This window comes from Streptomyces sp. NBC_01571 (assembly GCF_026339875.1).
Lineage (GTDB): Bacteria > Actinomycetota > Actinomycetes > Streptomycetales > Streptomycetaceae > Streptomyces.
In genome coordinates, this window is sequence record NZ_JAPEPZ010000001.1 from 1,599,154 (window position 1) to 1,655,609 (window position 56,456).

A 56,456-nucleotide genomic window follows, 5' to 3' on the forward strand; every position below is an offset into this window, starting at 1 on the left:
GGCCCACAAGCGGACCGACTCCGGAGCACCGCTCCTGCCCCCAACCACCACCCGGCGCCCGCCCGCACCGCGCCGCTGACCCGTCCCCGCGCCCGTTCCGTCCGGCCGCCTCCCACGAGGTGCGGCCGGCGGGACGGGCCGGCGCGTTCCCCGGCACGCGACCCCTCCGTCCGCACAACGCACCGACGGCCGATCAGTGACCGGCTTGGGGACCTCGCGGACCATCCTCTGGGCGGTGACCCAATTCTCGCCGCCGCCCTGCTCGACCGGGCCGAGCACCGTGACCAGACCGGAGTCCTTCAGGAGCTGGACCCCGGCGTAGGGGGTGGCGTCGGTCCGGCCCCGGCCGACGCCGTCGGTGACGCGGACCGAGGCGACCTCGGCGGCGCGGGCGATCCCGTCCTCGGCACTATGCCCGTGCGGCCCCGGGCTCAGCCGAACGAACCCCTTTCGGGAGGATGCCTTCTTGTACGACAACTCATCCGAACAAAGCCAGGACCTGCGGTTTTCCTTGATCGCAGAGGCCTCGGTCAGTACCGAACCAGCACCGGGATCTCCTCGGGATGCCGGAGGCCGACTTGGCGTTCCGCGACGGACCGTGTGACGCTCCAGCCGGGCTCGACCAACGACTACGGACTGTATTCACTGCGGGTGTCGCCGGTCCGCCCAGGCCCCCTCTCAGGCGTGTCCAACTCGCCATCATCGACGACGCCGAGGCCGCCACCCGGATCGGCCGTGGCACACCCGGAGGGTGTGTCAGCAAGCGTGCTGTTGAGCTGCTGGACACCCGGGAGCTGGTCTGGGCCTTGTGCCCTCGGCCCTGGCGAACGTCTGGGCCAGGGACCGCTCGCTGCTTCGGTCCATGCCCCAGAGTCGGCGGATCCGGCACGGGGCGCTCGGCGCTGGGTGGCCCGGCCAGTACCTGGGACTCGGTACCTGCCTGCGCACGGCGTGCCCGCGCAGGACCTGCCCGCTCAGGGCCTGCTCGCAACGGTTGCGCGGGGGGTGCGGCGTGGTGTGATGGTTGTGGGACCGCTGAAGATCGGTTCCTCCCTGTTCCCCCCCACGGAAGAGGCACATCATGTCTACGGAAACGCCTGCCAAGCCGCTGAGCGGCCGGGTCGCCGTGGTCACCGGTGCGTCGAGCGGCATCGGCGAGGCGTCGGCCGAGCACCTGGCGGAGCTGGGTGCCGCAGTGGCGGTGCTGGCACGGCGCGCGGACCGGCTGGATGACGTGGTCGCCCGGATCCAGAAGGCCGGCGGCACCGCGCTGGCGATCACCGCGGACGTCACGGACGAGGCGGCGGTGCGGGCCGCTGCCGACCGGGTGGCGGCCGAGCTGGGCGGCGCGGACCTGCTGTTCAACAACGCGGGTGTGATGCTGCCCGCCCCGGTCGAGGAACTGGCCACCGACCAGTGGAAGCACCAGATCGACCTCAACATCACCGGCCTGATGAACGCCATCGGCGCGTTCACCCCGCAACTGGTCTCGGCAGCCGGCGAACGCGGTGTGGCCGATCTGATCAACACCTCGTCGATCGCGGCGCAGAACATCTTCCCGAACTTCGCCGTCTACTCCGCCACCAAGGCGTACGTCACCCATCTCTCGCGTCACCTGCGGGTCGAGCTGGGCCCGAAGAACGTGCGCGTGTCGGCGATCGAGCCGGGCATCGTCGGCACCGAGCTGCAGAGCCACGTAACCGACGACGGAGCCCTGCAGTGGCTGGACGGTTCCAAGGAGACGATGGAGTGGCTCACTCCGCAGGACATCGCGGAGACCATCGGTTTCATCGCCTGTCTGCCGCCGCGGGTCAATCTCCAGCAGCTCACGATCATGCCCACCCGACAGCCCAGCTGACCACGGCGTGACGGGGTCCGCCCGTGCCGTAGGCGGGTCCGAACGGGTTGCCCGCCGGTTCGGGAGTCTGCGCCTCGGGCGCGGTACGGGGGCACCGCGGCGGTCAGCTCTCGACTCTCTCGGATCTCTCGGACACGGCCGCCGGTCCCTTCGCCACGGTGCTTGCCTTGCGGGTGCCGGTTGTGGCGAAGGGCGAGTAGCGCGGTACCCAACGCAGCAGAGCCCCGGCCGCGAGGATCCCCACGCCGCCCATCGTGGCGATGCCGGCCGCCAGACTGCCCAGAGAAGCCGCGGCCGACACGATCAGGGGACCGCCCGCGCTCCCGGAGTCGGCGCACAACCGCCAGACGCCGAGGAACTGGGAGCGGGTTCGGGGCGGCGCCACATCCGCACCCAGAGTCATCAGGATGCCGCTGCCGATGCCGTTGCCGAAACCCATGAGCATCGCCACCACGGTCAGCGAGACAAGGCTGTGGGTGAGTGGCAGACAGGCCATGGTCAGCCCCAGGACGAGCATCGAGGGCACGGCGATCCACAGCCGTCCGGCTCGGTCCATGACCTTCCCCGACGGATAGAACGTCAGGGTGTCGACAAGTCCGGCTATCCCGAAGACGACACTGGTGGACGACGGACTCTGGCCCAGGTGTTCGGCCCAGAGCGGCAGGACGGCCTGCCGGGTGGCGCGGACGGATCCCACCAGCACGACGGCGACGCCGAGGGTCAGGAAGACCTTGCGCTGAGCGCGTACGACCGTGCGCACCGAGACCGGCGCCGAGCCGGAGGGACCCCACGTCGTGGGCTCTGCGACGTCCGGCACGATCAGGAGGACCACGGCGGTCACGGCCGTGCACAACAGGGCCAGCCAGTACACATTCCGGACCGGGCCGACCGCCAGCACGGCCGCACCGATGAACGGGCCGATGAACGCGCCCACGCGCACCATGCCGCCGAGCGTGGAGAGCGCCCTCGCCCTGAGCTCGACGGGGATGACCTCGGTGAGGTAGGCCTGCCGGGCAAGGTTGAACACAGCGTTGGTCGCTCCGGTGGCCGTCGCCGCGAGCCCTAGTTGCCAGACGCTCCTGGACAGGGCGCCCCCGGTCAGCGTCACCGCGGTGATCCCGGCGGCGATCAGCATGGCCTTGCGGTCGCCGACCCTCGCCGCCAGAGCTCCGGCCGGGACATCGCCGAGGATCTGCCCCACACCGAGCAGGGCCAGCACGAGGCTGGCGGTGCCCACCGAGGCGCCGAGCGCTCTGGCGCTGAGCGCGAGTACCGGCGCGAGTGCGCCCACGCCGATTTCGAAGATGAGCGTGGGCAGGAAGACGGCCGGTATGAGGCTTCGCAGCGATACGGGAGAGGAACTCATCGCCTTCTGTCCCTGCCGAGGACCGCGGTGGCTGTCGACGAGACGGCTCTGTCCACGGCGGCAGGTGCGGCGGCCCGAGGCGAGGCGGTGGTCAGGGTCGATGCAGATGACATGGAAAACGTACTACCAGGTCGTGCGCTGTGGAGTGGGTGGGGTGGCGGCTACTCCCTCGCGGACCGGGGACGGTTCCGGGCCCGCAACTCCGCGTTCTGCGGGAGGATTTGTCGCCGGGCCCGCGACTTCGGACGGACAGTCCCATCGCATCGTGATCAAACTCACGAGTGGCCCTGAGGAGACCCTGTCGCCGCAGTCTTCGGTGCCGATGCCCGGCAGTGCCCTTCGTACGCCCTGGAGCGTGCCCGTCTGGCTCAGCGGTTCGGAAACGCCGCCGACAACCCGATGGGCGAACGTCGTCGGTACCCGACCGACATGACGGATGCGGAGGGGGCCGGCGTGCACCCGTTGCCGCCGATGACAGCCCCCTGGCCGCAGGGGACGCCCCCCGATCGCCCTCCACCGTTGCCTTCGCGTCGGGGCGGGGCCGGTCGGCGGTGTCCGGCACTCCGCGTCACAGCTGTTCGCGTACGCCGGGTTCACCGAGAAGCCCGGGTGGGGCGGCGCTGAGTTTGCCGTTCATCGCACCCACTGCCTCACCCCGCCGCAGGAGCGGAAGGACGGCGCGGGGCCAGGCGTTTTCGATCAGCAGGGCGAAGCCAAGGTAGGCGGCGGCCAGCGCGGCGGCGCACGCTACGCACCCGGCCGCGCGTTGCAGGCCGGAGGATCCTGTCAGGACGTAGAGCCCGTCCAGTACCGCTCGGACGGAACACAGGACGAGGACCGCGGCGACGAGGGGCTTGGCGCGTGAGGAGACGACCGCCACGCCCGCGACGACGACGCCGAACGAAATGGAGAACAGGCCGAGCACAGTAGGTGTGGATCCGGGAAGGCTGACGATGTCGAGGAGGCCGAAGGCCAGCCAGCTCGTGGTGAACAGGCCGAGCGTGGTGGCCCCTACGGTGTCGCGGCCCAGGAAGGCCATGACGGTGGCGATGAGCTGGAGCGGGAAGGCGTAGCTGGCCAACAGGACGCCGACCAGCAGCTGTTCGTTCTCCACCCAGCCGAGGCTGTCGGCAGCCAGGACGATCATGCCCAGGGCGAAGGCGAGGTATCCCAGGGGAAGGCTGGTGGCGATCGGCCTCAGCATCACGCGGGTCCGGGGCGCGCTTGTTCCGTGGGAGTGCTGGTCCGGTGAGGCGTGATCGGGTTCACGCGGCGGCGCGGTCATTGTCTTCTCCGGGCATGGGTGTGGCGGGTGGTCAGGAGTGCGTTGGGCGACGTCCTCGACGGCCGGTGGCGGTGATGCCGATCTCGTCGAGGGCGACGTCGGTCAGCGACGGCGACGGGTCCTCCCGCGCGACGAGGTGGGTGAGGGCGTGGCCGGGCAGAGAGATGCACCGTCCGGGTGATACCGATGACGTCCATCGCCCGTGGGCCCGACGCCACCGCGGACGCACTCCCGTGCGGAGGGCGTACGCCTGTGCGGGACCCGCGCCCGGCACGCGGCGCAGCAATGGCTCGACTCCGAACAGGCCACCCGCGAGCGGTGGCCCGGACGTCACCGCCCGGCACGACCTTCTGCGCGCCGGACGCGGATCCACCGGCTGCGATCACCTGATACCGCCGGAGAGGACACTTGATACCGCCGGGGAGGAGGGGTGAGTCACGAGGCCCTGGATACGAGTGCCCGGTACTCCACGTCGGACAGGTCCGTGGCCGGAACGTAGACCTGGACGCCCTCGAGCAGGTTCTGGAGCGAGCTGTAGCCGGAGGAGTGCGCGGCCTTCTCCTCGGCCGTCGCCCGTGCCGGGCACCAGGAGATCAGCACCGTCTTCTCCTGTCGGGCCCCGTCCGCCGATGCGAAGAGCAGATCGTGGACAACGTAACGGGGCTCATTGACCGGGAGTGCCTTCAGCAGTTCGTCGTGGGTCAGGTTCCCCTTGGCGTCGAAGACGACGGTCGTCAGGTTGTCGCTGAGCCGGTAGATCACCGTGTTGATGTCGCGCCTGCCCTTCAGCTCCTGGAAGGCGCTGATACAGCTGTCGTCCACTGGGATATGTCCGCTCACGACGGGTCCTTCTGATCATGGGGAGAACAGGCCGAGCGGCTCAACGAACCGGCTCCCCGTGAGGTTCTGGGCCGCTTGCCCTGAGCACCCGTTCTGCTGGATATGCCAGTGCGGCCCGATTCGACCGCATCGTCGACCCGGCAGCCGTGGTCGGACCGACGGGGAAACCCTTCGACCCTCTTCGAGCTCCTGCCGACTGCTGTGGAGGCCCCGTTGAAGTTCCACCAGGGACGCCCGCTGTTGGAGATGTACAGCTCGGATGTCGGGACCGGGGAGAAGTCCTCCTCGGTGACGCCGAGGTCCGTGGCCGGCAGTCGCGGCGGAAGGGGTCGGTCAGGGGTACCGGGGTGCGCGCTCAGCAGCACTCGCCGGTCGAGGGCTCCTCGGCGGCGGCAGCGGCGGGGGTGCTGATGCCGATCTGGACGAGCTCGGGGGCCGGAGCGCAGCAGCCTCCCTCGTGGTCCTGTCCGGCGGCCGGGGCACCCGTCAGTCCGCTGCCGCCGCATACTCCGGTCTCCGGGAGGGTGAGTTCGACGCGGTCGGCGGATTCGAGGTCGCCGGCGATGGCGGCGGTGACGGAGCGGACCTGTTCGTAGCCGGTCATGGCGAGGAAGGTGGGGGCCCGGCCGTAGGACTTCATGCCGACCAGGTAGATGTCCTGTTCGGGGTGGGACAGTTCGCGGTGGCCGTGCGGGTAGACGGTGCCGCAGGAGTGCTGGTTGGGGTCGATGAGCGGGGCCAGCGCGAGGGGTGCTTGGAGACGTTCGTCCAGGCCGAGGCGGATCTCGGAGAGGAAGGTCAGGTCGGGGCGGAGGCCGGTCAGCACGACGGCCTCGTCGACCGGGTCGAGACGGCGGCCGTCCTCACCCACCAGAACGAGACGGCCGTCGGTATCGCGGTCGATGGCTTCGGTACGGAACCCGGTGACGGCGTCCGCATACCCGTTGTCCACGGCGGCCTTCGCGGCGAGCCCCAGGGCGCCGCGGGCGGGGAGTTCGTCGGCTTCGCCCCCGCCGAACGTCGAGCCGCTGATGCCGCGGCGCAGGATCCACACGGCGTGCGTACCGGGCTCGTCGTCGGCGAGGTCGGCGAGGGCGGCCAGCGCGGTGAAGGCGGAGGCGCCGGAGCCGATGACAGCGGTGCGCCTGCCCGCGTAACGGGCCCGCACCACCGGGTCCTCGAGGTCGGGCACACGGTGAGTGATGCGGTCGGCTGCCGCCTTCTCCCCGAGCGCGGGCAGGCCGCCGGCTCCGGCCGGGCCGGGTGTGGTCCAGGTGCCGGAGGCGTCGATGACGGCTCGGGCGAGGACGCGCTGCTCCGCGCCGTCAGCGGTGGTGAAGTGCAGGACGAAGGGCTGCTTGTCCCGGTCGGCGTCGACGACGCGGTCGCGTCCGCTGCGCGAGACGCCGGTGACCTTGGCGCCGTAGCGCACGTGGTCGCCCAGGACATCGGCCAGCGGCTGGAGGTAGAGCGCGGCCCACTCGGCGCCTGAGGGGTAGGTGTCCGGGGCGGGCTTGGTCCAGCCGGTCGGCGCGAGAAGCCTTTCCGCGGCCGGGTCGGTGACCTCGCCCCAGGTGGAGAAGAGCCGGACATGGCCCCACTCGCGTACCGCGGCCGCCGCGGCCGGCCCGGCTTCCAGGACCAGGGGCTCGACGCCGCGCTCGACGAGGTGGGCGGCGGCGGCCAGTCCGGCCGGTCCGGCTCCGATGACAACGACGGGAAGCTGGTCACTCATGGCGGAAGGTCTCCTCGGACACGGGGTGTCGGCAAGTGGTGCGGGAGCATCGTTCAGCGGGCCTACCGGTAGGCGTGAGGGCTTGCCGGGATCGCTGTCGGACGGGGGTGGCACGGCAGGTGCCGTCGCGGGCGTGGCCGCAGCTGTTCTGGCAGCAGGTTGCGGGGCACGGCGTCCCTGACAGACCTTCTGTTCCGACGCATATCGACGCCTATCGATATACGAAGCTTGTCACTCGTATCGATGAGTGTCAACATAGACACATGTCGAATTCCCGGATGGTGGAGCTCCCGGTGCTGACGCCCGAGCCGGTCGTCCCGTGCTGCCCGCCGATCACGTCGGCAGAGCTGTCCCAGGCCGACGCGGAGAAGATGGCCGCCATGTTCAAGGCGCTCTCGGACCCGGTGCGGCTGCGCCTGTTCTCCAAAGTCGCCTCGCACGAGGGCGGCGAGGCGTGCGTGTGCGACATCCAGGACGTCGGTGTCTCGCAGCCGACCGTCTCCCATCACCTGAAGAAGCTGCGCGAGGCCGGGCTGCTGACCTCGGAGCGGCGCGGCACCTGGGTCTACTACCAGGTCGCTCCGTCCGTGCTGGCGGCCATGTCCGCCCTGCTCGACCTGCGTACCTGACCCCCGCGCCTCGGGAGGCGTGCGACGGCCCGGTTCACGCCGACCCGACGGGGGCGACGGGCCCTTCCGCAGCATCCACCGGGGCGCCATGGCCTTTGCCGAGGGCAGCTCCGCGGGCATCCGCGACGCCGACAGCCACGAGGACGGCCTGCCTGAACTGCCCGAGCACGAGGTGCTCGCACAGCTCGCGGCGTTCAGCGTTCTCGCACGCTGGATGGACACGGCGACCCTGGTGACGGTCCGAGACGAGCACGTTCGGGCGGGACTCTGCGCACGAGTCGGTACGCGCAGGTTGTCGGTGCCGCAAGCTCGCTAGCCGTTGCGATCCGTCGCGTCGCCTTGCGAGAGCGGGAGCAGGCCCTGAAGGACGAGGCTGGAGAGCGCGTCGGCCATGCTGTTTCTGTCCTGTTCCGCCGTCGGCGATGCGGCGGGGTTCAGCCGGTCGGCGATCGGGTCCTGCGCCAGGGCCAGCGCGGGACCCGTGACGGCGAAGTACAGGATGTGCGTCGGCATATCCGGAATACGGCCGGCCGCGATGAGGCTGCTGATGGTCGGCTCGATGCTGTCCCAGAACGGCTTGATGAACCGCTGGTGGAGATAGTCCAAGCGGCCGGAGTCGCGAGTCGACTCGTCCGATATCAATCGGTTCATCGCCGAGGCCTTGGCGGACAGCCGGTAGAGCTGAACGATCACGTTTCTCAGACGGTCATCATCGTCACGGCACTCCGCCATCCGATGGTTGAGCTCGGACTGGACGCCCAGTAGCGCGAAATCCACCACGGCGCACCAGAACTTCTCCTTCGAACCGTAACGATCATTGATGAAGTTGTGGCTGGCTTCGAGTCGCCGGGCCAGCTCCCGCATGGTGGTCGCGGCGTATCCCAGTTCGGCGAAGGCATCGAGACCTCGCCGAAGGATCTCGCTCTCCTCCAATTGCACGGGAGCGTACTTCCCACGCACCGGTGATTCCATCGCCTTTTGCGTTCCGCCGGTCACTCAGGCGTCACCCCGCTCGCCACCAGTAGATCCGATCTTGGCCGTTCACGCGCACTGTCCCGTCGAGGACACCCCCACGGATCCGACGGGCCGCCGAGCGAGTCGACGGCCGCACCCGCTGCGTGAGAGTCAAGTCTTTCATGCCGATTGCGGGCTCGAACACAGTCGCTTGACGCTTGTCAGGCCGAACCGCATGCTTGACACGTCAAGCATATTCGGGTTCACCAGCCACCGACCCACCGGTCAGGAGTGCCCTACGACTCCGAAGAAGGCCCGCGAAGGAGATCCGGCCCGGTCAGGGCCAGGTCGCCGAACGGATACCGGCACACGGCTGCTCCGCACACAACCACAACGCACATTGCACGGACCAGGAGAAATTCCATGGGAAATCTGGACGAGAAGGTAGTGCTCATCACCGGCACCGGAGGAGGTATGGGTCGCGTCGCGTCGCTGATTTTCGCGCGCGAAGGCGCCAGGGTCGTCGGGTGCGACATCCAGACCGATGCCAACGAGGAGACGGTCGAACTCGTACGACGCGCGGGCGGTGAGATGACAGGCATCGCACCGGTGGACCTCACCGACCCGGACCAGGTGCAGCGACTGGCCGAGGAGGCCGTCGGTGCCTACGGCGGGCTCGATGTGGTGTACAACAACGCGGCCATGCAGCGCTTCGGTCCCATGCCGGACTTTTCCATCGAGGACTGGCGGGCGACGGAGGCCGGCGAACTGGACATTCCCTTCTTCGTGTCGAAGTTCACGTGGCGGCATTTGGTCCAGCGCGGTGGCGGCGTCATCATCAACGTCGCTTCGGAGGCCGGCCTGATCGCAGGCTCGACTCCCCCGATGGTCGCGCATACCGCGGCCAACGCAGGTGTCATCGGAATGACGCGACAACTCGCCCTGGAAGGTGCCCCCCATGGAATCCGTGCGGTGGCGATCAGTCCCGGCCCGGTCCTGACCCCGGCCAGCGACCGCGACCTCGGTGACAACCAGGCGGCCCGGGATGCGATCACCAGCAAGACTCTCCTCAAGCGCTTCGCCCAGCCCGAAGAAGTCGTCGAGCTGGCGGCGTTCCTCGCTTCCGATCGGGCGTCCTACATCACCGGCGCCAACTACGCGGTCGACGGCGGAGCCAGCGCCTGGTAGTGCCACCCACGAAGAAGTCACCGGTCGCTGCACGTCGCACTCGCCGGAGTGGCGCGACACGTGACGCTGCTGGACTTGAATCGGGTGATGCGGAGGGTGACGAGAAGCGGTGTGCGGAGGTGGCGGAAGAGCTGCGCGATCTCATGTCCGGCACGAGGTCGGGGCGGTACGGGATCCCCTTGAGCCAGTGTTTGACGGATCAAGGGGATCTCACCGAGGTCGGCGGCTGCCAGGTTGCCCAGGTCACGGCGGCGCGAGGATCCTCTAGCGTCTCGCGTCATGACGGTTCTGATCATCGGCGGTAGCGGGTTCCTGGGCACTGAGCTGGTCCGCCAGTCGGCAGCGGCCGGACACACGACGGCCGCGACCTTCGCGACGAGGCCCGGTGGCACTCCGGGAGTCACCTGGCACGCTCTCGACCTGCGGGACTCCGAGCGCATCGAAGCAGTCGTGACCGCGGTCGGCCCCCGCCTCGTCGTCAACGCGACAAGCGGCGGATCCGACTGGGCGGTTACAGCCGAGGGCTCCGTCCGCCTGGCTATGGCCGCGGCGAAGTACGGCTGCCGCCTGGTCCATGTTTCCAGCGACGCGGTGTTCTCCGGCACTCGCGTCCACTACGACGAATCCTGCCTCCCGGACCCTGTCACCCCCTACGGCGCGGCCAAAGCCGCAGCCGAGACAGGAATCCGGCTCGTGCACCCTGATGCCGTTGTCGCCCGGACCTCACTGATCATCGGCGACCGGCGGTCTGTACACGTACGCACGGTGCACGACCTCGCGAACGGCACCCGAAGCGGCGTCCTGTTCACCGACGACATCCGATGCCCCGTCCATGTCGCCGACCTGGCCGCCGCCCTGCTGGAAATCGCGGCCGGCGACGCCGCCGGCGTTCACCATTTGGCAGGAGCCGACGCCGTGAGCCGTCACGAACTCGGAACCCTTGTCGCAAGGCGCGACGGGCTCGACGCCTCCCGGCTGCCCGCGGACCTGCGGGCCACCAGCGTGCTTCCCGGGGCGCTCGACGTCCGCCTCGACAGCCGCGCCACCCAGCGCAAGTTGCACACCACGTTGCGCGGCGCCCGGCAGTTCCTCGCCCTGCAAGCTTGAACGCGTCCCCAAAGCCGCATCCCCCCGCAGGGCAGAAGCGCGGCTTCTTCCAGGCGCAGAGAGCGGGCGTCCGACCGGCCGATCGACCTGTCCGGCGCCCCTCATCTCTCCGCCGCCTGTAAGACGGAGCCGTTCATGGCCGGAGCAGGAAGTTGTCGGCGGTCAGTTGGGGGTCCTCCGTCACCGCCGTACCCAGCACCAGCAGGGGAATGCCGTCGGACAACTCGCGATGCCGCAGTCGCACGAAGCTGTCGTACACACCGCTGCTGACCCGGAGTTCACTGGGAAACAGGCCCACTTCCTCGAGCGCGAGCAGCTTGGCACTGGCGTGGTCGAGTACCGAGCAGATCCACCCGTCCGTGTTCATCCGGCCTCCTTGGTCGTCGCCGTCGAGTACGCGGATCCTGTCGTCGGGGCCGTGGACGCCGCCGAACGCGCCGCGTACCGCTCCGACTTCCTGTGTGGACGGACCTGGCCCCATTTTTCGGACCACACCGTTTCGACGCCGTGGTCAGAGGTCGAGGACAAGACGAGCGCCTTTCGTTCCGGAACAACAGATCATCATGGTGTCTCCGGCGATCCGTTCCTCCGGTGACAGAACGGTGTCGCGGTGCTCCGGTTCGCCCGAGAGCACGGGGGTCCGGCAGGAGCCGCAGATACCCTCCATACAGGAGAAGTCGACGGTGACACCGGCGTCGAGCACCGCGTCAAGTATCGTTTCGCCAGGTGCGATTCCCAGGGCTTTCCCGGATCGCGCGAGCTCGACGGTGAAGCCCCCGTCGACGGCGGGCGGCAGCTCTCCACGGAACCGTTCCAGATGCACGCGTTCCGGACCGATTCCGTGGGTCGCCTCCTCGAAGTCGGCCAGCATCGAAGCCGGTCCGCAGCAGTAGAGGTGGGTTTCGCCGGAGGTGTCGGCCACCAAGGAGGCGATCTTGAGCGCGCGTGGCCCGTCCTCGTCGGCGAAGTACCTCCGCAAGCTGCCCGCACCCGAGTCGGCGAGAGCGCACAACTCGGGGAGGAACGCGGCGGCGTGGCGTGAACGTGCCGCGTAGTGGACCTCCCAGGACGCCCCGAGCTCTGTCAGCCGGCGCGCCATGCTCAGGACGGGCGTGATGCCGATACCGCCTCACGACCGCCGGGATGACGCCCGCGCGGCAAAGGACTCTGTTGCGAGGACTCGAAGAGGTCGAGCACAACCTGGCCGCCGGTCACGGCTCCCCCGAGCACGAGCCCGTCCGGTCCCAGGACGATGGTGCGGGGGGTGTCGACTGACCATCCGTCTGGTCGACCGAGGTGTCAGGTTCAGTCGGCGGCCAGCGGGTGCGCGGAGGCGATCCGGGACCGTGTCCGGATGGGCACTGTCAGGGCCTCGTGCGGCGCGGGGGACGGCTGCCGCGCGAGAGCCGACGCAAGCCCCAACGCGTGGAGTTCACCGAACTGATGCGTGTCCATGACGTGTGGCACGGAGTCGTTGCCGTGACGGCCACAACGGGTGGGGTCTTCGACTGGTCGTACTCGACGTACGGAAAAGCATCGAGCGCGCAGTGCGAACCGGGCCGCCGATGCCCACTCGGTGAATGACACGAACGGGGAATGAAATGTCACGGATGATGCGCGTGGTGCAGGGCGCGGCAGCGGCGGCCGTGAGCGCCGTCGCCCTCACGGCTCTGGCACCGGCGGCGTCGGCAGCACCCGCCACCGCGACCACGACCGCCGCCTACAACGGGGCCTGCGGCACCGGCTACAAGACCGTCAACTCCACGCCGGTCGGCGACATCGGCACGGCCTACCTCACCTACAACTCCGCCACCGGCAAGAACTGCGCGGTCGCCGTCCGGAACGTCGCGGGCGAGCCGGTCTCCATGGACCTCTTCATCCGGCGCAGCGGCGGCGAGATCTACGACGACCAGGACGGCGGCGTCTACCGCTCCTACGTCGGCCCCGTATACGTCGGCGCCGCCGGGTCCTGCGTGGACTGGTGGGGCGCGGTGGACGGAACGCACTTCGGAAAGTACGGCACCAACTGCGGCTAGTGCCGCCGCACCCACCCGCCTCGATCCCGCCGCGGACGCGGACGCCCGTCCGCGTCCGCGGCGGGATTTGTCCGACCGGACCTGCCAGGGGCCATCCCGGCCCCTGACGCACTCCGTCAGCGACCGCCTTCCCACGGGCGGCGGCCCTGCCCCCACCTGCGTCCCTTTCGCGCGAGGCGACCGTTTGCTACTTTTACCTTAATTCAAATGAGATATTGCACTAGTGCAATTCTGCGCACCTTCGAACCCCAGGGACAGGACGGCCCACCCGCCCCGTCCACGAAAGGCCGACCGTGTACGTTCCGCGATATTTCGCCCCCACCGACGAGGACGTCCGGCAGTTGCTGCTTCGCCACGGCGCCGCCGACCTGATCACTGTGACCGAGGACGGCCTCCAGGCCACCCTGCTGCCCTTCGTCCACGACCCCGAGGCCGGTGCGCACGGCTCCCTGATCGGGCACATGGCCCGCAACAACGAACAGTGGCAGCAGCCCCCGGCCGGCCAGGCCATGGTCATCGTGCGCGGTCCCGACGCCTACGTCACACCCACCTGGTACCCGTCCAAAGCCGAGCACCACCGCCAGGTTCCGACCTGGAACTACATCACCGCGCACGTCCACGGGGACCTGGTCGTCCACGACGACCCCGCGTGGGTCGAGGACCAGGTACGCCGACTGACCGACAAACACGAGGCCGCCGCCACCACCCCGTGGTCCGTCGACGACGCTCCGGCCCCCTACATCCAGGGCCAACTGCGGGCGATCGTCGGTGTCGAACTCTCCATCACCCGCATCGAAGCCAAGTTCAAACTCAGCCAGAACCGCTCCCAGGGCGACATCAGCGGTGTCGTCCACGGGCTCCGGAGCCGCGGCCAGGGCCTTGACGACGCCGTCGCCGCTGCCGTCCAGGCCCACCGTCCGGGCCGTTGAGGCGACGTCGGCGAGGGCGAGGGCCCCGTACCGCCGTGACGTCACGCCGCCTGCCGGCCCGCGGCCGTCCCCTGTGGGCCCGGTCCCGGGCGACCGCGGGCTGGGAACACGAGAACGGCGCCGTGCCGCGGCAGGGCGTACCCGGACCGCGCGGCCCCACAGGTCCCGTGTTCCGCGTCCCGTCGGGCGCCGCCGGCCCCGTCGACTGACCGACGGCCGTGGCCTCCGCCGCGTCCTTCCCTCCGGGGGGGGCCGGATCCCGTCCTCGCCGCCCGTACTCGCTCCATCCGGTAACTGCCTTCCCTCACAGGCGAGTTGGGGACCATTGCCGCGTCCCGGCACCTTTGGTGAAGGACTGACCCCACAGCCGGGGTGCCACCACCGCGTCGGGTGAGGCACGGGTGTCGGCTCCCTCTACTATGTCGGTGTCCGGTCCAGACGTGGAGTCGACGGACTGGTACTCGCACCCCACTGGGCAACGGAGTTGGAGCCCGGCCGAGCCGACCTCACGGCGGATCCGGTGACTGTGGGTCCCACTTCAGGAGGACAGGTCCAGTGCATTCGCTCGATGGCTCCGATCCGTCACACATAGGTCGCTACCGGCTGGTCGGCAGGCTCGGCGAGGGCGGCATGGGGAGGGTGTACCTCGCACGTTCGCCGGGCGGCCGCCCGGTCGCCGTCAAGGTGATCAACGACCACCTCCGCCACGACGACCACGCCCTCAGCCGGTTTCGGCGCGAGGTAGAGACCCTGGGCACGGTCCGCAGCGCGTATACGGCGTCACTCATCGACGCGGAGCTGGACACACCCCCGTACTGGCTGGCCACCGAGTACGTGCCGGGGCCCACGCTCCACGCCGCGGTCATGACCCATGGACCGCTCCCCGCCGACCTGGCCCGGATCATGCTGGCCGCCCTGGCCGAGGGCCTGGACGCCATCCACGTCCGCGGCGTGTGGCATCGGGACCTCAAGCCGCACAACGTCATCCTCTCCGCCACCGGCCCTCAGCTGATCGACTTCGGCATCGCCCGGAACAGCGGTCCGTCCGACCTGACCCAGGTCGGCAGCGCGATGGGCAGTCCCGGGTACATCGCACCGGAGACGATCACGGGCAGCGAGACCGGTCCGGGAGCGGACGTGTTCGCCCTGGGCGCCACTCTGGCGTTCGCTGTCACCGGCCGACCGCCCTACGGGGACGGGTCGTTCGCAGCCGTGTCCTACCGCTCGGTGCACGGGGAGATCGACCTGCGGGGTGTGGAGTCCGGCGTCGCCGAGCTCATCTCGGCCTGCGTGCACAGTGATCCGGCCCAGCGCCCCGGCCTGCAGCGGATCGTGGAACTCTGCCAGGCCGAGACCGATCTGGTCCAGCATCCCGCCTACCAGCTGGCACTCGCCGTGGTCCCCGCGACGGACCGGGAACGTGCGGCGACCGTCGCCGGCCGGGGAAGTGGCATGGGAGGCGGTATGTCAGCCGACCTCTTGGACGCGACGGCGCCGCTCTCCCCACCGCCGACGGCCACCGCGGTCGGCACCCGGGAAGCCGACGCGGTCACCCTCCTCGCGCCGGAATCGGGCCCCGGCCCACTCGCACGCCCGCACGCGGCAGACACACATGACGCCCACCCGGGCAACACCCGCCCGGGAACCGGGCCGACTCCGCGGCCGGCCGGCGAAGGGCGCCCAAACGGTCGGCGCAAGGGGGCGGCGGCCGCCATCGGCGCGGGTGCGCTGGTCGCTGTCGCCGCCTCCGCGCTGCTCCTGTTCCACGCCTTCGACGACGAAGGCTCCGGGACCACGCGAGCCGCGCCGTCCGCCAGTGCCGACCGTGCCGCCGACAGGTCGGCCGAGCCCGCCGGGACCAGGGCGAAGCCGTCTCCCTCCGCCGCAGGCGCGGGCGCATCCGCCGGCTCGGACGCGAGCCCGGGCGCAGGCGACGCCGGTTCCGCGGAGGGGGGCCACCTGCCCGACGCCCTGGTGCTGAAGCCTCCCTTCACGTTCGAGGTCGGGAAGCTCGTGCGGACCGTGCGCTCGAAGCTGATCATGCAGACGGACGGCAACCTGGTGCTCTACGACGAGTCCGGAAAGGCACGTTGGGCGAGCCGGACCCAGGGCCCGGGGAACACGGCCGTGTTCCAGGAGGACGGCAACCTGGTGGTCTACAGCGCCCAGGCCAAGCCGGTGTGGGCCAGCAACTCCCAAGGCGCCGACGGCGCGACGCTCAAGGTACTGGAGGACGGGAACATGGTCATCGCGACCGACGACCGGATCGCCTGGCAGACCGGCACCGCCCACTGACGTGCTGTGGGGGTACGCAGTCAGAGCTTGTCGATCCGCCAGGCGATCATGCCTGTCGAGCCGGGTTTTCCCCGGACATCGAGACGGAGCGAGCCTCGGGCCGTGAACCGATCGAAGACCACGGAACCGTCGCAGGGGACCGGCCTCTTCGAACCCGCGCCGGCCGGGGTGAACTCGATCTCGGCATCCCCCTTCCCCGCGCACACCACGGTCAACTCGTAGGCGGTGCCCTCGGCCACACCGGGGCGGGTGTGTACTCCGTCGGACACCCGCTCCGTCCCGGACTCGACCATCGGGGCATCCGCCGTCGCGACCGCGTCGAGTGCAGCCTGGACCTGGGCCGTGAGCGTCTTCTCGGCCTGTGCGTCAGCACTCCGGTGAGCGGCGGGTGCCGAGGCACCGCGCCCAGGTGCGGACTCGTGGTCCGGTGCGCAGCCCGTGGGGCAGAAGGCCGACAACAACAGGGCACAGCCGAGGAACCATCGGGGCCGGCGCCTCATGAGGAGGTCTCCGGCCACTTCCACCCGCTCCCTTTCGTGGAAAGCGTCGCCCTACCGCCGTCGACCAAGGTCATGCCGATGCCCACAGTTGTTCCCCCTTGTCATGTGCACCTGGCGCGGTGGGTCCGGCCCGGCGATCACCCCTCGGGACACTACGAGTTCGTCATGCGCGCCTCAAGCGAAAGATCCTGTTCCTGAGCGTTACTCGAGCAACGCGGGGCGTAGCCCCCTGCCCGGTCGAAGCCGGAGCCGGAGTTCGTGACAGCGCCGCACGGAGCGCAGGCGCGGCGTCGTCGGTGACGGTGGGCAGAGACGGTCTCACGACGGCCGGGCGGCCTTTCACGGCCCGGTCCACGCGCGTCACCGAACGTCGCGGCGCCCGCGCGACGGACTCACCTCGCCGGACCTTGTCCAGTAAGCGACAATTGTCACGTTGGTCGGCCCGTCCGACGTCGACCGTGCCCCGCGCTTCCACCTAGGTCCGGGGGCGCCGACATGGAGTGGTGTGTCCCACGACGCCCATGGGTCCGACGCCCGGGAACGGGTCGGCCGGATCCGGAACGTCGCGGATACGCCACGTACGCGTCGTTCAGCGACCCGGACGGCATGAAGTGGCTGTTGCAGGAGGCCCAGGTACGCCTTCCCGGACCGTGACGGGATCCCGTACGACGAGGAGGTTTCGTCATGGACGTCGTGGCGTTGGCAGCACTCCTGCAGGAGACCGCGGAGCACCACGGCTTCTACGAGGCGACCGCCCCGGACCACGACTGGTGGGACTGGTACGCCGCGTACATGACCGCCCGTGAGCACGGCCGGGCTCCCGACGAGGCGGCGTCCGACGCCGCGCTCCACATGGACGCGCTGCGGCGGTAGACCGGCCATGACGCGGCAGTTCCTCCCTCTCGCCCTGACCGGGACGGTGTTCCCCGGTCGAGGGCACGGTGACGCTTTCCCGACGCGATGGTCCCGCCCGGTCCCCGGCCCGCGTCCCGGTCGCCGTCCGGATGCGGCTCACCGCCGCCGGTTTCGCCGGTCCGGACGCCCAAGTCACCGGTGGCAGAAGCCCGTTCGTCCGTACGCGCGGGACGGGCGGGAACCGATGGAGACGGAGGTGCTGTCGAATGTCCAGCGGTGACGTGCTCGTGCTCATCGACGACGAGGGCCGGGTCGTCGAGTGGCGACGCCAGGCCGAGCAGCTGTTCGGGTGGTCCGCCGAGGAGGCCGTCGGCCAGGCGGTGACCGAGCTCGTGCGCGAGGCCACGGCCGACGGGAGAGGCCGGCGCGAGGGGTTCGCGGCCCGCACCCCGGTCCTGGTCAAACCGGTGCTGCGGGGCGCTTCCGTGATGTGGCAGGTCCTCGCGGCGCAGGACGGGGTGTCGGGGCAGGACGTGGAGATCCTGGAGGCCGTGTTCGCCCACTCCCCGGCGCGCCTGCACGTCCTCGACCATCAGCTGCGGGTGGCCCGCGTGCCCGGCGCCACCCAGGGTCTGCCCGGCACGCCGGAGGAGGACCTGGCCGGCAAGCATTTCACCCGGGCCTACCACCTCGAAGACCCCGAAAAAGAGGCCGCGGTGGCACAGCAGGTCCTGGACGGGGGCGAGCCGGTGGTCAGCCGCCTCGTACGCGCCGTCGTCGACTCACCGGACGGGCTCGGGCGACGTATCTACTCCATCTCCTACGTCCGTCTGGAGAGCTCCCACGGCGATGTGCTCGGACTGGTGGCATCCGCGCTCGACGTCACCGAGCGGGAGAACGCGCATCACCGCCTGGCCCTGCTGGAGGCGGTGCGCACCCACGTCGGGCAGGGGCTGAACGTGGGCGCCGTGTGCGAGGAACTGGTGGAGGCGGTAGTGCCCGGGTTCGCGGGCATCACCGTGGTCGACGTGATCGAGGACGTCGTCCACGGAGAGGAGCCCCCGCAGGTGCCCGTCCACGAGGACGTCGTCCTGCGCCGAGCCGCCTTCCGCGGCCCGGTCTCGGCCTACCCGGTCGGAGACGTGCGCCCCCTGCCGAGAGACACCCCGTTCTCGCACGTGCTCTCCGACCTGCGGCCGCGCCTCGTCTCCGTCGGCAAGGACACCGGCTGGCTCACCGCCGACCCGGCCCGTGCCGACGCCATCGAGCGATCCGGCGCCCACTCCCTGATCGTGGCCCCGCTGGCGTTGCACGGCCAGGCTCTGGGCGTGGTCAGCTTCTACCGCCACCGGCAGGAGGACCCCTTCACGGAGGAGGACCTCGCGGTGGCCTCCTCCGTGTGCGCGCACGCCGCGCTCTGCGTCGAGACCGCCCGTCGGTACATGCGTGAGTGGATCATCGCGGCCACGGTCCAGCGCAGGCTTCTCCCCCAGCATTCGGGCACACCGAACACCCTGGAGATCTCCCGGTTGTTCCTTCCCGACCCGGACGGCGGCGGAGCCTGGTCCGACACGATCGCGCTGCCCGGCGCACGGACCGCGCTGATCGTCGGTGACGTGGCGGAGCAGGGCATCGGCGCGGCCGTCACGGTGGGAATCCTGCGCACGGCCGTCCATACCCTCGCCGCCCTGGACCTGGAGCCCGACGAGCTGCTGGCTCGGCTGAGCGACACCGCGGGCCGTCTCTCCAGAGCCTGCGCCACGCTGCCGCCCGGGGATCCCATGTGCCGCGAGTCGCTCACCGCCGGCTGTGCCGTCGCGATCTACGACCCGGTCGAGCTCACCTGCACCCTCGCCCGCGCCGGCCTCCCGCAGCCCGTCGCCGTGCTCCCCGACGGCACCTCCACGGAACTGCCCGTCCCGGCGGGCCCCCTTCTCGCCGAAATGAGCAGCGCCCCCTTCCCCGCGATCACCGTCGACCTCCCCGAAGGCAGCACTCTGGCGATGGCCACGGCCACGGCGGGGGACAAGGTCCTGGCACCCTCCGGTCCGCTGCGCCCGCTCCTCGACTCCGCCGGTGCCAGGCCGCTGCCGGAGCTCTGCGGTGACCTCACGGACGCGCTCGTGGCCGATCGGCCCTCCGGCGACACACTGATACTGCTCGCTCGTACGCATGCGCTGCCTGCGGACCGAGTCCTGACGGTCCCCCTGCCGGCCGACGCCGAGGCCGCGCCCATCGCCCGTCGAGCGGCGCGCCGCCAGTTGGAGGTCTGGGCGGTGGACGAGGAGACGGCCTTCACCACCGAACTCATCGTCAGCGAGCTGGTCGGCAACGCGATCCGTCACGGAGCCCCGCCCCTGCGCCTACGGCTGATCCTCGACCGGATGCTGACCTGCGAGGTCAGCGACGGCGCCACCAGCGCCCCACACGTCAAACACGCCCGGACGGTCGACGAGACGGGCCGTGGACTGTTCATCGTCGCCAGCCTCGCCGACCAATGGGGCGCCCGGCATCACAAGCACGGCAAGATCGTCTGGGCGGAGCAGCCCCTGCGGGACCCGGGGTCCTCCGAATGACCCGGGTCGCCCGCACCACATCACGGTGCCCGAGCGAAAGGGAGGCGGGGCGGCGCGGACCACGCCCTCCCCGCCGGCCCGCGCGCCGCCGGGCCGGACGGTTCGTCCACGGAAGGTGAACGGACGTGCGCCATTACGATCTCGTGGTTCTGGGAGCGGGCAGCGGCAACATGGTGCCCGGCGAAGAACTCGCTCATCTCCGCACCGCTGTCGTCGAACCCGACCTGTTCGGCGGCACGTGCCTGAACCGAGGCTGCATTCCCAGCAAGATGTTCGTCGTCGCCGCCGACGCGGTCGAGGACGCGCGGGCGGCATCCCGTCTCGGTGTCAACGCGACGGTCGAGCACGTCGACTGGAAGGCCGTCCGCGACCGGGTGTTCCACCGCATCGATCCGCTGCCCGAGAGCGCGCTGAACTACCGTAGGGAGAACGGCGTCGACGTGTACACCGAGGAGGGACGCTTCGTCGCGCCGAAGGTGGTGCAGGTGGGAGCCGAGCGGATCACCGCCGACACGTTCGTCGTCGCGGTCGGGTCACGGCCCGTGGTGCCGGACATCCCCGGCCTTGACATCGTCCCGTACCACACCTCGGACACCATCATGCGGATCGACGAGGTGCCCGCGTCCATGGTCGTCATCGGTGGCGGTTTCATCGCGGCCGAGTTCGGCCATGTCTTCGGCGCGTTCGGCTCCGACATCACGATCGTGCAGCGGGGGCCGCGCCTGCTGATGGCGGAGGACGAACAGGTGTCGGCGCGCTACACCGACCTGGCGTCGCGGCGCCGTCGGGTCCTCCTCGACGCCGCCGTCACCTCCGTCGAGGGGCGTGAAGACGGCGTCGCGGTCACCGTGTCCTGTCCGGACGGCGACCATGTCGTCCGGGCCGCGGCGCTGTTGGTGTGCGTCGGCCGCCGGCCCAACACCGACCGGCTGGACGCCACCGCCGGCGGTCTGGACCTCGACGGACACGGCCACATCGTGACCGACAGCGCCTACCGCACGTCGGTACCGGGGGTCTGGGCCCTGGGCGACACGGCGAACCACTTCCAGCTCAAGCACATGGCGAACGCCGAAGTCCGGCTCGTGCGGCACAACCTGCTCCATCCCGAGGACATACGCTCACTGCCCCACAAGATCGCGCCGCACGCGGTCTTCACCAGTCCGCAGATCGCCGGCATCGGGTTGACCGAGCAGGAGGCCCGCCGTCGCGGCATCGACCACCTCGTGAGTGTCCGCGACTACGGGGACGCCGCGTACGGATGGGCGTTGGAGGACACCACCAGCTTCGTGAAGATCCTGGCCGATCCCGTCACCCGGACGATCCTCGGCGCGCACATCATCGGCCCACAGGCGGCGACACTCATCCAGCAGTTGATCCAAGTCATGGAACTGGGGCTGACGGTGGACCGGATCGCCCGCGACGTGCTGTACATCCACCCGGCACTGACCGAAGTGGTCGAACAGGCCCTGCTGGCCCTGTAGTGCCCGCCCGGGGGTGGGCAGGCGACGGGAGCGGGAGTGCCCGACGTACGGTGACTGCGTGCCCCGCCGGAACCGTCCCTCTTCCCATCCGCCCTCGGCGGTGCGCCACTTGAGCTGGAGATTTCATGAGTGACAAGATCGCCCTGTCGACATGGCCCACCCCGCTGGAGCGGGTGCCGCGTCTGTCCGCGGAGCTGGGCCTGGGCGAGGACGACCTCTGGATCAAGCGGGACGACCTCATCGGGCTGGGAGGCGGCGGCAACAAGGTCCGCAAACTGGAATGGACCGTCGGCGCCGCCCTCGCGGCCGGCGCGGACACTCTGGTCACCACCGGCGCCGCGCAGAGCAACCACGCCCGTCTCACCGCGGCCGCCGGCGCCCGCCTCGGGCTCGACGTCGTGCTCGTCTTCCCCGGCACCCGCGACAGCGCCGTGAACGGCTCCGGCAACCTCGTTCTCGACAGTCTCTTCGGAGCCAGGGTCTTCTGGGCCGGCGACAGCGACCCGAGCACGATGGCCGGCGTCATGGACGACGTCTGCCGTCAACTGCGCCACGACGGGGCGCGCCCCTTCCCCATCCCCTTCGGCGGTTCAAGTCCCCTCGGGGCACGGGGATATGTGGACGGCGGCGAGGAGTTGCTCACCCAACTGCCCGACGTGGAGCACGTCGTGGTCGCCCTGGGTTCCGGCGGCACCATGGCGGGACTGATCGGCGCACTCGGGGAGCGGCGTGTCCTCGGCGTTCACTGCGGGGCGGTGGCAGAGCCGGCCGTCACCGTCGCCGACCTCGCGGGCGCGCTGACCGGCCGCGACATCGCCCCTGAGTCCCTGCGGATCCGCACCGACCAGGTGGGCCCGGGGTACGGGGTGCTGCACGAACCGGTCCTGGAGGCGATGCGAACTGCCGCGCTCACCGAGGGTGTCGTCCTGGACCCGGTCTACAGCGGGCGCGCCATGGCTGGGCTGATCGCCGCGGTCCGGGACGGCGACATCCGCCCGGGGCAACGCACCGCCCTGCTGCACACCGGCGGACTGCCGGGTCTGTTCGGGCATGCGGAGACCGTGCACCGCGCCGTCGACGGCCTGTACGCCTACGAGCCGGAGCGGACGTCGCCCCGTACGGAGGCCTGAACCGCCGTACGCCGGGGGCGACTTCGACCACGTCTCCGATCCGCTGGTCGACGACCTCGTCGAAGGGCCGGCGGGCGCCGCCCGCCGGTAGCCCTCCCGCGGGCCCGACGCACAGGGTCGCTCCACGCCCCTTCGCCTCCTGGACGACCCTGGACCGGTCAGCCCACCCAGGAAAATCACCGGTCCAAGCAGTGATGGATCTCTCACGCCCCATCGTTACCCGTCAATGCGGTGGCGCGGCCCGGTGCGGCAACAGCCCGGCGCACACCGGAACTCACCGGCCTCGGATTCCCCCGCCCCCGCTCTTCACCACCCGGCACGCAGGATGAGGGGGTGTGCGTTGACGTCTAAGACGACCGGTCATATTGTCTTCGTAGCGCCTCCGCGGATCGCCCGCGGCCCCGGCTCCGCCACCCGCAACCGCGAGGACAGGCGGGCCGAAGGGAGTTCCCACGCGGGACTCGGACGGGGCGCAGCACATCCCCCAGGAGAAACGTGTCCACGTATCAGGCATTCGAAGTCACCGGATCACGGCAGTTCGCATGGACCACCCGTGAACTCGTCCCGCCCCGCCCGGGCCATGTACGGATCAAGGTGGAGAGCTGCGGGGTGTGCCACTCCGACGTGCTCGCCGTCGAGGGACTCAGGGCCGATCCGTCGCAGCCCGTCGTCCCGGGTCACGAGGTCGTCGGGACCATCGACGCCGTGGGCGAGGGCGTGCGGGCGTGGCAGGTCGGCGAGCGGGTGGGCGTCGGGTTCCTGGCCGGTCACTGCGGTGAGTGCGACCCGTGCCGGCGGGGCGACTTCGTCAACTGCGCCGACCAGGAGCAGACGGGGACGACCGTCGACGGCGGGTACGCGGAAGTGCTGTACGCCAGGTCCAACGCGCTGGCCCGGATTCCGGAGGGCATCTCGTCGGCGGAAGCGGCCCCTCTGCTGTGCGCCGGCCTGACGAGCCTCAGCGCCCTGCGGCAGCTGGACAGCCGGCCCGGGTCGCTCGTGGCCGTGCAGGGCATCGGGGGTCTCGGGCATCTCGCGGTGCAGTACGCGGCCAGGCTCGGCCACCGGGTCGTGGCGATCGCCCGCGGGGCCGAGAAGGCGTCGCTGGCGGCTTCACTCGGCGCGGACGACTACATCGACAGCGCCGCCGAGCACCCCGGAGAGGCGCTGGCGCGACTGGGCGGCGCCGACGGCATCGTCGCGACGGCGGCGAGCGGCAGTTCGATGACACCCCTGGTCACGGGGCTCGCTCCGCGCGGCCGCATGATCGTGGTGGGGGTCGGCACCGACCCGATATCGGTCTCCACGCCGGACCTCGTGCTCAGTACGCGGACCATCACCGGCAGCCTGACCGGAACCCCGATCGAGAACGAGGACAACCTGGCCTTCAGCGTGCGGCACGGGGTCCTTCCGCTGATCGAGCGGATGTCGCTGGCCGAGGCTCCGAAGGCCTACGAGCGCATGATGTCCGGCGAGGCGCGCTTCCGTGTCGTGCTCGACGCCGTACGGGCCTGACCGCGCCCCCGACCGCCGGGAACCGGACCCCACTTCACGTCGCCGGCGACGACCGTCGCGCCGCCCCGGGACAGAACCCACGGCTCCGCGTCACCTGTTTGACAGGTGACGCGGAGCCATGCGAGGGTCAGTGCCGCGCGACGACATGCCAGGGACCCGCCGCCCGCGACAGGACGGGCGGCAGGCCTGCGCGAGCGCGCGTTCCTACCGGATCAGCGGTCAAGAAGGGGGCCTGATGTTCAACAGGCGGAGCTTCGGCAAGATCATGGGTGTGAGTGCGGCCAGTACGTCACTGGCCGCGGTGCCCACCGTCTCGAGGGCGGCCGCACCGACGGCATCGGACCGCGAGAACGCGGTGACCGCGTCGACGGTCGGGCGGCGGCACACGTCCTTCGGGCCGCTGAAGCAGATCCACGCCGGCGAACTGAACGTCGGCTACGCGGAGGCCGGCCCCGCCCACGGCCCCGCGGTCGTCCTGCTGCACGGCTGGCCCCACGACATCCACAGCTTTGTCGATGTAGCGCCCCTGTTGGCGGCGCGGGGCTACCGGGTGATCGTGCCGTACCTGCGCGGACACGGCACCACGCGCTTCCTTTCGGGCAGGACGTTCCGCAACGCCCAGCAGTCGGTGGTCGCGCTCGACATCATCGCGCTGATGGACGCGCTCAAGATCGACAAGGCGATCCTGGCCGGTTTCGACTGGGGATCACGGACGGCCGACATCATCGCCGCGCTCCGGCCCGAGCGGTGCAGGGCCCTGGTCTCCGTGACCGGGTACCTGATCACCAACCGTGAGCGCAACAAGGCGCCGCTGCCGCCGCAGGCCGAGTGGGCGTGGTGGTACCAGTACTACTTCGCCACGGAGCGGGGACGGCTCGGACTCGAGGCGAACGCCCGCGATCTGGCCAGACTCATCTGGAGGTTCAACTCCCCCACGTGGGACTTCGACGAAGAGACCTTCGAACGTACGGCGGCGGCCTTCGACAACCCCGACTATGCCGCCATCGTGATCCACAACTATCGCTGGCGGCTCGGCCTGGCCGACGGCGACCCGCGCTACGACCGCATCGAGAACCGACTGGCCGGCGGCCCCGTCATCGGGGTGCCCACGGTCACCCTCGACGGGGAGCGGGACCCCTTCACCCCGGCCGGGGACGGCTCGTCCTATCGCGACAAGTTCTCGGGCCCGTACGCCCACCGGACCCTGAAGGACATCGGCCACAACGTGCCGCAGGAAGCACCCGAGGCGTTCGCCGAAGCGGTCGTCGAAGCGGACCGGCTCGCCCGCCGATAGCCCACGCTTCCCGCCGCGCGCGGCCCCGCCTGCCGCGCCTCGCCCGGTCCTGGCTCGCCGCTACGACCGGCCCGGGATCCCCGCCACGGCCGGCCCGGGGTCCCCGACGCGACCGGCCGGGGCCGGACCGATCGCCTGAGGCCGTCGTCCGCACGGCAGGCCCGTACCCCGCACAGGTTGCGAGCGTCCACCCTCGGCCCAACGGTGGACGTGGAGAGGACGGATGCGCCTGGGCACATGAACAGTGACACGGGCAGCGACACGAGCAGTGGCCACCGAAGGGACCGACACCGGTCAACGTCGCTCGTTGTCGGCCGACGCCAGCCGAGCGACGCCGGCCGATCGGCGACGGGCGACGGGCGACGGGCGACGGGCGACGGGCGACGGGCGACAGCAATGGACTCAACGGACAGGAGCAAGCGGCCATGGACATGAAACTCGAGGTTGTGGTGGTGCCGGTCGCCGACGCCGACCGGGCCAAGGCCTTCTACGAGAAGCTCGGATGGCGGCTCGACGCCGACTTCAGCGACGGGGAGGGCTTCCGGGTGCTGCAGTTCACCCCGCCCGGCTCACCCTGTTCGATCATCTTCGGCACCCGGATCAGCGCGGCGCCGCCCGGCTCGTCGGAGGGCCTGCACCTCGTCGTCTCCGACATCGAGGCGGCCCGCGCCGAGCTCGCCGACCGGGGCGTCGAGGTGAGCGAGGTGTTCCACGACGCGGGCGGAGTGTTCCACCGCGCCGGAACCGAGGGCCGGGTCCCGGGCCCGGACCCGGAACGCCGGAGCTACTCCTCGTTCCTGTCGTTCAGCGATCCGGACGGCAACGGGTGGGTACTGCAGGAGATCACGACGCGACTTCCGGGCCGGTGACCGAAGACCCGGCGGGCCGCCGGGGGCCATGGCACCTGCGGAGCGGGGTCCGTACGAACCTCGTGTGACAAGGAACCTCTTGCGTTCTCGCCTGAATCTTCCCGCCGACTGAACCTTCCGGCCGGGCGCGACGTATCAGTCGCTGCGGGTGGCTCCGCGCTGCCCGAAAACACGACGCGGAACGTCGAGTCGGTACGTGGGCGCCCACCTCGGAGCGTCGTGCACGGATCGCCGTGGTGGTGACCACATACGCGAGCAGGGGAACCTGAGGAGAGGGCCGAACGATTTCATCAGGATCGAGCCAATCAGTCCGCAGTGATCTGGACTTGCCTTCCTCCGAGGAGAAAAGAGAGGAGCCGGAAGCGGCGTCCGGCCGCACCCATGTGCCGGGGCTCGACGGGCTCCGGGGCCTGGCCGCACTGTACGTTCTCCTTTTCCACTGCTGGCTCCTGACCTTTCCAGGGTTTCCGAACAACTCGGGCCCCTCCTGGCTCGGCTGGTTGATGTACGGGCGCCTTGCCGTCGTCCTCTTTCTGGTGCTGTCCGGTTTCTCTCTGGCCATCTCTGCAGCGCGCAGGGGCTGGCGGTTGGGAAGCCTTGCCGGTTTCCTGCGTCGGCGCGCCTGGCGAATCCTGCCTCCCTATTGGGCGGCACTGGTGTTCAGCTTGGTGGTCGCGTGGTCGATGGTGCCTGCATCGCATTTCGGACCACCGAGCGGCAAATCGATTCTGGTGTACGGCCTCGTGGCTCAGGACATGTACACGGCCCCGACACCGAACGAGGCGTTCTGGTCGATCGGCGTGGAGGCGGAGCTCTGTCTCGTCTTTCCGCTTCTCCTGCTGATCCGGAGGCGACTGGGGGCGGTGGTCCTGGTCACCGGCGTGACCCTCATGGTCGTCGCGCGGGGCTTGTTGGCGAGCGACGCACTGCCGGTGGAAGGCGTGAACGGGCTGACTCCGAATCTGGCTCCCGTATTCGTCGCCGGTCTGGCCGGCGCGGGAGTCGTTGTCGCGTCGGAGAAGGTCCGCCGTCTTCCATGGCATTGGCTGGCCGCCCTGGCCGCTCTACCGGTCCTGTCCCTCGTCTCCATCAAGGGGCCGGTCTGGACGGTGGACCACTATTTCTGGATGGACCTCGCGGTAGTTCCCGCCATGACGCTGCTCCTTGTAGCAGTCTCCACGGGGAGGCCGGTTCTCCTCACAAAGCTCCTGCCCGCGCGCCCTGTGCGCAGCCTTGGCAACTTTTCGTACAGTTTGTACCTCATTCATTTGCCGATCATCATGGTCGTCGTTCGCAAGGTCGCCCCTCATTACGTGTCACCGGGGCTGCCCACGTTCGGGTTCACACTCATCCTCGGGCTGCCCGCCTCGGTGCTGGGAGCGTGGCTTTTCTCGGAGGTCTTCGAGATGCCCTTCAAGCGGAACCGATCCTGGAAGTTCATGCTTGAGGAAGGACGCTCACGCTGGAACAGAACACGTCCGAACCCCCGTCGACCGATTCACCCCGGGCAGCCTGAGAAGAACTGAAACCTGGCGGACGCGCCGGGAGCACCCGGGCCTACGAAGCAGCGTCGGTGCGGGGCTCGTCGGTCGGGGCGTCGGCCATCTGGTGGGGGAATCCGATCCGGAGGACGACCGCGGTGAGGGCGGCGGCGAGGACGACGGCCGAGGCCAGGATCAGGGCCTGGTGGTAGCCGTGGTGGAGCAGCGGTGTGACAGCGAGGGGCCCGACGATCTGGCCGACGGAGTATCCCGCGGTCAGCAGGGCCACCGAGCGGGGGAACCGCAGATGGGCCCCGGTGGCCAGCGCGATGGTACTGATCCCGAGGAACGTCACGCCGAACAGGAACGCGGAGATCAGCGCTGCCGCCACTCCGCCGACCAGAGCGGGCAGCGCGATGCCGGCGGCCTGGATCACGAGCGCGGCGAACAGCAGGTCGGGGCGGGACCAGCGGCGCCCCAGCCAGGCCCACAGCGCCGAGGACGGCACGGCCGCCAGGCCGACCAGCACCCAGGCGCCGCTGCCGATCCACCCCGGGGACGCCTGATCGATGGCGGCGACCAGGAAGGTGCCGGCCACGATGTATCCGACGCCCTCCAGGGTGTAGCCGGCGAACAGCGCGGTGAACCAACGGTGGGTGCGCGCGGATCGCGACGGAGTCCTGGCCCCGGGGTTCGCGACCTCGGTGTGCGGCAGTTCGACGCGCAGGTTCCACGACAGCGCGGTGAAGACCGCGGCGAGCCCGGCGGAGCCCCACCACGCGGCCTGCCAGTCGGCGACCGAGCGCAGGGCCAGAACCAGCAGACCCGACAGGGCGATCCCCGCGCCGACTCCGCCGAAGGCCCAGCCGGGCAGGTGCGCGGGTTGGTCGCGCAGGTGACTGAGCAGCGAGCTGACGGCGATGACGAAGATCAGGGCGCTGGCCGCGCCGGCCGTCAGTCTCAACGCGAGCCACACGGCGGTGCTGTGCGTGAAGGGCATCGCCGCCAGCGTGCCGGTCAGTACGGTCAGGGAGCCGCGCAGGACCTTGGGTGAACGGACCAGCGCGGGACGCAGGATGCCGACGAGCGCGCCCATCAGGTAGCCGACGTAGTTGGCGGTGGCGAGATGCGCGCCGCCCCCGGCGGACAGACCCGCCTGAGCGTGCATCAGGGGAAGGATCGGTGTGTAGACGAAGCGCCCGACACCCATGCCGACCGCCAGGGCCGCGGCCGCTTGAGCGACGTGGACCCAGGGGGAACCGGACGGGCCGTCCGATCGGTCCGATCGGTCCGGGGAGCGTCGCAGGATGGTTGCGCTCATGAAGAAGTCCTTGTGGGGTGCGTACGCGGTCCTTGTGAGGTGACGCGTGGGTCACGCGGAGGCGTCGGGTCCGACCGGGTCATTGGGGTGGGACACGAGGGGGGTGACCCTGGCCGTCATCCAGGCGCGCAGCGGCAGGGTGCCGATGACCTTCTCGTGAAGTTCGTACTCGTCCGCGGCGAGCCAGACACCGATGCTGCGCGATTCGCCGACCGGTCGCCACAGCCGGAACAGGTGCCCGGCGGCCGCCAGTTCAGCGGCCCGTACCGCTTCCGCGGCGCGACGTCGGTCGACCTCGGCGGGGTCGGTGCCCTCGGGGACGGCGGTGGTCAGTTCGACCAGGAACTCTCGCATGGTGTCTTCTCCGTCGGATGGGGTCGGGTCGGGTGCAAGGTGGTGGCCGGTCGCTCAGGTCAGAGGGTGGTCGGCGTGCCGGGGACCAGCAGGAGCAGTCGGTCCTGAAGGCCGTGATGGGCGACCGCCTCGCGCTGCGTGCCGGGGGCCGTCGCGCAGTGCTCCCAGGCTTCGGGGTGAACGGGGATGACCGTGCGCGCACCGAGGATCTCGGCGGCTCGGGCCGTGCGAAGGGCGGCGGGCATCGGAAGGCGGTCCGTCAGGTCGGGGCAGGCGTCCCCCAGCACGGCCAGCTCGACGGGCCCGAAGCGGTCGGCGACTTCGCTCGCGATGTCCAAGGAGGGAACGGTGTCACCACTGACGTAGATCGTGGGGACGTCCGGCCCGGTCAGTACGAAGCCGATGACAGGTCCGAGGGCGGCGCCGACGGCCCGCTCCTTCTCGTCTCCCCCCTCCCCCGCGCGTCCTTCGCGGCCACCACTCCGGGACGCGGTCGCGGTGACCTTGAGGCATCCACCGTCCGGCCGGGCCAGGGTCAGGTGGTACCAGGGCCGCAGGCCGACAGCGGTGCCGCCGAGGCGGTCCGCGGCCCCCGTCGTGGTGAACGTCACCGGGACCGTCGCGAGCAGGCGCTCACCGGCGACGCCGAGGCTGTCGGCGTACCCGCCGTGCGACAGGAGTACGGCGTGAACCGGGCCCATCGCCTCGACCTCCGCCACGGAACAGTGGGGCCCGGCCCCCGTGCGGGGGCCGTCGGCGGCCGGACCGGGCGGCTCGAACACGGGGTCGGTGAGCAGCCGCAGTCCCCCGATCTCGATGAGCGCCGTCGGTCCGCCGAGCAGCCGCACCGTGACCGGCTGCCGGGCGTCGGCCGAGGCCGCACCGGTGGCGTGCTGTCGGGTGTCCATGTCCTCATCGTGTGGCCGCGGCCGGGGCGGGCGCCACGACCGGCTTCCTCCCCCATGGAAGGCGCGGCCTTCCAACGACGGTGCAGGCGAGGCTTCTCGGCGACGGTGAGGACGTACCCGCGGGCGACACGGCCACCGGCGCTCCGGACGCTGCGAGGCCGCACCTACCAGGAGGGAGGAAGACGGTCGTGGCGTCGACCCCGTTGACGGCCGCACCGTGGAGACGTGGCGGCATCAGGAAGAGGACACAGCACCATGAACAGCCTGCTCGCGGCTCTCGGCGTCACGTCGCCGGTTCTGGCCGCGCCCATGGCGGGCGGTGCCACGACCACGGCACTGGTCGTGGCCGCGGCGCGCAGCGGTGGTCTCGGCTTCGTCCCGGCCGGCTACGCCACCGCCCGGACGCCGGCCGAACGGGTCGCCGCGGCACGTGCCGAACGGATCCCGTTCGGCGTCAATGTGTTCGCATCCAATCCGCTGCCGGTGGACCGCGCCGCCTTCGCCCGCTACGCGGCGCTCGTCCAGGCGACGGCCGACCGCCACCAGATCGACCTGAGCGGGCACGTCCCGGTCGAGGACGACGACGCGTTCGCGGAGAAGATCAGCCTGCTCGCCGAGGACCCCGTGCCGGTGGTCAGCTTCACGTTCGGGATTCCCGAACGTGCCGTGGTGGCGAGGCTGCGCACGGCAGGAAGCCTGGTGGCCCAGACGGTCACGGCTGTGGACGAGGCGCGCGCCGGGGCCGAAGCGGGCGTGGACGTCCTCGTGGTGCAGGCCGCCGCGGCGGGCGGCCACTCCGGCAGGCTGACACCGCGGCGGCCGCCGTCCGACGTACCGGTCGACGGCTTGATCGCCGCGATCCGCCGGGCTGTCGACCTGCCGTTGATCGCCGCGGGCGGCCTCGCCACGCCCGACGACGTCGCGCACGTCATGGCGGCCGGTGCACAGGCCGCCATGGTCGGCACCGTGCTCCTGCGCACCGAGGAAAGCGGGGCCTCCCGCGTCCATCAGGCCGCTCTCGCCGACCCCGAGGGCCGAGGCACCGTGCTGACCCGGGCCTTCACCGGCCGCCCCGCCCGCGCACTGCGCAACCGCTTCACCGATCTGTACGGCGACCACGCCCCGTACGGGTATCCGGCGCTGCATCACCTGACCGCTCGGCTCCGCGAGCGGGCGGCCGAAGCGGGGGACGCCGACGCCCTGCACCTGTGGGCGGGCACCGGCCACCGTCAGGCGCGCCGCGAGGGTGCCGGGAAGACCTTGACGCGCCTGGCCTCAGCTCTGTGACCCGGCCGCTCAACATGTCGTCGTCCGCTCAAAAGTTGCTCCACCGTTCCCCCCGCAGCCTCTGCCCCTGAACTCCGACCGCCGCGACCGGACCCCCGGCCGGCCCGCCCCCACCACCACGTTTGGAACCTCTCGTGAACGACTCCCTCCCCCGCACTCCCGTCGACTTCTGGTTCGACCCGGTGTGCCCGTGGACCTGGCTGACCTCCCGCTGGCTGCTGGAGGTCGGCAAGGCCCGGCCCATCACCATCAGCTGGCACGTCATGAGCCTGGCCGTCCTCAACGAGGGCCGCCTGGACGAACTGCCCGAGCACCACCGCGTCCTGATGGGCCAGGCATGGGCACCGGTACGGGTCCTGATCGCCGCCTCCCGGGCCCACGGCCCCGCCGTGCTGGAGCCGCTCTACACCGCGCTCGGCACTCGCTTCCATCTGCGGGAGGAACCGAGGACACGCCCGACCATCGAGGCCGCGCTGCGCGACGCCGGGCTGCCCACGAGCCTCGCCGACGCGGGTGACACGGACGCCTGTGACGCCGAGCTCCGCGCCTCCCACCGCGAGGGCATCAGCCTTGTCGGCTCCGACGTGGGCAGCCCCGTCATCGCGGTCCCGGGACCCGGCACCGACAAGGTCGCGTTCTTCGGTCCCGTCGTCACCCCGGCTCCTCGGGGCGAGGAAGCCGCCCGGCTGTGGGACGCCACACTCACCGTCGCCTCCACACCCGGCTTCTACGAGATCAAGCGGACCAGGACGGTCGGCCCGCTGTTCGATTAAGCAGTCGGGCCGGAGAGACGGCCGTGACCGGACCGGCCGGTGGAGCGGCGGAGGTTGTCCCGCGCGCATGGGCCGACGGGACGCCGGGCAGCCCGTACCCGAGCGGCTCACGCCCGTCCAGGGCGCGCGCGTCAGCGCAGGGCCGCGTCGAAGGCCATGAGGAAGAACGTGTCGAAAGCGGCGGCGGACTTGGTGGCGCGGGCCTCGATCAGCGTTCCCTCCCAGGCGTTGACGAGGAAGCGGGCCGTGACATCCGGGTCGAGGTCCGCCCGTACGGCACCGTCGCGGCGGGCCTCCGTCAGGGCCGCCGCGATCGCGCTGTTCCAATTCCGGAGGCTGTCCGCGACGGCCGTGCGGATCTCGTCGCTGTGGTCGATCACGTCCGTGGCGAAGTTGCCGAACATGCAGCCTCGCGTGAAGTCCCGGTCGACGACCTCGTCCCGCAGGAACTCGAAGTGCCGGCGAACCCTCTCCAGCGGCGGCGACGTGGTGTCGGCGAGCATGTCCATGCGACGCTCGGCCCCGTAGAGCCGCAGGGCCTCGATGGCACACTCCTCTTTGCTGGAGAAGTGGTTGTAGAACGACCCCTTCGGCGCTCCGGCGGCGTCGGCGATCTCCTTGATGCCGGTGCCGTGGAAACCGCGCGCGTGGAACGTCTCCAGCGCGGACGCCAGCAGGTCTTCACGCTTGGACGGCTTGGGCACGGCGCGACACCTCTTCTGTCCTGTGGGCTCTCCAGGGACGCCCAGACAGCGCCCAGACAGTCAATACGACCGGACACTTTACCTCGACAGTACACCTCGGGCGAGGTTCCGCTCCACGAGGCCGCGACGGCCGCACCCCGTCAGAAGACCTGCGCGAAACACCCGACGGCGATCACGACCACGGCCGCGATCGCCGTGAGGCCCTTGAGAATCCTCGGTGCCTTCATGGGGTTCCCCTCCTTTCCCTCGTCCCGGCCGCCCGGGGCTCCACTCCCGGCCGGCCGTCACAGTTTCGTCCGGTGACGATGCTTGCCGTTCACCCCGTCACCTGTCAAGGTGGTGACGAATCACGGTTCGACGAACCACGGCGAGGCCGCGCGACGCGGCTGCGGAGGAGTGACATGAAGAGCAGCAATCCGGTCTTCTCCCGACGGGGGTTCGCGCGCGACGACGGTCGCACCGAGCGAGGCACCCGGCAGCCGCACACACTCGGCACACCGGTCGGCGCACCGGTCCGAGCCTCGGCCGGAGTCCCGGCCGGCGCCGAGTCGTACGGGCTGCACACGGTGAACCCGTACGCCGATGACGGTTCTCGGAGCCCGCGCCTGTCGAAGGACGCGCCGCCACAAGGCCGTTCCCACGCGGGGACGGCCGACGGCGCCATGACGATCGACGACGTGGTGGCGCGCTCGGCCCTGACGCTCGGCACGGTCGCACTCACCGCGGTGCTCTCGTGGGTCCTTCTGCCCCTCCACGACGCGGGCATCGGCCGGTCGTACGGCATAGCGGCGGGTGCGGGTCTGCTCGCGTTCACCCTCTCACTCGCCCAGTCCTTCAGGCGCGAGCCGTCACCCGCCCTGATCCTGGCGTACGCGGCGTTCGAGGGCGTGTTCCTCGGCGTGATCTCCCATGCGACCTCGACGTACATCGCTCCTGGTGCGGTCGTCCAGGCGGTCCTCGGCACCCTGACGGTCTTCGCCGGTGTACTGATCGCCTACAGGTTGCGCTGGATCCGCGTCACGCGCCGCTTCCACGGCTTCGTCCTGGCCTCGGCCCTGGGCTTCCTGCTCCTGATGGTGGTCGACCTGTCGGCGTCGGCGTTCGACGGCGGGGACGGGCTCGGCTTCGACAGCGGCGTTCTCGGCATCCTCTTCGGGGCTGTCGGCATCGTCCTCGGCGCCTGCTTCCTGGCACTGGACTTCGGGCAGATCGAGGACGGCGTCGCGTACGGCGCGCCCCGGAAGGAGTCGTGGCTCGCGGCGTTCGGCCTCACGGTGACACTGGTGTGGATCTACCTGGAGGCGCTCCGCGTGATGTCGATCCTGACGCAGCAGAGCGAGGACTGACTCCGCCCTGACCTCCTACCGCCCCGCCCGCCCCGAAGCTCTCCGCCCCCGGCACCCGACGACCGAGCGCCCTGACGATTCCCAGCTCCCCCGGCGACCCGGCGCCCCTGCGCCCCAACGCTTCGGTGGTCAGGCCGGTCCGGTCAGGCCGGTCCGGTCAGGCCGGTCCGGTCAGGCCGGTCCGGTCAGGCCCCGGCGAGGGGCGGCCACCTGATCGTGCGGGAGCCCCGCACGCGTGACCGGAAGGCCTACAAGCGTGCGGCGCCTGACCGACCGGTGCCCCTGGCACGGCCTCGACCAAGCGTGACAGGGTCAGCGGTGATCGTGGACGGTCGTCCGACGTCCGAGGGTGAAGGGGAGTCCGTGGAGACCCAGATGTGGAACGCGCTGACCGACTCGATGAAGGGGGCCTACGCGGCGGGGCTGGCCGAAGGCGTCGTGCCGCGGCCGGTCATCATGCCGCTGGTACGGGGCCGGTTGGTCGGACTGATCTGGGTCCGCCCGCTCAAGTCCGGTGACGACGCGCTCACCGGCATCGCGCAGCTGTCGAACATCGCCGCGGCGGCCGGCGCGGACGAGGTCGTCCTCGCCTGGGAGACCCAGGATGTCGCCACCGCGTGCGAGCTGCCCCTCGGCGGCCCGGCCCCGTGTCTGAACATGGTCCACGCCACACAGGACGGCCATGTGCTGCACCAGTTCCCCTACGAGGAACGGGTCCTGACCCGCGACGCCGAGGGCGTGGCGTCGATCGATCCCGAATGGGGGGCAGCCTCCGCGCCGCAGCCGGGCGGCGAGCTCGCTCCCCCCATCCAGGCCGCGGTCGACTTCTCGTTCGTCCCGATGGAGATGGACCATCCCAACCCGTTCGGCGTCACCGTCGTCCTCATGGAGGAGGACGGCTACAAAGTGCGCCTGACCGAGGCGTGATCCACACCTCGCCGGTCCACACCTCACCGGTCCTGCCGCGCGGGGCCGCGTCCGCGCGGGGCCGCGTCCGCGCCGCCACCGTCGCGGTGACGTGCCTCGGAGCCGGGGCACGTCGAGGGTGACCCGAACCGTCGGTCACCGGGTGACCTGGACCGTTCATCACCGGGTGCCCCGGACCGTCGGGGGCACGGTCACGACGGTTGCCCCACAGGGGTGGGCTCCGCCGGAGCGGGCGAGCCGGCCGGGGTGACGCCCGGCGCGGTGGCCGCACCGCGGCCGGCCAAGCGGCACCCGAGGCAGTCGGGGTGGCCGCGGCGGGCGGAGGGGTCACGGACACGCCAGTGCTGTCGCGCCACGGGGCGCGGTCCGGTGGCCTTTCCCCAGCCCGCCAGATGAAGGAGCCAGGTGGCGAGGGCGGCCAGGACGACGACGGCGCCGCCCAGCCAGAGTCCGGTGGCCCATCCGGCGGCGAGCGCCACCGCCATCACCGTGCAACCGGTGACGGCTATGGTGGTCCCGGCCCAGCCGGCGACCGTGTGGCCCAGGTCATGGTCTCCGTGCACGCCCACTTCTCCTCCTCGGGAAGGCGGGTCGGGTGAACAGCTCGGCGGACACCCGGCGCGAACTACCTTAGCTCGCGAGATAAGTAACTTAGACACTAAGGGGATGTGTGGTGAAGGGCAAGAAGCGCCCGGCGGCTACGGCCGACCAGGCGCTCTACGCGATGGACCGGATGATCGCGACCGCGCAGTTCGGCCAGCAGGACATCGCACGGCGGCTCGGCCTCAACGTCACCGACCTCACCTGCCTGGGCTTCATCATCGAGGCCGCCACCGCGGGCCGGACGCCGGCGGCGGGCGACCTGGCCGAGCAGGCCCGCCTGACCACCGGAGCGATGACCGGCGTCCTCAACCGGCTGGAGAAGGCCGGTTACATCCGCCGCCAGGCCGACCCCCAGGACCGGCGCCGGGTCCATGTGGTCATGGAGGAATCCGCCCAGGCCCGCATCCTCCAGGTCTACGGCCCCTTCTACGAGCGTCTCGGTGTCCTGTTCGCGGACTACACCCCGGACGAGATCGCCGTACTGACTGACTGGCTCACCCGCGCCAAGACCCTGCTCGGCGACTCCTTGGACGAGATCGGCCAGGAACCGTCCCCCTTGCCGCCCTCCGGTCACTGAGCGCCGGACCGCACGGGGATCCGCAACAGGAACCGCCTGGCGGCACCGTCACCGAGCCGGGCGACCACGGCTAGGACGGCTCGCGCGGTCGACTGGGACATCGGCCCCGTCGAGCGCCTCCCGCGCGACCGCCTCCCGCCACGACAACCTCGCGGTCCGCCACGAAGCGCCGTCCTCGTCGAAGCCGTCAACGAGTGGTTGCGGCCCGTTCGTCTCGTCCGCGTGAGGTGGTGGCGATCAGCTCCCGCAGCAGTTCGACGACCAGATCGGGCTGTCCTACGAACGGGGAGTGGCCTGTCTGCCACTCGCGCACGTCGGTGCAGCGCGAGGCCATCTTCCGTTGCAGGTCGGGGTCGACGGCCCGGTCCTGTGCGCAGACGACGTAGGTGGAGGGAGTGCGCTTCCAGCTGTGGCGCTCCGGAACTCCTCGGCCGCATCCGGGAGCTTGGGCACGCAGGAGGTCGACCGCCCAGGTGGCGAGAGGTTCGGGGCAGTCGCCATAGAGGGTCGCAGCAGCCCGGCCGGGGTGGAGGCTGGTCGAGCCGTCGGCACCAGGGCTGATCGCGTCCTGGAGTTGGGGGGACGCCCCGCCCAGACCGGCCGCGCTCTCGCCGACGTCCGGCACGAAGGCCGCCAGGTAGACCAGGTGCCCTGCTCCGCGGAGCCCGGTGATCACCGACCCGCCGTAGGAGTGACCGAGCACGACCGGAGGCTCGGGTAGTGCGTCGACGGCAGCCTGGACCGCGGCTGTGTCAGCGGGCAACGAACCCCGGTGGAGCTCGGGAACGACAACCTCGGTTTCCGCGGTCCGCAGACGTTCTGCCACTACGGCGAAGTGATCGGGACGGTGATACAGGCCGTGAACGAGTACCACAGCGGCCAATTCGCCCCTCCTCAGGTCAAAGTCAGGCCGGAGTCAGCCCAGTGATCTTAGGAGCCGTTGTCCTTCCGTCGTGTCTGCGGGGATGAAGGATCCTCGACGCGAGAGCACGCAATCCGCCGGGCGTCTCGGAGGTCAACGCGGTCCAGCGGACGGTGGCGACCACCGGACCGGGCAGTGTTCGCCCCGCCGCCTGTTCCACCTCGACCAGGCAGGTCAGTCGCCAGCACTCCCACAGCGTCATCTCTCCGGCAGTCTCGGCCATCAGAGGCTCGCGCCACGCGGCCAGTTGCTCGGCCGACAGGCCGTGTGCCAGCAGGACGATCAGCGACGCGAGACCCCGGCAGCGACCCGGGTCGTGCACGGCCGTCTCCTCCAGCCCATCGGTCATCCGTCGCAGCAGCAGGACCCGGGTGGAGGTGGGCATCGCGCGCAGTGGACCGATCAGTTGGCCGCCATCGAAACCCCGGTCGCCATCGATGTCGGCACACAGGTGATGGAGGCTCCGACCAAGGCCGGTCACATCGCCGGCGTCCGCGAGCTGCTGGCCCCTCGCGGTCAACCCCGCTTCTTCGTTCTCCCCCGACACCGGCTGCCCCTCCGCAGAACGCACCTCGTCTCGACTGCCCACGAAAATAGACGAGGCCACTGACAACATGGCCTGTGCGCGGCACCGACCGTGATCGCCGTGATCGACAATCCGCCCGCTCGGCAAGCTCCTTGATCGGTGGCACGGCCCGTGGAGCGACGCGCCGCTCCGGCTCCGCCGTCGGCACCTCGGGACAACACACGCTTCCTCGGGCCGACCCGTGCACACCCGGATCCCTGTCCCCCTCCGGAGGACACGCGCCTGCGAGCGTTCGGCTCGACGTGGTCAGACGTCCGCGACCGTCGCGGTGACCGGGGTGCCGATCTCGACCGTGCGGCTGACCGTGCAGAGCCGCTCGTGGGAGGACGTGACCGCCCTGGGGAGAATCGCTCGGGCGCGGTCGCCGGGCCCGCCGTCGGGGAAGCGGACCGTGAAGGTGACGGCGAGGTCGGTCATCCGGTTGCCGAGCCCGTCACTGATCTTGTCGCCCGTCACGGTGACGGTGAACTCGGTGGGCTCCGCGTGGCGGGCGGTGGCGACGTCGACGTCGGCCGCGGTGCACCCCCCGATCGCGGCGAGCAGCAACTCGACCGGGGTGAAGCCGGTGCCGCCCTCGGGGTCGGAACTGGTGCCGAAGCTGATCGTTCCGCCGCGCACGTTCGTCGCGGTGAAGTGGCCGGTACGGGTCCGCTCGATGCTGACGGAACGCAGGCTGTTGTCGGTCATGCCGTCGACATTAGTGTCGGGCGTCGCCGATTCCCGCCATCCCACGTGGCCTTGACGGATCGTCTGCCACTGCGGGACGAGGTGGTCACCGACGTCGGCTCCGTCCTTCACCCGTCCCGCGGTTCGTCGTAGGACGTCTCGGGCCGTCCCACGCACAGCGCCCAGATGATCAGCGCGGAGAAGGCCATCATCACGACCGACCAGACCGGGTAGTACGGCAGGGACAGGAAGTTGGCGACGATGATGAGGCCCGCGATGACCACGCCGAGGACGCGCGCCCAGAACGCCGCCAGGAACAGTCCGGCGCTGACGACCACGGCGACCGCCCCCAGGACGAGGTGGATCCAGCCCCAGCCGGTGAGGTCGAACCGGAAGACGTAGCTGGGAGTCAAGACGAAGACGTCGTCCTCGGCGATCGCCATGACGCCCCGGAAGAGGTCGAGCAGTCCGGCGATCATGAGCATCACGCCCGCGAAGACCGTCAGGCCACCGGCCCATTGCTGCCCGGTCGAGCGGGGGTGTCCGTGCCCGGTGTGTGTCGTGGTCATCGTGCTCCCTCGTCTCCTGTCGCCGGGTCGTCTCGTGTCGCCCGGTGGATGTGGTGCAGGTGTCGGTGTTCCATCTGCCTCATCGGTCCGACGGGCCGTGGCCGCTCAGGACCAGTTCCTTCGCCCTGCGGAACTCCTCGTCCGTGATGTCCCCGCGGGCGCGGATCTCGGACAGCCTGGCGAGTTCGTCGACGCTGCCGGACCGGGGTGCGCCGGCCGCTGTCTCCCGGATGTAGGAGTCGAAGGCCTCCTGCTGCGCGCGTGCCTGCTTCATCTCCCGCTTGCCCATGTTCCGGCCGCGGGCGATCACGTAGACGAGGACGCCCAGGAAGGGCAGCACGATGACGAACACCAGCCAGCCTGCCTTGGCCCAGCCGCCCAGGGTGTCGTCGCGGAAGATGTCCACGATGACGCGGAAGAGCAGGATGAACCACATGATCCACAGGAAGAACCAGAGCATCGTCCAGAAGATGCTCAGCAGCGGATAGTCGTACGCGAGGTACATCGGCTCGTTCATGTCCCTACTCCCTCCCGGGGCGGTGCCCGGCAGTCGTTGCCGTCCCCAGCATGCGCACGGCCCGGGCCGGGCGGCCTCACCCGAGGCGGGTGAGCGGGGGCGCCGAGGGCGCGGCCACCGTCGGGCACCGGCGACGTACGGCCCGGTGCGCGACGCCCGTGCTCACAACGGCGCGGCGATGCCGCCCTGGTGCGCTGCGACCGCCCTGCGCAGTGCGGCCCGCCACGCGAACGCGACGCCGAGTTCGACCAGACCGAGCAGTACGAGCCACAGACCGAGCAGCCGGGTCAGCGCGCGGGCCGACTCGGTGGGCAGCGCCAGCACCACGACGCCCGCGACGATGCCGAGCGCGGCGGCGGCGAGGACGACGCCGCGGTGCGGCAGGTCCCTGGTCGCGAGGGCCGTGTAGGCGGTCAGCATGCCGGACACCAGCCAGACGACCCCGACGATCAGGGAGAGCGCGGCGATGGTCTGCATCGGGTTCCGCAGACAGAGCACGCCGGCCAGGACGAACAGCAGGGCGAGAAGCAGCCCCGGGAGTCGTTCGCCCTGCTCGCGCCGGGAGAAGGCCGCGACGAACCGGAAGGCCCCGATCACGAGCAGATACAGACCGATGAGAACCGCCAGGACGTGCAGGCTCTCGTTCGGCCAGACCAGCACCAGAACGCCCGGCACCAGTGTCGCGACCGCCGAACCCAGGATCCAGGTCCACGAGCCGCCCAGTGCCGCCAGCAACTCCGCGGGGTCGCCCGCCGGAGTGGGGGCCGGTCCGTCGGGCCGGTGTTCCGGTCCGGTGGGCGGCGCCGAACCACGCGGTACGGTCATGGCTCCTCCTCGCACGATCGACCAGGTCACCGCCGGACCGCCGGCAGGCGGGCGCGCGGGACCTCACCGGCCAGCGTGCCCCGCGCCGGCGTCCGCCGGGTCACCCGCGGCGGGTGATCCCTTCCGGCCGCCGGGGCGATGAGGTGGGGGCAGACGTGCCGACCGAACGGCTCCCGGCGAACCGAACGAAGAGACACGCGATGAGCGATCCAGCGGCTGCCCGGGGCGACCACACCCGGCCCCGGAAGGGCCCGTACCGGCGGGGCCGACCGAGGTCCCGCACCCGGTGGACGACGATCGTGGTGGTGGGCCGGGCCTTCCTGATCGCGGCCGGACTCGTCACCGCCTACTACCTGCTGCCCCTGGACAGGTACAGCGCCCGCGGCACCTCGGTGCTGCTGTTGGCCGGCCTGCTGGCGGTGGTCCTGGTCTTCGTGTGGGAGGTGCGGACCATCATCCGTTCACCCCACCCCCGTCTGAAGGCCGTCGAGGCCCTGGCCGCCACGTTGGTGCTGTTTCTGGTGCTCTTCGCCAGCGCCTACTACGTGTTGGACCGCTCCGCCCCGGGTTCGTTCACCGAGCCGCTGTCCAGGACGGACGCCCTGTACTTCACGCTGACCACGTTCAGCACCGTCGGTTTCGGCGACATCGCCGCCCGCACCGGGACGGGACGGGTCATGACGATGCTGCAGATGGCCGGAGGGCTGGTCCTGGTGGGCTTCGCCGCGCGCGTGCTGGCGAGCGCGGTCCAGGCGGGGTTGCAGCGCAGGGGGCCCATCGAGCCGGAGACCGGGGCGGACGACGGGGATGCCGGGGACTCCGAAGCGGAGCCGGACCCGGGGGCGGACCCGGGGACGTCGGCGTAGGCGATTCACCGAGCGGGCGGCCGGCGACCAGGGCCGGGACCACCGGACGGCGGACCGGCGCGGAGGGCCACGGCCCTGCCGACGGCGTTCACTCCGGCAGCTGGCGCATCTCCAGGACGCGCAGTCCCAGCGACTGACAGCGCGCCAGCAGACCGTACAGATGGGCCTCGTCGAGGACGGGCCCGAACAGGACGGTCTGACCGGACATCACCACGTGCTCCATGTCCGGGAAGGCCTGGGCCAGCGTCTCCGACAGGTGTCCGTCGACACGGATCTCGTAGCGCATCAGCTGCTCTCCCGCGGGCGGCCCGGGGCGGACGGACGACGCCCTACCCGTGATCCTCCGCCCAGGCGCGCCGTCCGCCCTCACCCTCAGCAGGTGACCCGGCGCCCGGCCCACCATCCACCGAACACCGCCGACCGGCACCGCCCACCGGTGTCATCGCACCGGCCTCGCACCGCCCTCGCCACGGGTCACAGCAGTCGCAGCTCGCGCGCACGGCGCACCGCTTCGTTGCGCCGGTTCACCGCGAGCTTCCGGTAGACGCTCTTGAGGTGGGTCTTCACGGTGTTCACGGACACGTAGAGGTCGGCCGCGATCTCCTCCGTGGACATCATCTCGGCCAGCCGCCGGAGAACGTCGAGTTCGCGTCCGCTCAGCTCCTCCACGACGAGCGCCGGAGGCAGGGACGCAAGCCGCGACGGTTCGCCGTCTCGGGTCGGTCCGTCCTGGAGCCAGCCCGCGGCGAGTGCCTGGAGCGGCGCCTCGGCCAGCGGTCGCCCGAGCCAGGGGCCGGCGTCGAGAAAGGGACGCCGCAGCCGCTCGCGGCGGGCCTCGACGAGTGCCTGGGCGACGAGCCCGCGGGCGGTGACGGAGTCCCCCGCTTCTTCGGCGGCCTGTGCCCGTACCAGCGTGGCCCGCACGGTCAGTGCGGGACCGGCCCGGCCCGGCCGTCCCTCCAGGTCGAGACGGTCGAGCATGCCGATCGCCTCGCCGCGGTGGCCCGCCGCGAGCCGGACCCGCGCGGCCTGCACCGCACAGGCCGTCTGGCCGGCCGGTGCCCGGCGCAGCGCCTCGGCGGCCCGCTCCGTACGGCCCTCGGTCAGGTGGACGGCGGCCGCGATCAGCGCCGCGTGTCCCTCCGCCCAGGGTGAGACCACGGCGGCGGGGATCGCCGCGGACACTGCCGTCAGCGCGGCTCCCACCCTGCCGCGGGCCAGCAGCAGACCGGCCGTCGCGATGGACCGGCCCGCCGCCGGCACCGGGTCCCGCGGGGTGCGCCCGGCGGCGGCCGTCTCGTCGAGGAAGGCCTGGGCCCGGTCCAGCTCGTCGCGGTCGACGGCCACGGCCGCCAGCACCAGCTGTCCGAGGCCGGAGCCGGACGACCGGTGCGGACCGAGGCGCTCCGTACCGTTGGTCGCCGCCAGGGCCTTGCTCTCCGCCCGGCCGAGCCATCCGTCCAGGTAGTCCATGAGGGCCAGGTGCGCCAGGCACTCCTCCTGGGGCAGCCCGGTCGGCGCCCCGCCGCACGAATCGGCCGCCGTGGACAGGGCGGCGCGCGCGTCCTCGAAGCGTCCGGCCCACAGAAGCGCCGAACCGAGATGCGTCAGGAGCAGGGCGGAGAGCTCGGGATGCCGCTCCAGGAGGTGGGCGGGGACCGTCTGCCACAGCTCCTCGGCGGCCGTCGCCGCCGTCTCCGCGTCCTCAGGGGAACCGGCCAGCCGGGCCGCCAGCGCCTCCAGCAGGGCGCAGCTGAGCCGGGCCGGACCGAGGGCGGCCCCGTTCCCGGCCGGACCCTCGTGTGCCAGGCCTTCCTGTGCCAGACCCCGCCGGGCGCGACGCAGGTGGGCCAGGCCCCGGCCCAGGTCGTGGTGGGAGAGGTCGCGGGCGGCGCGGACGAGGTCCGTCGCGGGGCTCGCCGCCTCGGGCTCCATACGGGAGAACAGCTCGGTCAGGTCGTCGGAGCGCAGGCCGGTGAAGAGCTGTCCGATGGCCAGGTCGTCGACCAGGGCGTCCGCGGTGAATTCCCAGTCGCCCGCCGCGGCGCCGTGCGCGAGTGTCTCCGGGAGGGACCCGGACCGTCGCAGCCAGCGCGCGGCGCGCCGGTGGAGTTCGGGTTCGAGTCCGGGAGAGCGGACCCTGAGGTGGGCGCGGAGGATCTCGCCGAACAGCGGGTGGAGGCGGTACCAGGAGTGTCCGAGGCTTTCGACGAACGCGTTCTCGCGGTGCAGTCCGGCCAGGATCGGTTCGGCGTCGGTGCGCTCCGTCAGCGCGTTCGCCAGTTCCGGGCAGAAGCGCTCCAGGACGCTGACGCGCAGCAGGAGGTCCTGGGTGTCGGCCGTGCGCCGCTTCAGCACCTCGGCCAGGAGGTAGTCGGCGACCGTGCTCTGCCCTGCCTCGAACTCCTTCAGGTACGTCTCCGGATCCGGGGCCTCGCGCGCGGCCAGGGCGCACAGGCGCAGGCCGGCGGCCCATCCCCGGGTGCGGTCCACGAGCGCGCGTACCCCGGCCGCGGGCAGGCGCAGACCGTGCGTGGTCAGGAGGGCGGACGCCTCGTCGGGGGTGAAGGCCAGTTCCGCGTCCCGGATCTCCGTCAGGTCCCCGGCCGCGCGGTAGCGGTGCAGCGGCAGCAGCGGTTCGGTGCGTGTGACGAGGAGCAGGCGCAGGCCCGGCCCGGCGTGGTGGAGGACGAACTCCAGTTGCTCGGCGATCTCGGGCGCGGCCACCCGGTCGAACTCGTCGAGCACGAGGATCGCGGGCCGGTCGCGGCCGCTGAGTTCGGCGGCCAGGCGGGCCGGCAGTTCGTGGTCGACCCAGTTCGCGTCCGCGGGGCGGCGGAGATCGCGGGGCACCGGTACTCCGGAGGCGTCCAGGGCCTGGAGGAGGTACGCCCAGAACATCCCGGGGCCCTGTCCCGTCGTGTCGGTGGTGAGCCAGGTGACCGGCTGTCCCAGGCCGGCGGCCCAGTCGGCGACCAGCAGGGTCTTGCCGGCCCCGGCCGCTCCGTTGACCATCGTCAGCGGTGTCAGGAGAGCCTCGTCGAGGTGCTCGGCCAGCCGGTCCCGGCGCAGGAAGGTGGCGGGTCTGGTGGGCAGGGCGAACCGCGTGCGCAGAAAGGGGTCTCCCAGGGGATCGACATGCGCCGGGGCGGGACCCGTACCGTTCTCGTCGAGGGCAGCCACGGCGCTCACCACCACTTTCCGTCAGGTCACGGGCAGCGTTCCCTCCCTCACGATCCCAGCTTTTGGGCGGGTGCGCGGATCGGGCGTGGCCCGGCGGCCCCTCGTGCGCCCCGCCCGACGGCCGTTCCTGACGCCCATGGCCTCTTCGTGAGACCGGCCCGACGGCCTCTTCGCGGGGCGAGCGGGGCCGGGCGGGGCCGACCGCCTTTTCCGAGCGGGGCCGACCCGCCGGCCCCTCCCGGGCCGCACCCGCCCGCGGTCCGTGCAACCCCCTCGCAACCTGCCGGGTGGTCAGGTGAACGGTGGCCCGACCCGCTCTCCGCACCACCGGACCACCAGCGCCGGCCCCACCCCCGCTCGTCCCCGACCCGACGGAGAACCCCGATGGACGTCGTCCCGCGTGTAGCGCTCACTCCGGCGGCCGCCGACTTGGTACGGCGGTTGCGGGCGGTGCACGGCCCGCTGATGTTCCACCAGTCCGGCGGCTGCTGCGACGGCAGTGCGCCCATGTGCTACCCGGCGGGTGAGTTCCGCACCGGCGGCTCCGACGTCCTGCTCGCGGAGCTGGAGGTGGAGGGGGTCGACGAACCGGTGACGTTCTGGATGTCGAAGAGCCAGTACGAGCTGTGGAGTCACACGCGGCTCACCGTCGATGTCGTCCCGGGCCGGGGCAGCGGCTTCTCGCTGGAAGCACCCGAAGGAGTGCGCTTCCTGATTCGTTCCCGCGTCGTCGGCTGACGGTCACCGCCCCCGGGCACCACTCCGCGCTGAACTCGCCCTGAATCATGGGTCACGGCACGGAGCACGCGGGCCGGTGCCGCCCTGGCGGGGGCGGCACCGGCCGGCGGAGCTCAGGCCACCTGCCCAACGGCGTCGGCGTCTTGTCACGAACCTGAGGTCAGGGATGCAGACTGCTCACGATGTCCGCCGTGGCCGTGAGCCCGTTCTGGATCGTCGGTGCCATGCTGCTGCCCGACAGGAAGAAGCCGAGCAGGACGCACACCACCGCGTGCGAGGGCTTCAGCGCGCCGTTGCGCAGGAACACCACCGCGAGGATCAGCAGCAGTACCACCACAGAGATGGAAATGGCCATCGTCAACCTCCTCCGCCACGTCGACACCGCGGCTTTCGGCGGCAAGTGTCGCGTAGCGGAGGGTTCGTCCGGGCGGCTGACGTGTCCTCCGAACGTGTGATGTCTATGCCCGCTCGTGTGCCTGTTCGCGTGTCCGTTCGTGCGTGTCGAGGAACGTCTCGAGTCCGGCGAGGTCGTCGGTGTTGAAGTAGTCGACGTCGGCGGCCAGCAGTTCGCGCCACAGCGCGTCCCGGGCCGGGCCCGCGAGGTCGGGTGTGGCCCAGAACCGCACCTTCTGGTGGCGCGCGTGCGCCGCCGCGATGATCTCGCGCAGCTTGGCGCGCTCCGCCGCGGGGAACGGGCCGTCCCCGAGCCAGGTGAAGTTGAGTGTCCAGTTGTCGCTGATGAGCGGCACGAAGGACGCGGTCGCCGCGCTGCCGAGGTCGGTGAGCCGGCCGTCGTAGAAGGCACGTCGCCGGCTCTGCGCCTCCATGGGGGTGCGGGCTGCCCGGTCGCCGGAGACGACGGCCGTGACGGGACCGGGGTGCACCCGGCCGTGCGCGTAGGTCGTGAACAGGTGCGGGTAGCGGCGCAGATGACGGTCGAGTTCGAGGTACGTCGAGGCGCCCTCGGTCTTGATGTCGATCAGGAGCTGCAAAGGCCTGCGATAACCCCGGTACACGGAACCGTGGTTGGCCCTGACCCGGGAGACGAGCGGGTCGAGGTAGAGCGCTTCGAGGGTACGGGTCGGATCGAGATCGACGGGATCGTGGGCGACGAGGAGCTGGTTGCCGACGAGGTAGATGTCGGCCTCGACACTCCCGAAGCGGTGGGCGAGGGCGTCGAACAGGGGACGCGGGTGGTCGTAGTCGTTGTGGGCGTGGGCGCGCCACAGCGGGCGCCCGCCGTGTCCCTGCTCGTCGGCTCGCGCGTGCACGGCGGGCAGCGCGACGGCGCCCGCGAGGGCGGCGCCGAGGGTGGTGAGGGCTCTGCGACGGGTGGTGTGGGCCATGCTCTGCCTCCCTGGAAGTCCCGTACCGGATACCGGCGAGTATGGGGCGCGCGAAAGCCAAGGAGCGCTGAAATGTGGGGAGTTGGCCGGACTGCCGTCATGGGTTCACTTCGTCGCCGCGGCGCACACCGTGAAGCCCGCCCCAGGTGGGACGGGCTTCACGTGAGCCGGACGGTCAGGGCGCCTGGAGGTCGACCAGTCGTGCCAGCGCCGCACGGTGCGCGCCCGCCGTGCCGTACGCGATCGAGTCCGCCTTCGCGCGCTTCAGGTACAGGTGGACCGGGTGCTCCCAGGTCATGCCGATGCCACCGTGCAGCTGGAGCGCCTCCTCGGCGGCGCGGACGGCGACCGGGGCGGCGTACGCCTGGGCGACGGCGACCGCCACGTCGGTGTCCGCGCTGCCTGCCGCGAGTGCGTCGGCGGCGTGGCGTGCGGCGGCACGTGTGTTGACGACCTCCAGCCACAGCTGGGCGAGCCGGTGCTTGAGCGCCTGGAAGCCGCCGACGGGCCGGTTGAACTGCTTGCGTTCCTTGAGGTGGCGGACCGTCTCCGTCAGGCACCAGTCGGCGAGGCCGAGTTGCTCGGAGGCGAGCAGTCCGGCGCCGGCCCGCAGACCCCGTCGTACGGCGGGACCGGCGTCGCCCAGCCGGCGGCCCCGCACCCCGTCGAGGGTGACCGTGGCGAGCGGCCGGGTGAGGTCGAGCGAGATCCGCGGTGTGACCGTGACGGCGCTCCCGTCCACCGCGTACAGACCGCCGTCCGCCGCCGGGACCAGCAGCACGTCGGCCACCGTCGCGTCCGCGATCCCCGTCAACTCGCCGTACAGCAGGCCGTCTTCGTCGCGTACGGTCCGGTGGGCACCGTCCGGTGCCGCGGACAGGGCGACGGCGAGCGCGCCGACGGTCCGCCCGGACGCCAGCTCCGTCAGCAGCGCGGCGGCGTCCTCCCCCGTGCAGTCCAGCAACGCCTCGGTCGCCACGACGGCGCTCGTGAGGTAGGGCACAGGAGCGACGGCTCGGCCCAACTCCTCAAGCACTACGGCGACTTCACGGTGCGTTGCCCCTTGGCCGCCCTGGGCCTCGGGCACCAGCAGACCCGCCAGCCCCATCCCGTCCGAGAGCGCCTTCCAGAGCGCGGGGTCGTAGGGCGTGTCCGACTCCGTGCGGGCGATGACACGGGCGGCGTCGCAGTGGTCGGCGAGGAGGTCGCGCACGGCGGCGCGCAGCGCCTCCTCCTCCTCCGAGTACAGCAGATCGGGTTGCGTGCCCTGCGTTGTCATCGGGCGAGGTCCTTCCACGCGACGTCCTTGTCGGTGCGCGGCTCGGACGGCAGTCCGAGCACGCGTTCGGCGACGATGTTCAGCAGGACCTCGCTGGTCCCGCCCTCGATGCTGTTGCCCTTGGAGCGGAGGTAGCGGTAGCCCGCGTCACGGCCGGTGAAGTCGACCAGTTCGGGGCGGCGCATCGTCCAGTCCTCGTACAACAGGCCTTCCTCGCCGAGGAGTTCGACCTCCAGACCGCTGATCTCCTGGTTGAGCCGGGCGAAGCCGAGCTTCAGGCCGGAGCCCTCGGGGCCGGGCTGTCCCGCGACGAGCTGCTGGCGCAGCCGCTCGCCGGTGAGCCGGCCCACCTCGGCCTCGACCCAGAGCTTCAGCAGCCGCTGGTGCAGGTCGTGGGTGCGCAGTTCGGGCCGCTCGCGCCAGGTCTTCGCGACCGGGCCGATCATGCCGCCCTCGCGCGGGATGCGCATGCCGCCGATGGACACGCGCTCGTTCATGAGCGTGGTCTGCGCGACCCGCCAGCCGTCGCCGACCTCACCGAGGCGGTGGCTGTCGGGGATGCGGACGCCGGTGAGGAAGACCTCGTTGAACTCGGCCTCGCCGGTGATCTGGCGCAGCGGCCGTACCTCGACGCCCGGGTCGGTCATGTCGCAGACGAAGTAGGTGATGCCGCGGTGCTTGGGGACGTCCGGGTCGGTGCGGGCGATGAGGATGGCCCAGCGGGCCAGATGGGCGCTGGACGTCCAGACCTTCTGGCCGTTCACCACCCACTCGTCGCCCTCCCTGACCGCGCGCGTACCGAGCGCGGCCAGGTCCGATCCGGCGCCGGGCTCGCTGAAGAGCTGGCACCAGACCTCCTCGCCGACCCACAAGGGCCGCAGGAAGCGCTCCTTCTGTTCCTGGGTGCCGAAGCCGAGGATCGTCGGCGCGGCCATGCCGAGGCCGATGCCGATGCGGCGGGGGTCGTTGTCGGGTGCGCCCGCGGCCTCGAGCTCGGTGTCCACGACGGCCTGGAGGGTGCGCGGGGCGCCGAGGCCGCCGAGGCCCTCGGGGTAGTGCACCCAGGCGAGCCCGGCGTCGAAGCGGGCCTCCAGGAAGGCGGTCCGTCCGGTCTCCAGGGGCGGGTGTGCGGCCAGCAACTCGCGTGTGCGGCGGCGCAGTTCGGTGGCATCGGGCGCACCGCCCCGGTGTGCGGCGTCGGTCATGCCGAGGCTCCGTTCTCGAGTGAGGGCAGCACGGCCACCCGGCCCGTGGTGACTCCGTCGGCGACCCGCTGCACGGCCGCGGCGGCACCGGCCAGCGGTACGCGCTCGCTGACGAGCGGCTTGATCGAACCCCGCGCGGCGAGTTCGGTGAGCTGCTCGTGGCAGCGCTGGATCAGCTTGGGGTTCTTGGTGCCGTACAGGCCCCAGTGCAGTCCGAGTATCGAGTAGTTCTTCACGAGGGCGTGGTTCAGCGCCGGGCTGGGGATGGACCCGCTGGCGAAGCCGACGACGACGATCCGGCCCTCGAAGGCGACGACCTTGGTGGACTGGGTGTAGGCCTCGCCGCCGACGGGGTCGTAGATCACGTCGGCGCCCCGGCCGCCGGTGGCCTCCTTCACGGCGGCGATGACGTCCTGGCCGCGCCGGTCGATGACCACGTCGCAGCCCAGCTCCCGTGCGACGGCGACCTTGTCGGCTCCGCCGACGACACCGATGACGGTGGCCCCGGCCGCCTTGCCGAGCTGTACGGCGGCGCTGCCCACCCCGCCGGCGGCCGCGTGCACGAGCAGCGTCTCGCCCGCTTCCAGGCCGGCCCGCCGGTGCAGACCGAACCATCCTGTCTGGTACCCGATGTGCAGGGCGGCCGCCTCGGCGTCGTCCAGGGCCTCGGGGGCGGGCAGCAGTGCGGCGGCGTCCGCGACGGCGTACTCGGCGAATCCGCCGTACGGCAGCGCGGGGTTCGCGAGCACGCGGCGCCCGTCCTCGGTCTCGCCGCAGATCTCCACGCCGGGTGTGAACGGCAGCGGCGGCCGGACCTGGTAGTGCCCGCGGCACATCAGCGCGTCCGGGAAGTTGATGTTCGCCGCGCGCACCTTGAGCAGGACCTGTCCCTCACGGGGGGGGCCGGCCGCTCCACGTCCTGGAGCCGCATCACCTCGCTCGGTTCGCCGAGCTGGTGCACTTGCCATGCCTGCATGCGGGGCCTCCACGGGACTGCTTCGTCTGACCGGGGTCGATCGCATACTAAGCGGTCGCTTGCCGATCAGGGAACAGTCGCGTCCGTCACGCGCGACAACGGCCCGTGTCACCCGCGGGTCGGCCGGGCCCGTACGTGCATCCGCTCCCCCTGCGGCCCGAACAGGCTCAGGAACTCCACCGGCCCCTCCCCCGTCGACCCGAACCAGTGCGGAACCCGCGTGTCGAACTCGGCGGCCTCTCCGGCCCCGAGCACCACGTCGTGCTCGGCCAGCACGAGCCGCAGCCGCCCCGAGAGCACGTACAGCCACTCGTAGCCCTCGTGGGTACGCGGGTCCGGGTCGAGCCTGCGCTGCGGTTCGAGCACCTTGTAGGCCTGCAGTCCGCCGGGCTGCCGCGTCAGGGGCCAGTGCGTGCGGCCGTTGCGGACGATCGGTTCGGCCCGGACGCGCGGGTCGCCGACCGGTGGCGCGCCGACCAGTTCGTCGAGCGGCACCTGGTGGGCTCCGGCGATCGGCAGCAGCAGCTCCAGACTGGGCTTGCGCAGCCCGGACTCCAGGCGGGAGAGGGTGCTGACGGAGATCCCGGTCGCCTCCGACAGCCCGGCCAGCGTGGCACCGCGCTCCTTCCTGATACGGCGCAGCCGGGGTCCGACGTCGGCGAGAACTTCGTCCGTGGTCATACGGCTATTGCAGTTTCGGCAAAGCTGTTTGTCAATCCGTGGGCAGTCGGGCGACGGTCTCCTCGGAGGTGGTCACCATGACCGACATGTATGAGGCCGTCGTGGTCGGAGGCGGCGCGGCCGGGCTGTCCGCGGCTCTGGTGCTGGGACGGGCACGGCGCCGGACGCTCGTCGTCGACGCGGGCGAGCCGCGCAACGCGCCCGCCGCGCACCTGCAGGGCTATCTGACCCGGGACGGTGTGCCGCCCGCCGAGTTCCTCGCCCTGGGGCGCGAGGAGATCGCGCGCTACGGGGTCGAACTGGTCCGGGACCGGGCCGTCGACGTCATCCGGCACGGCTCCGGTGAGTTCCGGGTGACGCTCGCGTCCGGGCGGACGGCGCACGCGCGGCGGCTGGTCCTCGCCACCGGGCTGGCCGACGAGCTGCCGACGGTGCGGGGTGTCGCCGAGCGCTTCGGGCGGGACGTGCTGCACTGCCCGTACTGCCACGGCTGGGAGGTCCGCGACCGGGCCTTCGGGGTGCTGGCCAGTGCGCCGATGGGCGTCCACCAGGCGCTGATGGTCTCCCAGTGGTCGAAGGACGTCACCCTCTTCCTGCACGAGGTCGCCGAGGAGGAGCTGACGCACGACGACCGGCGCCGCCTCGCCGCCGCCGGGGTCGCCGTGGTGCCGGGCGAGGTCGCCGCGCTCGTCGTCGAGGAGGACCGGCTGACCGGGGTCCGGCTCGTGGACGGCTCGGTCCACGGCCGCTCGGTGCTGTTCGTGGCTCCGCGCGCCGTCCCCCGCAACAACCTCTTCGAGCGCCTGGGAGCCGAACTGCGCGAGACCCCGTTCGGCACGTATCCCGTGGTCGACGAGACCGGGCTGACGACCGTGCCCGGTGTCTGGGCGGCGGGCAACGCGGTCGGCTTCGCCGAGCAGGTGGTGAACGCCGCCGGCGCCGGTTACCGGGCGGCCGCCACCCTCAACGGCGAGTTGCTCCTCGCCGACCTCGACGCGCCGGAAAGGCACTGAACGCCGGGGTGTGGACCGCCTGTCCGCGTTGCACCATGGCTGCATGCTGCTGAGCCGGCTCGCCCATGTGTCCCAGGAGGTCGCCGCCACCTCGGCGCGGTCCCGGAAGATCGCGTTGCTCGCCGAGCTGTTCCGGGACGCCGACGCGGACGACGTGCCGATCGTGATCCCCTATCTGGCGGGGCGCCTCCCGCAGGGGCGGCTCGGTATCGGCTGGAAGCTGCTGAGCCGTCCGGTGCCGCCCGCCGCCGAGGCCACGCTCACCGTGCGGGACGTGGACGCCCGGCTGACGGAGATCGGCGCGGTCACGGGCACCGGCTCGCAGGCCGCGCGCGGACGTCTGATGGACGCGTTGCGGGCCGCGGCCACCGAGAGCGAGCAGCGCTTCCTGTTCGGACTGCTCACCGGCGAGGTGCGGCAGGGCGCGCTGGACGCGGTCGCGGTGGAGGGGCTCGCCGGGGCGACCGGCGCGCCCGCCGCCGACGTACGCCGGGCGGTGATGCTCGCCGGGTCGCTGCAGACGGTGGCGCGGGCGCTGCTCGCCGACGGCCCCGGGGCGCTGGACGGGTTCCGGCTCACCGTCGGCCGTCCGGTGCTGCCGATGCTCGCGCACAGCGCCCCGTCCGTGTCCGAGGCCGTCGACAAGCTGGGAACGTGTGCCGTCGAGGAGAAGCTCGACGGCATCCGCGTCCAGCTCCACCGCGACGGCGACGACGTACGGATCTACACCCGCACACTCGACGACATCACCGACCGGCTGCCAGAACTCACCGCCGCCGCGCTCGAGTTGGAGGACCCCCGGTTCATCCTGGACGGCGAGGTCATCGCGCTGGACGAGGACGGGCGACCGCGTTCCTTCCAGGAGACCGCCGGGCGCGTGGGCTCACGTGTGGACGTGGCCACGGCCGCGCGGAGCGTGCCCGTCTCGCCCGTCTTCTTCGACGCCCTCTCCGCGGACGGACAGGATCTGCTGGACCTGCCCTTCGCCGAGCGGCACGCGGAGCTTGCGCGGCTGGTGCCCGAGCCGATGCGGGTGCGGCGCGCGCTCGTCGAGGGCCCCGCGGACCTCGCCGCGGCGGAGGAGTTCCTCGCCGACACCCTTCGCCGCGGCCACGAGGGAGTCGTCGTCAAGGCCCTGGACGCTCCCTACAGCGCGGGCCGCCGCGGCGCCTCCTGGCTGAAGGTCAAGCCCGTGCACACCCTCGACCTGGTGGTCCTGGCCGCCGAGTGGGGCCATGGGCGGCGCACCGGAAAGCTCTCCAACCTGCACCTCGGCGCGCGCGCCGAGGACGGGTCGTTCGTGATGCTCGGCAAGACCTTCAAGGGCATGACGGACGCGATGCTGGCCTGGCAGACCGGGCGGCTCCAGGAACTGGCCGTGGAGGACGACGGCCATGTCGTGACCGTACGCCCAGAACTCGTCGTCGAGATCGCGTACGACGGTCTGCAGAGATCGACCCGCTACCCGGCCGGCGTCACCCTCCGCTTCGCCCGCGTGGTGCGCTATCGCGAGGACAAGACCCCCGCCGAGGCGGACACCGTCGGGAGACTGCTCGCCGCACATCCGGAGGTGACCCCGTGACGGGGAGACGCAGCGCGGGACTGCTGTTGTACCGACGCACCGAGGGCGGCCTGGAGGTACTGCTCGGCCATATGGGCGGCCCGTTCTTCGCGCGGCGCGACGCCGGGGCGTGGACCGTGCCCAAGGGCGAGTACGAGCCCGAAGAGACCGCCTGGGACGCCGCGCGCCGCGAGTTCCGGGAGGAGCTGGGGCTGCCCCCGCCCGACGGGGAGGCGGTCCCGCTCGGCGAGGTCCTGCAGGCGGGCGGCAAGGTCGTCACGGCCTGGGCGATCGAGGCGGACCTCGACCCGGCCACCGTGGTCCCGGGCACCTTCGAGATGGAGTGGCCGCCCAGATCGGGGCGCCGTCAGGAGTTCCCCGAGCTGGACCGGGTGGAGTGGTTCGGCCTGGACCGGGCGCGGGCGGTCGTGGTTCCGGCACAGGCGGCGTTTGTGGACCGGCTGGCGGAGCACCAGGACTGAGCAGCCCCCTTCGCGTTGCGCCGCGTCCCGGCGCGCGGGAGGGTCGAGGAACAGCCCGCTTCAGGAGGTCGGCCATGCCCATCGCGACGGTGAACCCGGCGAACGGCGAGACGCTCATGACGTACGACGCGCTCGGTGCCGAGGAGATCGAGCGCCGGCTCGAGAAGGCCGAGACCACGTTCCGCACCTATCGCACCACGTCCTTCGCCGAACGGGCCCGGCTGATGCACCGGGCCGCCGACCTCCTCGACGCGGACCAGGACGCCATCGGCCGGGTGATGACCACGGAGATGGGCAAGCCGGTCAAGCAGGCCCGCGCGGAGGCCGCCAAGTGCGCGAAGTCGATGCGCTGGTACGCCGACCACGCGGCCGAGCTGCTCGCCGACGAGCTGCCCGCCGACGCGGACGTCAAGGACTCCGGCGCCTCCCGCGTCCTGGTGCGCTACCGCCCGCTGGGCCCGGTACTGGCCGTCATGCCGTGGAACTTCCCGCTCTGGCAGGTGATCCGGTTCGCCGCGCCCGCGCTGATGGCGGGCAACGTCGGCCTGCTCAAGCACGCCTCCAACGTGCCGCAGACCGCCCTCTACCTGGAGGACCTGTTCCGCCGGGCGGGCTTCCCCGAGGGCTGCTTCCAGACGCTGCTGATCGGCTCGGGCGCCGTCGAGGACATCCTGCGCGACCCGCGGGTCAGGGCGGCGACGCTCACCGGGAGTGAACCGGCCGGGCGCGCCGTGGCGTCGGTGGCCGGTGACGAGATCAAGAAGACGGTCCTCGAACTCGGCGGCAGCGACCCGTACGTCGTGATGCCGTCCGCCGACGTCGACCGGGCCGCGCGGACCGCCGTGACCGCCCGGGTGCAGAACAACGGGCAGTCGTGCATCGCCGCCAAGCGGTTCATCGTCCACACGGACGTGTTCGACGCCTTCGCCGAGCGCTTCACTGCGGGCATGGCGGCCCTGAAGGTCGGCGACCCGCTGGACGAGGACACGGACGTCGGTCCGCTCTCCAGCGAGCAGGGCCGTCGCGACCTGGAGGAACTCGTCGACGACGCGGTGGAGAACGGTGCGAGCGTCCTGTGCGGCGGGGAACGCCCCGAGGGGTTCGACCAGCACGGCTGGTACTACGCGCCGACCGTCCTCGCCGACATCACTCCCGCGATGCGCGTCCACCAGGAGGAGACCTTCGGTCCCGTCGCCACGCTGTACCGCGCCGCCGACCTGGACGAGGCGGTGGCTCTCGCCAACGACACGCCGTTCGGCCTGAGTTCGAACGTATGGACGCGCGACGAGACCGAGATCGACCGATTCGTACGGGATCTGGAGGCGGGTGCCGTGTACGTCAACGGGATGACGGCCTCGCACGCGGCGTTCCCGTTCGGCGGGGTCAAGCGGTCCGGCTACGGTCGAGAGCTGGCGGAGCACGGGATCCGCGAGTTCTGCAACATCACCACCGTATGGCACGGAGCGTAAGCGTTCCGCGGCTACGATCGCCTGTGTGAACCGCGAAGTTACCCTGCCTCTGATCGTCGACGACCGCGGCACGTTGCAGGTGGCGGCCGCCGACGTCAGCAAACTGCTGCGCACGCTGGGCGGCCGGTGGCTGCATCTGGTGGAGGCCGGTGAGGGCGGGCTCGACGAGGACACGGTGGCGGCGCTGACCATCGAACTCGCCAAGCTCGCCGACCGGATCGATGTGGCGTGCATCGCCCACAGCAGCGGGAACGCCTCCGGCTAGGGGCGGGAGGGGTGGGGTGGTGGGTGACGGGGGTGTCTTCTTCGGGTGCGGGTGCGTCGTGGCTGGGTGCGCAGTTCCCCGCGCCCCTGAATGCCCTGCCTGACCCCGCGTCCCGAAGAGCCGGGGCCCGGCGCCGCGTCCCGAAAGAGTTGGGCTGCCCCCGTCACTGAAAGCCGGGGCCGGCTCCGCCCCCCGGAAGCCGCGACTCCCCGCACCCCCAAAGGCCGGAGCCCGACCCCGCGTCCCCAAAAGCCGGAGCCCGACCCCACACCCCTGAAAGCCAGGGCCCGGCGAGCAACGATTCCCGCACCCGGCGACGCACGCGAGGGGCCGCGCCGGAACGCCGCACCCCACCACTCACACCCGGAACGAGAACGATTCCCGCACCCGGCGACGCACGCGACGGGCCGTACCGGAGAACGAGAACGACTCCCACACCCGGCGACACACGCGAGGGCCGTGCCGGTACGTCGCAGCCCGCCACTCACACCCGGAACGAGAACGATTCCCGCACCCGGCGACGCACGCGAGGGGCCGTGCCGGTACGTCGCAGCCCGTCGCTTACGCCCGGAACGAGAACGATT

The 56,456-nt window shown here is 71.2% G+C and carries 55 protein-coding genes and 1 pseudogene (1 of these 56 running past the window's edge); 29 read left to right on the plus strand and 27 right to left on the minus strand.

Annotated elements, in window-relative coordinates; genetic code table 11:
- Both OHB41_RS07205 and OHB41_RS07210 read left to right on the plus strand, forming a co-directional pair.
- A protein-coding gene (locus OHB41_RS07205) for a hypothetical protein (protein ID WP_266697109.1) crosses the window boundary here: on the plus strand, positions 1-79 show its end. Its footprint begins 1,487 nt before the window's first position; only the last 79 of its 1,566 coding nucleotides appear in the window; its start codon lies beyond the left edge, outside the window; it ends in the stop codon at positions 77-79.
- Positions 80-1,081: 1,002 nt separating this feature from the next.
- Positions 1,082-1,858 (plus strand): SDR family oxidoreductase, encoded by a 777-nt coding sequence (locus OHB41_RS07210; RefSeq protein ID WP_266697110.1) that lies wholly within the window; start codon positions 1,082-1,084, stop codon positions 1,856-1,858.
- A gap of 103 nt (positions 1,859-1,961) precedes the next feature.
- Here OHB41_RS07210 and OHB41_RS07215 read toward each other — a convergent pair whose 3' ends face one another.
- From OHB41_RS07215 to OHB41_RS07230, 4 genes are all read right to left on the minus strand, one after another.
- Entirely contained in the window at positions 1,962-3,224 is a 1,263-nt protein-coding gene (locus tag OHB41_RS07215) for an MFS transporter (protein WP_266697111.1), read from the minus strand.
- Between the two features lie 568 nt (positions 3,225-3,792).
- The gene (locus tag OHB41_RS07220) at positions 3,793-4,509 is read right to left on the minus strand and encodes a GPR1/FUN34/YaaH family transporter (RefSeq protein ID WP_266697112.1); all 717 of its coding nucleotides are present in this window, start codon (positions 4,507-4,509) and stop codon (positions 3,793-3,795) included.
- Positions 4,510-4,944: 435 nt separating this feature from the next.
- Positions 4,945-5,349, minus strand: a complete 405-nt coding sequence (locus tag OHB41_RS07225; RefSeq protein WP_266697113.1) for an actin-binding ADF family protein — start codon at positions 5,347-5,349, stop codon at positions 4,945-4,947.
- Positions 5,350-5,704: 355 nt separating this feature from the next.
- The gene (locus OHB41_RS07230; protein ID WP_266697114.1) at positions 5,705-7,084 is read right to left on the minus strand and encodes an NAD(P)-binding domain-containing protein; all 1,380 of its coding nucleotides are present in this window, start codon (positions 7,082-7,084) and stop codon (positions 5,705-5,707) included.
- 263 nt (positions 7,085-7,347) lie between these two features.
- On the opposite strand from OHB41_RS07230, the gene OHB41_RS07235 reads away from it, so the two are divergent.
- Both OHB41_RS07235 and OHB41_RS07240 read left to right on the plus strand, forming a co-directional pair.
- Complete coding sequence (locus OHB41_RS07235; RefSeq protein WP_266697115.1) at positions 7,348-7,713, plus strand: ArsR/SmtB family transcription factor; 366 nt, start codon at positions 7,348-7,350, stop codon at positions 7,711-7,713.
- 88 nt (positions 7,714-7,801) lie between these two features.
- Positions 7,802-8,029, plus strand: a complete 228-nt coding sequence (locus OHB41_RS07240) for a hypothetical protein (protein WP_266697116.1) — start codon at positions 7,802-7,804, stop codon at positions 8,027-8,029.
- Here the strand turns inward: OHB41_RS07240 and OHB41_RS07245 are convergent.
- Complete coding sequence (locus OHB41_RS07245) at positions 8,026-8,709, minus strand: TetR/AcrR family transcriptional regulator (protein ID WP_266697117.1); 684 nt, start codon at positions 8,707-8,709, stop codon at positions 8,026-8,028. The two genes, OHB41_RS07240 and OHB41_RS07245, sit on opposite strands and share 4 nt — an antisense overlap.
- Positions 8,710-9,114: 405 nt before the next feature.
- Between OHB41_RS07245 and OHB41_RS07250 the strand changes: the two genes are divergently transcribed.
- Positions 9,115-9,855 carry an SDR family NAD(P)-dependent oxidoreductase gene (locus tag OHB41_RS07250; RefSeq protein ID WP_266697118.1) on the plus strand — a complete coding sequence of 247 codons (741 nt, stop codon included), beginning with the start codon at positions 9,115-9,117 and terminating at the stop codon, positions 9,853-9,855.
- Between the two features lie 279 nt (positions 9,856-10,134).
- Complete coding sequence (locus tag OHB41_RS07255) at positions 10,135-10,962, plus strand: SDR family oxidoreductase (protein ID WP_266697119.1); 828 nt, start codon at positions 10,135-10,137, stop codon at positions 10,960-10,962.
- Between the two features lie 133 nt (positions 10,963-11,095).
- On the opposite strand, the gene OHB41_RS07260 is transcribed toward OHB41_RS07255, so the two are convergent.
- Both OHB41_RS07260 and OHB41_RS07265 read right to left on the minus strand, forming a co-directional pair.
- Positions 11,096-11,329 carry a hypothetical protein gene (locus OHB41_RS07260; protein ID WP_266697120.1) on the minus strand — a complete coding sequence of 78 codons (234 nt, stop codon included), beginning with the start codon at positions 11,327-11,329 and terminating at the stop codon, positions 11,096-11,098.
- Between the two features lie 144 nt (positions 11,330-11,473).
- Complete coding sequence (locus OHB41_RS07265) at positions 11,474-12,061, minus strand: iron-sulfur cluster-binding domain-containing protein (RefSeq protein WP_266697121.1); 588 nt, start codon at positions 12,059-12,061, stop codon at positions 11,474-11,476.
- A gap of 511 nt (positions 12,062-12,572) precedes the next feature.
- Between OHB41_RS07265 and OHB41_RS07270 the strand changes: the two genes are divergently transcribed.
- The 3 genes from OHB41_RS07270 (at position 12,573) to OHB41_RS07280 (ending at position 16,222) form a co-directional block, all read left to right on the plus strand.
- Positions 12,573-12,998 carry a spore-associated protein A gene (locus tag OHB41_RS07270; RefSeq protein WP_266697122.1) on the plus strand — a complete coding sequence of 142 codons (426 nt, stop codon included), beginning with the start codon at positions 12,573-12,575 and terminating at the stop codon, positions 12,996-12,998.
- A gap of 293 nt (positions 12,999-13,291) precedes the next feature.
- On the plus strand, positions 13,292-13,927 hold the full coding sequence (locus tag OHB41_RS07275) for an FMN-binding negative transcriptional regulator (protein ID WP_266697123.1): 636 nt from the start codon (positions 13,292-13,294) through the stop codon (positions 13,925-13,927).
- A gap of 555 nt (positions 13,928-14,482) precedes the next feature.
- Positions 14,483-16,222 (plus strand): protein kinase domain-containing protein, encoded by a 1,740-nt coding sequence (locus OHB41_RS07280; protein WP_266697124.1) that lies wholly within the window; start codon positions 14,483-14,485, stop codon positions 16,220-16,222.
- A gap of 20 nt (positions 16,223-16,242) precedes the next feature.
- On the opposite strand, the gene OHB41_RS07285 is transcribed toward OHB41_RS07280, so the two are convergent.
- The gene (locus OHB41_RS07285; protein WP_266697125.1) at positions 16,243-16,722 is read right to left on the minus strand and encodes a DUF6023 family protein; all 480 of its coding nucleotides are present in this window, start codon (positions 16,720-16,722) and stop codon (positions 16,243-16,245) included.
- Between the two features lie 684 nt (positions 16,723-17,406).
- Here OHB41_RS07285 and OHB41_RS07290 point away from each other — a divergent pair.
- The 8 genes from OHB41_RS07290 (at position 17,407) to OHB41_RS07325 (ending at position 27,968) form a co-directional block, all read left to right on the plus strand.
- Positions 17,407-17,595, plus strand: a complete 189-nt coding sequence (locus tag OHB41_RS07290; protein WP_266697126.1) for a bleomycin resistance protein — start codon at positions 17,407-17,409, stop codon at positions 17,593-17,595.
- A 248-nt stretch (positions 17,596-17,843) separates the two neighbouring features.
- Complete coding sequence (locus OHB41_RS07295) at positions 17,844-20,153, plus strand: SpoIIE family protein phosphatase (RefSeq protein ID WP_266697127.1); 2,310 nt, start codon at positions 17,844-17,846, stop codon at positions 20,151-20,153.
- A 125-nt stretch (positions 20,154-20,278) separates the two neighbouring features.
- On the plus strand, positions 20,279-21,634 hold the full coding sequence (locus OHB41_RS07300) for a mycothione reductase (protein WP_266697128.1): 1,356 nt from the start codon (positions 20,279-20,281) through the stop codon (positions 21,632-21,634).
- A 125-nt stretch (positions 21,635-21,759) separates the two neighbouring features.
- A complete protein-coding gene (locus tag OHB41_RS07305; protein WP_266697129.1) occupies positions 21,760-22,764 on the plus strand; it encodes a D-cysteine desulfhydrase family protein in 1,005 nt (334 codons plus the stop codon).
- Positions 22,765-23,259: 495 nt separating this feature from the next.
- Positions 23,260-24,279 carry an alcohol dehydrogenase catalytic domain-containing protein gene (locus OHB41_RS07310; RefSeq protein WP_266697130.1) on the plus strand — a complete coding sequence of 340 codons (1,020 nt, stop codon included), beginning with the start codon at positions 23,260-23,262 and terminating at the stop codon, positions 24,277-24,279.
- Between the two features lie 235 nt (positions 24,280-24,514).
- Entirely contained in the window at positions 24,515-25,573 is a 1,059-nt protein-coding gene (locus OHB41_RS07315; protein ID WP_266697131.1) for an alpha/beta fold hydrolase, read from the plus strand.
- A gap of 425 nt (positions 25,574-25,998) precedes the next feature.
- Entirely contained in the window at positions 25,999-26,442 is a 444-nt protein-coding gene (locus OHB41_RS07320; RefSeq protein ID WP_266697132.1) for a VOC family protein, read from the plus strand.
- Between the two features lie 326 nt (positions 26,443-26,768).
- A complete protein-coding gene (locus OHB41_RS07325; RefSeq protein ID WP_266697133.1) occupies positions 26,769-27,968 on the plus strand; it encodes an acyltransferase family protein in 1,200 nt (399 codons plus the stop codon).
- Between the two features lie 31 nt (positions 27,969-27,999).
- Here the strand turns inward: OHB41_RS07325 and OHB41_RS07330 are convergent, their stop codons facing one another.
- The 3 genes from OHB41_RS07330 to OHB41_RS07340 form a co-directional block, all read right to left on the minus strand.
- Positions 28,000-29,133 (minus strand): YbfB/YjiJ family MFS transporter, encoded by a 1,134-nt coding sequence (locus OHB41_RS07330; protein ID WP_266705720.1) that lies wholly within the window; start codon positions 29,131-29,133, stop codon positions 28,000-28,002.
- A gap of 162 nt (positions 29,134-29,295) precedes the next feature.
- Entirely contained in the window at positions 29,296-29,598 is a 303-nt protein-coding gene (locus OHB41_RS07335) for a muconolactone Delta-isomerase family protein (RefSeq protein WP_266697134.1), read from the minus strand.
- A 59-nt stretch (positions 29,599-29,657) separates the two neighbouring features.
- Positions 29,658-30,506, minus strand: a complete 849-nt coding sequence (locus tag OHB41_RS07340) for an MBL fold metallo-hydrolase (protein WP_266697135.1) — start codon at positions 30,504-30,506, stop codon at positions 29,658-29,660.
- A gap of 255 nt (positions 30,507-30,761) precedes the next feature.
- Here OHB41_RS07340 and OHB41_RS07345 point away from each other — a divergent pair, with 255 nt between their 5' ends.
- Both OHB41_RS07345 and OHB41_RS07350 read left to right on the plus strand, forming a co-directional pair.
- Entirely contained in the window at positions 30,762-31,793 is a 1,032-nt protein-coding gene (locus tag OHB41_RS07345; protein ID WP_266697136.1) for a nitronate monooxygenase, read from the plus strand.
- A 134-nt stretch (positions 31,794-31,927) separates the two neighbouring features.
- Positions 31,928-32,566 (plus strand): mycothiol-dependent nitroreductase Rv2466c family protein, encoded by a 639-nt coding sequence (locus tag OHB41_RS07350; protein ID WP_266697137.1) that lies wholly within the window; start codon positions 31,928-31,930, stop codon positions 32,564-32,566.
- A 131-nt stretch (positions 32,567-32,697) separates the two neighbouring features.
- Here OHB41_RS07350 and OHB41_RS07355 read toward each other — a convergent pair whose 3' ends face one another.
- Positions 32,698-33,270 carry a TetR/AcrR family transcriptional regulator gene (locus OHB41_RS07355; RefSeq protein ID WP_266697138.1) on the minus strand — a complete coding sequence of 191 codons (573 nt, stop codon included), beginning with the start codon at positions 33,268-33,270 and terminating at the stop codon, positions 32,698-32,700.
- Positions 33,271-33,671: 401 nt separating this feature from the next.
- Between OHB41_RS07355 and OHB41_RS07360 the strand changes: the two genes are divergently transcribed.
- Complete coding sequence (locus OHB41_RS07360) at positions 33,672-34,616, plus strand: Bax inhibitor-1/YccA family protein (RefSeq protein WP_266697139.1); 945 nt, start codon at positions 33,672-33,674, stop codon at positions 34,614-34,616.
- Positions 34,617-34,991: 375 nt separating this feature from the next.
- Entirely contained in the window at positions 34,992-35,543 is a 552-nt protein-coding gene (locus OHB41_RS07365; protein WP_526025035.1) for a hypothetical protein, read from the plus strand.
- A 191-nt stretch (positions 35,544-35,734) separates the two neighbouring features.
- Here the strand turns inward: OHB41_RS07365 and OHB41_RS07370 are convergent, their stop codons facing one another.
- Positions 35,735-36,112 (minus strand): HGxxPAAW family protein, encoded by a 378-nt coding sequence (locus OHB41_RS07370; RefSeq protein WP_266697141.1) that lies wholly within the window; start codon positions 36,110-36,112, stop codon positions 35,735-35,737.
- A 104-nt stretch (positions 36,113-36,216) separates the two neighbouring features.
- Here OHB41_RS07370 and OHB41_RS07375 point away from each other — a divergent pair, with 104 nt between their 5' ends.
- Positions 36,217-36,723: a MarR family winged helix-turn-helix transcriptional regulator gene (locus tag OHB41_RS07375; protein WP_266697142.1), complete on the plus strand. Its 507-nt coding sequence runs from the start codon at positions 36,217-36,219 to the stop codon at positions 36,721-36,723.
- Between the two features lie 187 nt (positions 36,724-36,910).
- Here the strand turns inward: OHB41_RS07375 and OHB41_RS07380 are convergent, their stop codons facing one another.
- From OHB41_RS07380 to OHB41_RS07405, 6 genes are all read right to left on the minus strand, one after another.
- Complete coding sequence (locus OHB41_RS07380) at positions 36,911-37,606, minus strand: alpha/beta hydrolase (RefSeq protein ID WP_266697143.1); 696 nt, start codon at positions 37,604-37,606, stop codon at positions 36,911-36,913.
- A 22-nt stretch (positions 37,607-37,628) separates the two neighbouring features.
- Positions 37,629-38,261, minus strand: coding sequence for a hypothetical protein (locus OHB41_RS07385; protein ID WP_266697144.1), 633 nt, complete (start codon positions 38,259-38,261; stop codon positions 37,629-37,631).
- Between the two features lie 216 nt (positions 38,262-38,477).
- A complete protein-coding gene (locus tag OHB41_RS07390) occupies positions 38,478-38,918 on the minus strand; it encodes an OsmC family protein (protein ID WP_266697145.1) in 441 nt (146 codons plus the stop codon).
- Between the two features lie 107 nt (positions 38,919-39,025).
- Positions 39,026-39,466 carry a DUF7144 family membrane protein gene (locus OHB41_RS07395; RefSeq protein WP_266697146.1) on the minus strand — a complete coding sequence of 147 codons (441 nt, stop codon included), beginning with the start codon at positions 39,464-39,466 and terminating at the stop codon, positions 39,026-39,028.
- Between the two features lie 79 nt (positions 39,467-39,545).
- On the minus strand, positions 39,546-39,983 hold the full coding sequence (locus OHB41_RS07400) for an SHOCT domain-containing protein (RefSeq protein WP_266697147.1): 438 nt from the start codon (positions 39,981-39,983) through the stop codon (positions 39,546-39,548).
- A gap of 162 nt (positions 39,984-40,145) precedes the next feature.
- The gene (locus OHB41_RS07405; protein WP_266697148.1) at positions 40,146-40,808 is read right to left on the minus strand and encodes an HdeD family acid-resistance protein; all 663 of its coding nucleotides are present in this window, start codon (positions 40,806-40,808) and stop codon (positions 40,146-40,148) included.
- Positions 40,809-41,008: 200 nt separating this feature from the next.
- On the opposite strand from OHB41_RS07405, the gene OHB41_RS07410 reads away from it, so the two are divergent.
- Positions 41,009-41,674, plus strand: a complete 666-nt coding sequence (locus OHB41_RS07410) for a potassium channel family protein (protein WP_266697149.1) — start codon at positions 41,009-41,011, stop codon at positions 41,672-41,674.
- A gap of 88 nt (positions 41,675-41,762) precedes the next feature.
- Here the strand turns inward: OHB41_RS07410 and OHB41_RS07415 are convergent, their stop codons facing one another.
- A complete protein-coding gene (locus tag OHB41_RS07415) occupies positions 41,763-41,960 on the minus strand; it encodes a DUF8691 family protein (protein WP_266697150.1) in 198 nt (65 codons plus the stop codon).
- 188 nt (positions 41,961-42,148) lie between these two features.
- Complete coding sequence (locus OHB41_RS07420) at positions 42,149-44,872, minus strand: winged helix-turn-helix domain-containing protein (RefSeq protein WP_526024897.1); 2,724 nt, start codon at positions 44,870-44,872, stop codon at positions 42,149-42,151.
- 369 nt (positions 44,873-45,241) lie between these two features.
- Here OHB41_RS07420 and OHB41_RS07425 point away from each other — a divergent pair, with 369 nt between their 5' ends.
- Positions 45,242-45,595: a DUF779 domain-containing protein gene (locus tag OHB41_RS07425; RefSeq protein ID WP_266697152.1), complete on the plus strand. Its 354-nt coding sequence runs from the start codon at positions 45,242-45,244 to the stop codon at positions 45,593-45,595.
- Between the two features lie 160 nt (positions 45,596-45,755).
- Here the strand turns inward: OHB41_RS07425 and OHB41_RS07430 are convergent, their stop codons facing one another.
- The 6 genes and pseudogenes from OHB41_RS07430 to OHB41_RS07455 all read right to left on the minus strand — a co-directional run bounded on the left by OHB41_RS07430 (position 45,756) and on the right by OHB41_RS07455 (position 51,082).
- A complete protein-coding gene (locus tag OHB41_RS07430) occupies positions 45,756-45,950 on the minus strand; it encodes a hypothetical protein (protein ID WP_148008049.1) in 195 nt (64 codons plus the stop codon).
- A 103-nt stretch (positions 45,951-46,053) separates the two neighbouring features.
- On the minus strand, positions 46,054-46,941 hold the full coding sequence (locus OHB41_RS07435) for a phosphatidylinositol-specific phospholipase C/glycerophosphodiester phosphodiesterase family protein (protein WP_266697153.1): 888 nt from the start codon (positions 46,939-46,941) through the stop codon (positions 46,054-46,056).
- A gap of 175 nt (positions 46,942-47,116) precedes the next feature.
- Positions 47,117-48,220, minus strand: coding sequence for an acyl-CoA dehydrogenase family protein (locus OHB41_RS07440; RefSeq protein ID WP_266697154.1), 1,104 nt, complete (start codon positions 48,218-48,220; stop codon positions 47,117-47,119).
- Positions 48,217-49,425 carry an acyl-CoA dehydrogenase family protein gene (locus tag OHB41_RS07445; protein WP_266697155.1) on the minus strand — a complete coding sequence of 403 codons (1,209 nt, stop codon included), beginning with the start codon at positions 49,423-49,425 and terminating at the stop codon, positions 48,217-48,219. The genes OHB41_RS07440 and OHB41_RS07445 overlap by 4 nt, the downstream gene beginning before the upstream one ends.
- A pseudogene (locus OHB41_RS07450) lies at positions 49,422-50,401 on the minus strand (NADPH:quinone oxidoreductase family protein). Before OHB41_RS07450 ends, OHB41_RS07445 begins: the two are co-directional and overlap by 4 nt.
- Positions 50,402-50,509: 108 nt before the next feature.
- Positions 50,510-51,082 (minus strand): helix-turn-helix domain-containing protein, encoded by a 573-nt coding sequence (locus tag OHB41_RS07455; RefSeq protein ID WP_266697156.1) that lies wholly within the window; start codon positions 51,080-51,082, stop codon positions 50,510-50,512.
- A 77-nt stretch (positions 51,083-51,159) separates the two neighbouring features.
- Here OHB41_RS07455 and OHB41_RS07460 point away from each other — a divergent pair, with 77 nt between their 5' ends.
- From OHB41_RS07460 to OHB41_RS07480, 5 genes are all read left to right on the plus strand, one after another.
- Positions 51,160-52,095 (plus strand): NAD(P)/FAD-dependent oxidoreductase, encoded by a 936-nt coding sequence (locus OHB41_RS07460; RefSeq protein ID WP_266697157.1) that lies wholly within the window; start codon positions 51,160-51,162, stop codon positions 52,093-52,095.
- A 43-nt stretch (positions 52,096-52,138) separates the two neighbouring features.
- Complete coding sequence (locus OHB41_RS07465) at positions 52,139-53,677, plus strand: ATP-dependent DNA ligase (protein WP_266697158.1); 1,539 nt, start codon at positions 52,139-52,141, stop codon at positions 53,675-53,677.
- A complete protein-coding gene (locus OHB41_RS07470; protein WP_266697159.1) occupies positions 53,674-54,138 on the plus strand; it encodes an NUDIX hydrolase in 465 nt (154 codons plus the stop codon). Before OHB41_RS07465 ends, OHB41_RS07470 begins: the two co-directional genes overlap by 4 nt.
- A 74-nt stretch (positions 54,139-54,212) precedes the next feature.
- Complete coding sequence (locus OHB41_RS07475) at positions 54,213-55,607, plus strand: NADP-dependent succinic semialdehyde dehydrogenase (RefSeq protein ID WP_266697160.1); 1,395 nt, start codon at positions 54,213-54,215, stop codon at positions 55,605-55,607.
- 25 nt (positions 55,608-55,632) lie between these two features.
- A complete protein-coding gene (locus OHB41_RS07480; protein ID WP_266697161.1) occupies positions 55,633-55,872 on the plus strand; it encodes a DUF6213 family protein in 240 nt (79 codons plus the stop codon).
- Positions 55,873-56,456 lie beyond the last annotated feature (584 nt).

Coding starts and splice junctions, on each gene's coding strand:
- OHB41_RS07210 (WP_266697110.1), top strand. CDS start 1,082: ATGTCTACGGAAACGCCTGCCAAGCCGCTGAGCGGCCGGGTCGCCGTG.
- OHB41_RS07215 (WP_266697111.1), bottom strand. CDS start 3,224: ATGAGTTCCTCTCCCGTATCGCTGCGAAGCCTCATACCGGCCGTCTTC.
- OHB41_RS07220 (WP_266697112.1), bottom strand. CDS start 4,509: ATGACCGCGCCGCCGCGTGAACCCGATCACGCCTCACCGGACCAGCAC.
- OHB41_RS07230 (WP_266697114.1), bottom strand. CDS start 7,084: ATGAGTGACCAGCTTCCCGTCGTTGTCATCGGAGCCGGACCGGCCGGA.
- OHB41_RS07235 (WP_266697115.1), top strand. CDS start 7,348: ATGTCGAATTCCCGGATGGTGGAGCTCCCGGTGCTGACGCCCGAGCCG.
- OHB41_RS07240 (WP_266697116.1), top strand. CDS start 7,802: ATGGCCTTTGCCGAGGGCAGCTCCGCGGGCATCCGCGACGCCGACAGC.
- OHB41_RS07255 (WP_266697119.1), top strand. CDS start 10,135: ATGACGGTTCTGATCATCGGCGGTAGCGGGTTCCTGGGCACTGAGCTG.
- OHB41_RS07260 (WP_266697120.1), bottom strand. CDS start 11,329: ATGAACACGGACGGGTGGATCTGCTCGGTACTCGACCACGCCAGTGCC.
- OHB41_RS07265 (WP_266697121.1), bottom strand. CDS start 12,061: ATGGCGCGCCGGCTGACAGAGCTCGGGGCGTCCTGGGAGGTCCACTAC.
- OHB41_RS07270 (WP_266697122.1), top strand. CDS start 12,573: ATGATGCGCGTGGTGCAGGGCGCGGCAGCGGCGGCCGTGAGCGCCGTC.
- OHB41_RS07285 (WP_266697125.1), bottom strand. CDS start 16,722: ATGAGGCGCCGGCCCCGATGGTTCCTCGGCTGTGCCCTGTTGTTGTCG.
- OHB41_RS07290 (WP_266697126.1), top strand. CDS start 17,407: ATGGACGTCGTGGCGTTGGCAGCACTCCTGCAGGAGACCGCGGAGCAC.
- OHB41_RS07295 (WP_266697127.1), top strand. CDS start 17,844: ATGTCCAGCGGTGACGTGCTCGTGCTCATCGACGACGAGGGCCGGGTC.
- OHB41_RS07305 (WP_266697129.1), top strand. CDS start 21,760: ATGAGTGACAAGATCGCCCTGTCGACATGGCCCACCCCGCTGGAGCGG.
- OHB41_RS07315 (WP_266697131.1), top strand. CDS start 24,515: ATGTTCAACAGGCGGAGCTTCGGCAAGATCATGGGTGTGAGTGCGGCC.
- OHB41_RS07320 (WP_266697132.1), top strand. CDS start 25,999: ATGGACATGAAACTCGAGGTTGTGGTGGTGCCGGTCGCCGACGCCGAC.
- OHB41_RS07330 (WP_266705720.1), bottom strand. CDS start 29,133: ATGGGTGTCGGGCGCTTCGTCTACACACCGATCCTTCCCCTGATGCAC.
- OHB41_RS07335 (WP_266697134.1), bottom strand. CDS start 29,598: ATGCGAGAGTTCCTGGTCGAACTGACCACCGCCGTCCCCGAGGGCACC.
- OHB41_RS07340 (WP_266697135.1), bottom strand. CDS start 30,506: ATGGACACCCGACAGCACGCCACCGGTGCGGCCTCGGCCGACGCCCGG.
- OHB41_RS07345 (WP_266697136.1), top strand. CDS start 30,762: ATGAACAGCCTGCTCGCGGCTCTCGGCGTCACGTCGCCGGTTCTGGCC.
- OHB41_RS07360 (WP_266697139.1), top strand. CDS start 33,672: ATGAAGAGCAGCAATCCGGTCTTCTCCCGACGGGGGTTCGCGCGCGAC.
- OHB41_RS07365 (WP_526025035.1), top strand. CDS start 34,992: ATGTGGAACGCGCTGACCGACTCGATGAAGGGGGCCTACGCGGCGGGG.
- OHB41_RS07385 (WP_266697144.1), bottom strand. CDS start 38,261: ATGTTGTCAGTGGCCTCGTCTATTTTCGTGGGCAGTCGAGACGAGGTG.
- OHB41_RS07390 (WP_266697145.1), bottom strand. CDS start 38,918: ATGACCGACAACAGCCTGCGTTCCGTCAGCATCGAGCGGACCCGTACC.
- OHB41_RS07395 (WP_266697146.1), bottom strand. CDS start 39,466: ATGACCACGACACACACCGGGCACGGACACCCCCGCTCGACCGGGCAG.
- OHB41_RS07400 (WP_266697147.1), bottom strand. CDS start 39,983: ATGAACGAGCCGATGTACCTCGCGTACGACTATCCGCTGCTGAGCATC.
- OHB41_RS07405 (WP_266697148.1), bottom strand. CDS start 40,808: ATGACCGTACCGCGTGGTTCGGCGCCGCCCACCGGACCGGAACACCGG.
- OHB41_RS07410 (WP_266697149.1), top strand. CDS start 41,009: ATGAGCGATCCAGCGGCTGCCCGGGGCGACCACACCCGGCCCCGGAAG.
- OHB41_RS07415 (WP_266697150.1), bottom strand. CDS start 41,960: ATGCGCTACGAGATCCGTGTCGACGGACACCTGTCGGAGACGCTGGCC.
- OHB41_RS07425 (WP_266697152.1), top strand. CDS start 45,242: ATGGACGTCGTCCCGCGTGTAGCGCTCACTCCGGCGGCCGCCGACTTG.
- OHB41_RS07430 (WP_148008049.1), bottom strand. CDS start 45,950: ATGGCCATTTCCATCTCTGTGGTGGTACTGCTGCTGATCCTCGCGGTG.
- OHB41_RS07435 (WP_266697153.1), bottom strand. CDS start 46,941: ATGGCCCACACCACCCGTCGCAGAGCCCTCACCACCCTCGGCGCCGCC.
- OHB41_RS07440 (WP_266697154.1), bottom strand. CDS start 48,220: ATGACAACGCAGGGCACGCAACCCGATCTGCTGTACTCGGAGGAGGAG.
- OHB41_RS07445 (WP_266697155.1), bottom strand. CDS start 49,425: ATGACCGACGCCGCACACCGGGGCGGTGCGCCCGATGCCACCGAACTG.
- OHB41_RS07455 (WP_266697156.1), bottom strand. CDS start 51,082: ATGACCACGGACGAAGTTCTCGCCGACGTCGGACCCCGGCTGCGCCGT.
- OHB41_RS07460 (WP_266697157.1), top strand. CDS start 51,160: ATGACCGACATGTATGAGGCCGTCGTGGTCGGAGGCGGCGCGGCCGGG.
- OHB41_RS07465 (WP_266697158.1), top strand. CDS start 52,139: ATGCTGCTGAGCCGGCTCGCCCATGTGTCCCAGGAGGTCGCCGCCACC.
- OHB41_RS07475 (WP_266697160.1), top strand. CDS start 54,213: ATGCCCATCGCGACGGTGAACCCGGCGAACGGCGAGACGCTCATGACG.